We start from the raw sequence: 57,671 nt of genomic DNA, 5'->3' as shown, positions 1-57,671 counted from the left end.
CAGGGCGGGGCGGTGAAGACGTCGACGTACGCGTCGGTGAGCTCGTCGGCGGCGTCGAGGACGTCGGAGCCGAAACGCGGCGTAGTCAGCACCATATCCTCAGAGGTTCACCGGTCATCTATATGTCGTAGCGGTTCGTCAGATTACACGTGCGGCGGCCCACTGGGTTCCGGCTGGCCCGGGGAACGCGCGGGCGAGCGGCCCCGTGCGCGGACGCGGTCAACTTGCGGGTGGGCGGAGCGCGTTGCGGCTGGCGTAGGCGACGGCTGCCGCGATTGCCGCGAGTAGGGCGACGGTCGTCAGCGCCGTCGGCAGCGAGAACCAGTCGGCGACGAAACCGATCGCCGGCGGGCCGCAGAGCATGCCGCCGTAGCCGAAGGTGGAGGCGGTGGCGACGCCGCTCGGGCCGTTCAGGGCGCCGGCGCGTTCGATGGCGATCGGGAAGATGTTGGCCAGCCCGAGACCCGTGACCGCGAAGCCGAGCAGGGCCAGCCAGACCGTGGGGGCCAGGGAGCCGACGAGCATGCCGGTGGCGGCCGTCGCGCCGCCCGCCACCAGGGCGCGGGTCTGGCCGAGGCGTTCCAGGAGCGCCGTTCCGGACAGCCGGCCGATGGTCATCGTGGCGGCGAAGACCGAGTAGCCGGCCGCCGCGACGCCCGGGTGCGCGTCGAGGTCCTGCTCCAGGTGGAGCGCGCCCCAGTCGGCCAACGCGCCCTCGCCGTAGGCCGTACACAGGGCGATCAGCCCGAAGACGGCGACCAGTCGCCGGGTACGCCGGGCCGCGCCCCGGCCCGCGGCCTCCCCGACGGGTTCGAACCGCCCGCCGGGCTCGGCCCGGGTCGACGACGGGTGGTGGGCGGGGTCGGTCGCCTCGGGTCGTGACGGGCGGCGGCGGGGCGCCGTGGGCGTGGCCGGCCGCTCGTGCTGTCGCCGTGGAACCGGGTGGGTCAGGAGCGCGCGGCCGGCGAAGGCCGTGAGGGCGAGCCCGCACACGGTGAGGGCGGTCAGGTGTGTGGTGGCCGACAGCCGCCCCGCGACCAGGCCACCGAGGCCCGCCCCGAGCATGCCGCCGAGGCTGAAGGCGGCGTGGAACGTGGGCATGACCGGTCGGCGCAGCGCGGCCACCAGGTCCACCGCCGCGCTGTTCATCGCGACGTTGAGGCCGCCGTAGCCCGCGCCGAAGACGAGGAGTACCAGGCCGAGGGCGAGCGCCGAGTGGGTGTGCGCCGGCAGCGCGACGCTCAGGGACATCACGACGGCGGCGACGACGGTCATGGGCTGGTGCCCGAACCGTTGGCAGAGCCGGCCGGTGACCATCATGGTGGCCACCGCGCCCGCGGAGACGCCGAGCAGGGCGAGCCCGAGGGCGCCGGTCGAGGCGCCGGTTTGTTGCTTGATGGCGGGAATGCGCACGACCCAGCCGGCGAAGATGAAGCCGTCCAGGGCGAAGAAGAGGGTGAGCGCCGCCCGCAGGCGACGGATGGCGGGGTCTACGGTGGCGTTGCTCCGCCCCCACGGAGTGGCCGTCCGTATTTTGTTCAGCGTCGGCACAAAGCCAGAATAGGGGCGTGACCCAGACACGGACAAGACTGGAGCGGGGCCGCGGAGCACTCGGCCCGGCGCTGGAGCTCGTACACACAGGTCGCGCCCCCACGCGCGCGGTGCTGACGGCGGAGCTCGGCGTGACCCGCGCGACCGCGGGTGCCGTCGCCGCCGAACTGGAGGCGCTCGGCCTGATCCGGGTGGACTCGCGGCCGGGCGCGGCCGCCGGCACCCAGGGCCGCCCCTCGCACCGGCTCACCGTCGCCCCGGACGGTCCCGTCGTGCTCGCCGCGCAGGTGCACGTGGACGGGTTCCGGGCGGCGCTGGTCGGCCTCGGTGGCCGGATCGTGGCCACGGCACCGGGCTGCATGACGGTGCCCGCCGACCCCGCGGCGGTGCTGGACGCCGTCGTCGCGGCCGGGGCCGAGCTGCTGCGCGCCAGCGGGCGCCGCTGCCTGGGCGCGGGACTCGCCGTGCCATCGGCCGTCGCCGAACCGGAGGGCACGGCGCTCAACCCGCTGCACGTCGCCTGGCAGGCCGGCGCGCCGGTACGGGAACTGTTCCGGCGCAGCCTCGCCCGCGCGGGCGTCCCCGGACCCGGCGATGCCACGGCCACGGTCGTGCCCGCTGTCCCCTCGGCGACCGACTCCGCGCCCGGCGCGCCGATCGGGCAGACCGGCAACGACGTCAACCTCGCGGCGCTGGCCGAGTACCGCCACGGAGCGGGCCGTGGCGCCCGGCAACTGCTGTGTGTGGCCACCGGGCACCGTGGCGTGGGCGGCGCGCTGGTGCTCGACGGGCGGCTGCATACCGGTAGCTCGGGGCTCGCCCTGGAGGTCGGGCACCTGACGGTGCACGAGGAGGGGCGTGCCTGCCACTGCGGCAGCCGTGGATGCCTCGACGTCGAGGCCGACCCGCTGGCCTTCCTGACCGCGGCCGGCCGCGAGCCCGGCCCCGAGGTGTCCCTCCTCCAGCAGGCGCGCGACCTGCTCCGCGACGAGTACGCCGACCCCTCCGTCCGCGCCGCGGCCCACCTGCTCATCGACCGGCTCGGCCGCGGCCTTGCCGGCCTGGTCAACATCCTCAACCCGGACCGGATCATCCTCGGCGGGCTCCACCGCGACCTGCTCGACGCCGACCCGGAGCGGCTGCGCGCGGTCGTCGCGGAGCGCAGCCTGTGGGGCCGCAGCGGTGGGGTGCCGTTGCTGCCCTGCACACTCGACTACAACAGCCTGGTGGGCGCGGCCGAACTCGCCTGGCAGCCGGTCCTCGACGACCCGCTGCGGGCGCTCAGCGCCTGAGGCGACCACCACGGGCGGGTGCCGCCACTCGGTGCCGCGCGTCGGGCGCCCGCGCACGCCGGGTGCGCGGTTGCGGGGCGCGACGTGGGTCGTACGCCGGCGGGCACGGCCGGCCCGGCTGGCTCGTGTCGGCGTACCAGCGCGGAGGCGCGCCGGGTGGTGCCGTGTCGGCGTACCAGCGTGGAGGCGCGCCGGGTGGTGCCGTGTCGGCGTACCAGCGTGGAGGCGCGCCGGGTTGTGCCGTGTCGGCGTACCAGCGAGCCGGCGTGCGCCAGGTGGCCCGGTCATGGCCGGTGTCCAGTCGGAGTGGTTGCCGGCGTGGGCGACAGCCGCCGGCCGGAGCGATCGCGGGTGAGGGGGAGTCAGCCGCCGGTCGGGGAGACCGCGTCCGGTGCTGGTGCCGGCGCCGTGCGCTGCGGGCCCGGGGCGGGGCACGGTTCCTCGGGGTGGGCGGCCAGGTGCGCGGCGACGCGCTCGGCCACGGTGTGCTCCGGATTGGCCGCGAGCCAGCGCCGGGCGTACGCGACGGCGTGCCGCCGCTGGTCAGGGGAGCACTCCGCGCGTCCGAGCAGCGCCTCCACCACCGAGCCGACGCCGCCCGTCGGCTCGCGCCCCAGTAGCCAGTCCAGGCCGTGGCCGATGGCGCGCGCCGCCTGCTCACCGGTCAGCCGCTTGCCCAGCACCAGCCGCAGCAGTGGCTTGGCCTCGCTGGTCTCGGCCCCGTCGACCTGCCGCAGGGCCCGTTCGATCGCGGCCTGTTCGTGCTCGTGGGCCAGCTCCCGGTGGCGCAGCAGGGCCAGCAGCACCGGGCGGGTCTTGAACGTCCGGCCGCTGGTCCGGGTCAGCAGCGCGAACGCCTCCTCGGCCGCGTCCCACCGCTGCTCGGCGGTGAGGTCCGCGGTGCGTAGCAGCGCGATGATCACCAGCCGGGTCTTGACCGCTGCCGGCGACCGCAGGTAGGCCAGCGCCTGTCCGGCCACCGCTCGCCGCTGCTCGGGCCGCAGGTCCTCGTTCTCCAGCAGCGCGACGAAGTCCCGCCAGCTCAACACGGTGGCCAGCGCGGCGTGCACGGCGGACAGCATGAGGCGCCGGTCCAGTGCCCCGCCGCCCGGCGGCCCATCGCCGGGGCCCCGCGCCGCGTCGCTCGCACCCCCGGGCCGGGCGGGCGGCGCGGCGGCGGGGTGGGCCTCGTCGGGCCGTGCCAGCAGGCGCAGCAGCACCGCGCCGCGCTCCGGGTCGTCCGGGTGCGCCAGCAACCAGGCCCGGGTCTCCTCCACACCGCGTAACCAGGCGCCGAAACCGTCGTCCCCGTGATCGGTGAGGAAGGCGCGGACCTCCGGGGCCCACGGGTGCTCGGAGTTGACCGCGTACCAGTTCAGCGCGTGGGCGTTGAGCGCGCGCCGCTGGTCATCGGCCAGCCCCGGCCGCCCGGCGAGCGCGAACAGCGCCCGGGGCGCGTCGGCGAGCCGCTCACACGCGGCCAGCCAGCCGAACCCGAGGGCCGTCGCCCGCGCGTGGGCGGCCTCCTCCAGCGGGCGGTCGAGCAGCGCGAGCAGCGGGTCCAGCGTCCCGCCGGAGGGCTCCGCCGCCACCAGACGGGTCGCCAGCTCCACGGCGCCCGCCTCCTGCCGCGCGGTGAGCCGCGGCAGGCGCAGCACGGCGGCGACGGCGGCGCGCACCGCGCGGATGGGCGCGCCCTCCTCGGCGCTCAGGGCCAGTGCCCGGTCGGCCAGGTGGGTCGCCTCGGCCGCCGTCAGGTCCGGTTGGCCCAGCAGCGCGGCGAGGTCGCTCAGGTCCGGCGCGGGCAGCGGCCCGTTGCCCTGGGGCCAGCCACGGTTGCCGCCGCTCCAGCCGCGCGCCCGCAACACCCGCAGCCACAGGTACCCGCGGTCGCGGTGGCGCCGGGGGAGGCCGAGCCAGTCCGCCGCGTGCTCCAGCGCGCGCGCCTCCTGCGCCGGGAGCAGCTCGGGCGTGCCCAGCAACAGGCGCAGCGTCACCCCCACCTCGTCCACCAGCCCGCCATGCGCCAGCCCCTCGGCCGACTCGTCGCCTCCCAACTCCGCTCCTTTTAGCCCGACTTCCGCGCACAGATCCGCCGTGTCTCCCTCGGGCCCGGCGGCCGGCGTCGCGGCCGAGCACGCCGCCCCCACCGGGGGCGCGCCGACATCGAGATCGTCGGGTGGCCGCGCCGGCGTGTGCGCCCGCAGCCAGTCCAGGGCCGCGTCGGCGGCGCGGCGGACCTGGTCGCGGCGCATCTCCCGACAGGCGAGGGCGGCCCGGTGCACGGCGGCGCCGTCGGCCTCGGCGCCGTACGACTCAAGCCAGTGCAGGGCGAAGTCGGCGCTGCGGTGCAGCCGGTCGCCCGGGGCCGCGCCGCCGAGCAGCGCGCTCAGCACCGCCGGGGCCTCCGGCGCCCGCGGGTGGGCCTGTGCCCAGGCCAGCGCGCGCTCGGCCAGGTCGGCCGCGCGCTCGCCCAGACCGGCGGCGTCGGCCAACAGGGAGCCCAGCACGTCCCCCGCGGCGAGCGAGTCGCCGTAACCGCCCACCCACTCCCACGCCATCTCGACCACCAGGGCGCGCTGCTCGCCGGCCAGGGCGGGGTGCGGCAGCAGGGGTCCGAACACCTGGGCCGCCGCGAGCGTGGCGGCGTGCCCGTGCCGGAGCCAGAGCACGGCCTGGTCCACGGCGCGCCCCGCGCGCAACGCGGCCAGGTCGCCGCGGCGCAGCAGCGCCCGCAGCACGAACCGGGCCACCGGCTCCGCCTCGTTGTGCGCCAGCCAGGTCAGCGCGAGCCCGGCGGTCTGCTTCTGCTGCTGGCGGCTGAGTTCCGGATGGGCGGCCAGTGGGGCCAGCACGAGGCTGGCGACGCGTTGCGTGCCGTGGCCGTGTCCGATCCAGGTCAGTGCCGCCGACACGGTCCGCCGCGCGACGGCACGGTCCACGTCCGCGCGCGCCAGCAGCCGGTGCAGCACGTGGGCGGCGTCCGTGGTGGCGTGTACGTGCAGCCAACTGAAGGCGTACTGGACGGCCGCCGTCAGCCGCCGCGTGTCCAGGGCCCGGTCCTCGCGCAGCAGCGCGCCGATCACGAACCGGGCCGAGCGGTGCCGCTTCCACAGCCCCAGCCAGGCCAGCGCGTAGTCCGTGACGCGTACCTCGTCCCGCGCGCTCAGATCGCGGCGCTCCAGCAGGGCGTGGATCACGTGGTGCGAGGTCTCCGCCTCGGGCCCGCCCCGGTACAGCCAGGTCAGAGCCGCCTCGACCAGCCGCTCCGGCACCGGTCCGCTGGCCGACTCCACGGCCTGGGCCAGCAGGGTCCGCGCGGTGGGCGAGTCCTTCTCGCGCACCAGCCACGGCTGCGCCACCTCGTCCCAGACCCCGTCCACCGACGCCTGCCAGGGGCGCCGGCTGAGCAGCGTGAGCAGCGCCTGCCGGCCGTCCTCGCCGGCCCGCTTGAGCAGCGCGCCGACGCGGGGCGCGGCGGCCCGCAGCCACTCGCCGCCAAGGCGGGCCACCTGGCGGCCGTCCGCGTCGTCGAGGTCGGCGGCCAGCCGCGCCAGGTGGCCGGCGAAGCCACCGAAGGTGCGGGCGCTGGTCAGCGAGGTGGAGAACACGGCGTGCAGCGAGTCCGGGTGCACCGGCCCCGCGGGCAGCAGCAGTTGCCGTACGAGTTCGTCGGTGACGATGTCGTGGACCACCATGAGTTGGTCCTCGTGCGGCTCCTCAAGCCAGCCGAGTTCGGTCAGGCTGCGCACGACGTACTCGCCGTCGAGCCCGCTGTCCCGGCCTTCGAGGAAGGCGTCCACCGTGGCGACGACGGCGTCCCGTGGCTGCGGGCAGGCGTAGGCGGCCACGGTCGCGGCCAGTTGCCGGTCGCTGGGCGGACGCGGGGCGCCGCCGTCCGCGTCGGCGTCCCAGTCGGTGGCCTCCGGGGGCCGCAGCCGGTCCTCCTGGAGCCGGGGGTCGAGCCAGGCCAGCAGGTCGTCGCTGCGCCAGCCGGTCAGGTGCGGGAGGTCCTGGCGGGCCAGGTAGCGGCGCTCGATCTGGGCGGCGACCAGGAGCGCGATGATCGGCCGGTTGCCGCACGCCGCCCGCAGCGCGGCCCGCCCCAGGCCGTCGAGGGCGTGCGGGGCGACCACCGGCAGCATCGCGTCGATCACGGCACCCTGGTGACCGCTGTCCTGACGCAGCGCCACCTCGTCGAAGTGCTGGCGTACGCCGCGCTTGCGCAGTACGGGCAGCGTGCCGGGGCGGGTCGACGCCACGCAGGCGACCCGGATGCCGCGCTCGGCCGCGCCGAGCATGAACTCGTCGGCGAGCGCGCCGAGATCGAGCTGCGCGCACGTGTCGAGGTAGTCCAGCACCAGCAGCACCCGCGACCGGCCGGCGTCGAAGACGGCCTGTTCGAGGTGGGCCACGGTCAGCGAGCGCTGCCGGTCGGTGCGTACGTGCAGGACGTGCCAGCCGTCGTCGTGCGCCGCCTGGGCCACCTCGAAGCAGGTACGGGTCTTGCCCGTGCCCGCCGCGCCCACCAGCAGCACCCCGCGCCCCCGCTCGGAGTCGACCAGCCGCTCCAGGAGGCGGCGCGGCGCGGCCTCGCTGCCCGGGCCCGGGCTGACGAAGGGCAGGTGCTCGGGCAACAGGTAGCTGCGCGTGCCGCGCAACCTGGCCAACACGCTCTCGTGGGTGCGCACGTTGCTGGGCAGACCGCGCGGCGCCCCACCGGGCAGCGGGACGTCCACCGGCTCCGGGGTGACCTCGTGGGCGCGCAGGTAGCGGGTGAACTTGCCGGCGTCGGCCAGCGATTCGACGCGGGTGGCGATGGTGGAGCGGGCGCCGGCCGGGGTGAGGTGGGCGGCGTACACGCCGACGACCAGGTGTTCCGCGCGCGGACCGGGCCCGCGCGGGACGAGCACCGCCGCCCCGGAGAACCCCTCCCACGGCGAGCCGGCCCCCGGGACGTCCGCGGGCTGCGCGCTCTCGTGCCACAGGTCGAGGCCGCCCGCGTCCGGCCGGGACGCGAGCTGGATGGTGCCGGTCGCCTGCCGTCGCCGCGGCTGCCCGTCCTCGCGCGCGTACCGGGGGAAGCCCATGGCGTGGAAGGGCACCGTGTCCAGCGCGTGCGGCAGGCGCCCGAAGCGCATCGGCGCCAGCGCGTCCACCGCCTCGTCCAGGACCAGCAGCGCCAGGTCGAGTTCCCCGTGTGGCACCACCAACTCGACCTCGGCCGCGCCCGCGCCCCGACGTGGCGCGGGCCGCAACACGCGGTACGCGTACGCCCCGTCGTCCACCACGTGGCGGGCGGTCAACACGAGTTCGCCGGTCAGCAGGAAGCCGGAGCCGCCGTAGTGCACGCCGCCGTCCGTACGGCTGACCCGCACCACCTCGACGGCCCGGTCCGGCAGGTCCCGCACGCCATCGCCGTCGCCAACCACCGTCAGTCAGGCCGCCGTTCGGGCGCGGCGGCGATCCGCACGTGACCTCCGGTGGCCATCTCGGCGGCGAGCTGCAACGACAGGGAGTGGGTGGTGGCGGTGGACGAGGAGGCGCCACCGTCGGCCGACACGACCCAGAACCTGAGCCCCGCGTGTCCCTCGCGCGCGTTCTCCACGGCCACCTGGAGATCGAGACTGATGGACTCGATACGGAACCTGATCGCCTCGTCCTCGCCGTCGGCCATCGCCTCCGCCAACTCCGCCCGCAGTCCGCGGATGGCCCGCGCGAGCCCGATCTCCGTGCCCATGCCGTCGCTCCCCTCAAGCCAGAACACTCACCGTACAACGCGCTGACCGCCCGCGATCACCCTCTTCAGGCCACGACGCCCCCGGCCCGGACCCTCCGGATCACCCCTTTGTCACCCGGCGCGGTAGCCGTGCACCGCACGCGTACTCCCCACGGGGTACGTCAGGTGCCGCTGACCGTACGACGACGGGAGGGCCACCGCGCAGCAGGCTCGGTCGTGACAGGCACAGCCCATCCACCGAGGAGTCCGATCACGATGAACACGCTCGCGCACGGCTGGGGCGACGGCGGGGGACCCGGCCCCTGGATCCTGCTGTTCCCCCTCGTCTGGGCCCTGGTCATCGGGGGCGGCGTCGCCCTCGTGCGGCGCACCGTCTGGCGTGGCCGCGGGCCGTGGGGCCGGGCCTCGGCGCCGGCCGCGCCCGGGGCGCACTCGCCGCTGACCATCCTCGGCCGCAGGTTCGCCGCCGGGGAGATCGACGAGGACGAGTACTGGCGCCGACTCTCCGTCCTGAGCGAGGAGTTCGGCCCCCGGAGTGGTACGGCGTGAACACCCTCCCCACCGCCGCGTCGGCCGCCGCGCACCGTGCCGCGGCCGACGACACCGCCTGCGCCGCCCGCGTCCGCGACGCCGTCAAGGTCCACGGGGTGGGCGAGACCGAGGTGCGGGCCCTGGACGGGGTGAGCGTCGGCTTCCCCGTCGGGCGGTTCAACGCGATCATGGGCCCGTCCGGCTCCGGCCCGACGAACCCACCGGCAACCTCGACTCCCGCTCGGGCGACGAGGTCCTCGGGCTGCTCGGCCGGGCCGTGCGCACCATGGGACGTACCGTCGTCATGGTCACCCACGACCCGGTCGCCGCCGCGCACGCCGACGAGGTGGTCATGCTGGCCGACGGCCGCCTGGTGGACCGGCTGGCCGAGCCGACCGCGGAGCGCGTACTCGACCGGCTGGCAGCGCTCGACCACGGGACGGGCGCCCGGGGGAGGGCGGCGCCATGAGCGGTGACCGCGCCGTCCTGCCGATGGCCAGGTCGCCGGGCCAACGAGGCGGACGGCCGCCACCGCGCTGACGATCGGCGTGTGCGTGGTGTCGCTGTTCACCGTCTTCGCCGCCTCACTGAAGTCGACCCTCGACGACACCGTGTCGCGGACCTTCGCCGGCGACGTCGCGGTCAGCGTCCCGGCGTTCGGCGGCGGCGGCTCCGGGCTCAGCCCCGGCCTCGCGCCCGCGCGGGTGACAGCGCACGCCGGGTGGCGCGCGCCGTCACCGCCAGACGCCCTCCGCCAGGAAGCGGTCGAGGGTGGCGGCGTACGGCGTGATGTCCAGGCCCTGCTCGGCGAGCCAGCCGTCGGAGTAGTACTTGTCCAGGTAGCGGTCGCCCGGGTCGCACAGCAGGGTGACGACGCTGCCGGTGCGCTGGTCCGCGACCATCTCCGCGACGATCCGCAGCGCGCTCCACAGCCCGGTGCCGGTCGAGCCACCCGCCTTGCGGCCGATGGCCTTCTCCAGGGCGCGCACGGCCGCCACGCTCGCCGCGTCCGGCACCTTCATCATCCGGTCGATCGCGCCGGGCACGAAGCTGGGCTCCATCCGTGGGCGGCCGATGCCCTCGATCCGTGAACTCCGCTCGACGTGCGCGTCCCGGTCGCCGGTGACCCAGCCGTCGAAGAAGCACGAGTTCTCCGGGTCGGCGACACACACCAGCGTGCGGTGCTGCATGTAGCGCACGTACCGGCCGATCGTCGCCGAGGTGCCGCCGGTGCCGGCGGTGGCCACGATCCAGCTCGGCTCCGGGTAGCGCTCCAGCCGAAGCTGCTGGTAGATCGACTCGGCGATGTTGTTGTTGCCCCGCCAGTCGGTGGCCCGTTCGGCGTAGGTGAACTGGTCCATGTAGTGCCCGCCGGTTTCCGTGGCGAGCGCGGCGGACTCCGCGTACATCGTCCGGGGGTCGTCCACGAAGTGGCACCGGCCGCCGTGGAACTCGATCAGACGGCACTTCTCACGACTGGTCGTCCGCGGCATCACGGCGATGAACGGCACCCCGATCAGGCTGGCGAAGTACGCCTCGGAGACGGCCGTCGAACCGCTGGACGCCTCGATGACGGGCTTGCCCGGGCGGATCCAGCCGTTGCACAGCCCGTACAGGAACAGCGACCGCGCCAGCCGGTGCTTGAGGCTGCCCGTGATGTGCGTGGACTCGTCCTTGAGGTAGAGGTCGATGCCCCACCGCTCGGGCAGCGGGAAGCGCAGCAGATGGGTGTCGGCCGAACGGTTGGCATCGGCCTGGACCTTGCGCACGGCGTCGCCCAGCCAGGCGCGGTAGTGCGGGTCGGTGCGGTCCACGTCGATCGTCTCGGTGCTGTCCATGCCACTCCTCGTGCTGTTCCCGGGACCGGTGGTGGACCTGACCCGATTTCGATCATAAAGCGGCTCTGGTGCCCGGCTCGTACGGCAGGCAAACTGCCCCTTGGACGTAGGGTGACGGCGATGCCGATGAGCGGATGGCCGGCGGGCGCGGGCGCCCGGGCGATGGGGAGGCGTGAATCGTGGCGGATACCGAGTTCAACGCGACCGGGGTACGGATCGAGCGCTCGCTGCGCTCGGTGACCCGCGCCGGACAGGTGCTGATCAAGGACGGCAGACTGAAGCTGTTGACCAGCTACGGCAGCGAGATCGACAGCGCTCCGCTGCGCTCGGTGCAGGCGGGCAAGCCCTGGTTCGCCGCCCGCGACCAGGCGCGCGCCATCGTCAACGGGACCCGGTACGTGCTGACGCTCGGTCAGCGCGAGTCGGGGGCCACGGACGGTCCGGCCGCCGCGCGGCGCTTCCTGGACGTGATCCGCTCGGCGCAGGGCGAGCCCCGCACGAGCTGATCGCGAGTTGCGCGGTCGCGCCGATGGCGGGACGCTGGACGCGCATCGGTGTCACCGAGAGTTCACCAGTGGTTACGCTGCGAGCCAGCGCGCTGGTCGGGCGCGGAGGGTAGTCCCGCGCGCCCCACTCCCGCTCACACCTGATGCAGGCTAGCCCTACTTTTCCAGGGAGTTGCGGCCGTGATCAGCAGCCCGAGCAGGCATTGCACCGTGGAGCTCCAGGCTCTCCCGGAGCGGATCGGCCAGGTCCGCAGGATCGTATCGGCGCAGTTGCGCCACTGGCACTTGGAAGCGCTCATCGAGTCGGCGGTCCTCGGCGTCTCCGAGCTGTTGACCAACGTCTACCTGCACGCCGAACCCGACAAGCGCTGCACCGTGGACCTGGAGTGGGCGCTCGACGGGCTCACCGTCTCCGTCCGCGACCGCGACACGCGCGAGCCCGCGGCGCCCACCCTCGACCCACTGGGCACACACGGGCGCGGCCTCGCCCTGATCGCCGCGCTCAGCCAGAGCTGGGGCGTGCGCGGCACCGCCGACGGCGGCGGCAAGACCGTGTGGTTCACGCTGCCCGCCGCCCAGGCCGACCCGCGCCCGACGCGGCGCTCGGCCCAACGGGCGGCCGTGCCGCTGGGCCCGCCCAGCACCGGCCCGGAGGGTGATCGGCCGACCGCGGCGGCGACGCTGGGCGCCTACCCCAGACCGCCGCTGGAGCGTCACCCCGCCGAGGCCGCCAGCCGCTGAACCACCACCCCGACCGAGCCCCTTCCACCGCGACCGCGCGTCACGCGGCCGGGCCGTGACCCGTATACCCCCACAGGTCGCCTGAGCCGCGTGCGCCGTGCGCGCCGGGGACGCCGGCCGGTGGAGGCGCGCGCCAATGGGGACGCCGGCCGGTGGGGCTCCTACGCGCCGGCCAGCACCAGTTCGCGCAGGTGCTCCGCCATCTCCTCGCGCGCCGCGCGCGGCAGCCCCGCGTCGGTGACGAGCACGTCCACCTCGCTCAGCGCGGCGAACGAACTCAGGCCCACCTTGCCCCACTTGGTGTGGTCGGCCACCACGACCACCCGGCGCGCGGACCGCAGGAAGTGGCGGTTGGTCTCGGCCTCGGCCAGGTTCGGCGTCGACAGCCCGGCCTCGGCCGACACGCCGTGCACCCCGAGAAAGAGCACGTCGAAGTGGAGCGAGCGGATCGCCGCGTCCGCCACCGGGCCGACCAGCGCGTCCGACGGCGTGCGCACCCCACCCGTGAGCACCACGGTCGCCGCGCCGAAGGACCGCTCCCGGCCGCCGGCCCCCTCCGACGCGGCGTCGGCCGCCCGCCGCGCGCTGTGGAACACGTCCGCGATCCGCATGGAGTTGGTCACCACCGTCAGCCCCGGCACGTCCACCAGGTGCTGCGCCAGCGCGTGGGTCGTCGTGCCACCGGAGAGCGCGATGGCCGAGCCCGGCACCGCGAGCGGAGCCGCCGCGCGCGCGATGTCCTCCTTCGCGCTGAGCTCCATCCCGGACTTCGCCTCGAACCCCGGCTCGTGCGTGCTGGCCTCGGCGATCGGCACGGCCCCGCCGTGCACCTTCTCCACCACCCCGAGCCGCGCCAGCGCGTCCAGGTCGCGGCGCACCGTCATGTCCGACACCTTGAGCTTGCGCGTGAGTTCGTTGACCCGCGCCCCGCCGTGCCGCCTGACCTCATCGAGAATCAGGGCACGTCGCTGCTCCGCGAGGAGGTTCTGATTCTCGCTCACCCCGCCCGTCCCTTCCGCCCAGCCGCCGATGTCCGCGCACATCTTCGCACGCGGGTACGCGACCCCCGGAGCGGGCACAATCGCCTCAGCGGGACTACCCGCGGGCCCGGTCAGCGGCTCCGTACCGCAACCGCCGCCGCCCGCCGCGGCGTCCCATCGAGCGCGGCTATTCCCGCACCAACACCGGATCGGGGGACACGGTGGCGCCAACGAAGCGGCCCGACGACGAGACCAACCCAACCCGTGCGCACGCGCCGGCTCAGGCCGGCACCGCGGCGCCGCCACTTCCCGCGGCCCATGCCGCGCCGCCCCCCGTCCCGGCCGGGCCCGCCGCCGCACCCGGGCCGGACGCGGCGCTCCCCTCCGAGGCGCTCGCGCTCGAACTGCTCGTGCACGGCGTCGGCGGCGCCACCCCGTCCAAGATGCTCGACGACGACCCGCGCGTGCACCGGGTCACCGGCGACGAGACCGCGGGCGTCTACCGCTGCACCGAGGACGCCGACGCGGAGGCGCGTCCCGCCGACTACCGCGACCGCCCGGTGCCCGAGGCGTACTGCTGGTCCGGCCTGACCTCGGGCGACGGCAGCCGCGCGCTGTGGCTGCTGCTGCTCCCGTTCATGGTCATCAACCTCGCGCACTGGTCCCGCCCCGCCGCCGACCGCCGCGAGCGCACCGTACGGCTGTACGGCGTGCTGGTGCGGCTCATCGCGCTCACCCTGACGATCCTGTTCGTCGCCGCCGTCTGCGAGGTGGCGCTCGACCTGACGGCCTGGCAGTGCGCCGGGTCGGCCGCCTGCGCCGACGGCCGGTCCTGGCTGGGCTTCGCCTCGCCGACCGGCGGCGGCTGGTGGAGCCAGCCCGGCCGCCGGATCGCACTGGCCGCCGTGGCCCCACTGGCCGTCATCGCGCTGCTGTGGTTGCTGTCCACGCGCACCTGGAGCGCGTACGAGTCCGCCCCGCCCGTCGAGCGCCCGCTCAACGAGGACGATCCGTCGGCCGCCCACCGACCCGCCCTGCACCTGCCCGGCTTCTGGTACGGCCGCCGGCTCGTGGCCCGGCTGCGCGCCGTCCACACGGCCGCCGGCTTCCTCACCGTCGCCGCCGTCCTGACGGCCGCCGCCACCCGCCACGACCGGGCGCCCGGCGGCTCCGCGGTGCTCGACGCCACCGGCTGGGCGCTGCTCGTGGCGATCCAGGCGAGCGGCCTCGCGGTGCTGTACGCGGTGTGCCGCAGGGGCCGCAGCGAGACCACCCTCGACCGCACGCTGGACCGCGTCACCGACAAGGTGGTGCCCGCCACCTCGCTCGTCCTGCTGGCGCTGTCCGTGCTGCACGCGGGGTGGTCGCGTCCGGACTGGACGTCGAGCGGACGGCTGCCGGGCGACCCGGCGTTCGGCGTCATCGCCCTCACCCAGGTCGCCCTGATCCTGGCGCTCGCCGTGGTCGCCGTGGCGCTCTACCGCTCGGCCGCCCGCGACGGCCACACCGGCGGGCTCGACCCACGGCAGGGACACGAGCCGATCCCGCCCGCACGGGTGCGCACACCGCTCGCCGGGCTCGCCGGCCCCGCCGTCGCGGTCCTCGCCTGCGCCATCGCCGGCGTGCTCACCGGCGGCGTGGCCCAGCGCTTCGCGGACTGGCTGGACGGCGGCGCCACCCCCGGCATGGGCGACGGCCCGATCGCCGGGCCGCCGATCCTGCTGTCCTGGCAGGCCGCCGTGATCCCCCCGCTGCTGGTCATCCTGTTGCTGCTGCTCCTGGCCTTCGGATGGCGCGTCAACCGGGTGCGTACGGGCCTGGAGCGCACCGTGCCCGACGGCTACCCGGACGAGCGCCCCGACACCGTACGCACCAGGAAGATCGCGGGCACCATCGCCCGCGCCGGCCTCACCGACTCCGTGCCCTGGATCATCGGCCCCGTCGCCGCGCTGACCCTGCTCCTCGGCTGCCTCGCGGTGGCCGGGGCCTGGGGCACCGGCGAGGTGCCGGGGCGGGCCGCCGACGGCGCGCCAGCGGTCATCGACGCCGCCGCGCAGGCCGCCCAGGCGATGGGCTCCTGGCTGGTGGGCGTGGCCTTCGCCGTCCTCCTCGCCTCGGGCCGACGCGCCTACCGGGACCAGGGGGCCCGCCGTACGGTGGGCATCCTGTGGGACGTCGGCACCTTCTGGCCGCGCGCCGCGCACCCGTTCGCGCCGCCCTGCTACGCCGAGCGGGCCGTACCGGACCTCACCTGGCGCATGCAGACCTGGACCGCGACGACCGGTGGCCGCCTGGTGATCTCCGGCCATTCGCAGGGCAGCGTGCTGGCCGCCGCGGCGGTGTGGCAACTCGACCGGCGCACCCGGGGCCGCGTCGCCCTGCTCACCTACGGATCACCGCTGGAGCGGCTGTACGGGCGCTGGTTCCCCGCGTACTTCGGGCCCGCACAGTTGTCGGCCCTCCACCGGGAGCTGCACTGCTGGCGCAACCTGTGGCGGTACACCGACCCGATCGGCGGGCCCATCGAGCCCCCCGGCCTGGGCGACGCCCGCCCCGGCGACGGCCGACCACCCATCGACCGGGGCGCGCTCAAGGACCCGCTGGCCTACGGCCGCACCGCCGAACACCCGCTGCCCGCGCCGATCCTCGGCCACTCCGACTACCAGGCCGACCCGGCGTTCGCCCAGGAGCGCGCCGGACTGCTGGCCCGGCTCGCCGGCGACGGAGTGCCCCGCCCGAGGACGAAGGCGGCCGGACGCGCGGCGCCGGGCGCGGCGACCGGCGACCCGGCGGCAGGCCGCGGCGCGGCGCCCGCGCCGTGACCCGCCCGGGGGCTACGGCAGCTCCGGCAGGTCCTCCGGGTACAGCAGGGTGAGTTCGTCGGTGCTCGGGTTCGGGTGCTGCGCCACCCGGCCCGCGTGCCGCTCGACCATCGCCTCGAACGTCTGCCGCGCGGTGCGCCCGTTGCCGAACGCCGCGTCCTTGGGAAAGGCCGTGAAGTACTTGAGCAGCGACTCGGCCGTGCCCTCGGCCAGCCGGTACTCGTGCTCCCGCGACTGCTGCTCCACGATGCGCAACAACTCCTCGGGCCCGTAGTCGCCGAACCTGATGGTCCGGGAGAACCGCGAGGCCACGCCGGGGTTGACGGACAGGAACCGGGCCATCTCCTCGGTGTACCCGGCGACGATGACCACCACCGCGTCCCGGTGGTCCTCCATCAGCTTCACCAGCGTGTCGATGGCCTCGCGCCCGAAGTCCCGCCCGGAGTCCTCGGGCGAGAGGGCGTACGCCTCGTCGATGAACAGCACCCCGCCGCGAGCCCGCTCGAACGCCTCCTGGGTACGGATCGCCGTGGAGCCGATGTGCTCGCCGACCAGGTCGACGCGGGAGACCTCGACCAGGTGCCCGCGCTCCAGCACCCCGAGCGAGGCCAGGATCTCCCCGTAGAGCCGGGCCACGGTGGTCTTGCCCGTACCGGGGGAGCCGGTGAAGACCAGGTGCCGGCGCGCGGAGGCGGCCTTGAGTCCGGCCTGCTGGCGCCGCCGCCCCACCTCGATCATGTCGATCAGCGCCCGCACCTCGCGCTTGACGCTCTCCAGGCCGACCAGCGTGTCGAGTTCGCCCAGCACGTCGTCGGAGGCCCTGACCGGCTCGGGCGCCGGCACGGGGGCCGTCTGCGGGGCCGCCGCGGACTGGCTCGGCACACCGCCGAGGAGTCCGACCGTCTGCACGGCGGGCTGCCCGAGCGCGCCGGTCGGGCCGGCGCCGCCACCGGGGGTGGGCGGCGGTGGGGCGTGCGTGGCGCTCTCGTCGCTGGTGCAGTCCTCGCTGGTGGGCCCGGGCTCGGCGAACTCGTACCCGCCGCGCGCGCAGCGCTCCGTACGGCAGCGGGTCAGCGTGGCGCGGCAGCCGTCGATGACGTGGAAGCCGTAGCCGCCGCTGCCGGTCACCCGGCAGTTGTGGAAGGAGCCCCGGCCCTCGGCCGAGACGTAGAACCCGGCCTCGGACGGCGAGGTGACGGTGCAGCGCTCGATCGCCGGGTCGGCGCCCTTGGTGACGATCACCCCGGTCGAGACGGAGTCGATGGTGCAGCCGGACAGGGTGCCGCCGCTGCCGTGGTCGCGGAACCAGGCACCGGTCGCCGCCTCGCGTATCCGGCAGTCGTCGAGCTGCGCGCTGGCGCCGTCGCTGACCGACACGGCGGTGTTGCGTACCTGCGAGAGGTCGCTGTCCACGACGTCGACGCGGGAGCCGCGGTCGAGGACGAACAGCGCGTCCGGCACGTCGTGCACCCGGCACCCGTCCAGCACCGCGGCCGCCCCGTCGCTCACCCACACCGCGGGGTAGTCGCCCGTACTGTCGTGGATCTCGCACTGGTAGGCGTCCACCCGGGTGCCCGGGTCCCACACCGAGAGCCCGTTGCGCCCGAAGCGCCGCACCGTGGAGCGGGTCAGCGTGAGGACCGAGCGCGAGCGCAGGTCGATCGCGTTCTCCGGTACGTCGTGCAGGTCGCAGTCGGCCAGCGTGAGCACCGCGTCCGTGTCGAGGTTGACCCCGTCGGCCGTGGTGCGGTGGACCTGGCAGTCCGTCAGCAGGGCGGTGGCGCGGGCGGAGACCTGCACGCCCGAGCCCTTGATCTCGTACACCTCGCAGCCCACGGCCTCCAGCGTGCTGCCCTCGCCGGTGACGGAGAGCCCGGCACCGCTGGCGTGGTGCACCCGGCAGCGCTCCAGGCGCGGATGGGCGCCGCCGCGCACCGCGACGCCCGACTGGCCGGCCGCGACCACCTCGCACTCCTCGAAGATCCCGGCCGCGCCGTCCAAGACGCTCAGACCGATCCCCGCCGGGTTGTCCACCGTGCAGCGGCGCACCGTGGGCCGGGCGGTGCCGCGCACCTCGATGCCCACCGCCGAGCGCGTGGCCACCCGCACGTCCGCCAGGTCCGGCGAGCCGTCCTCGACCAGCAGGGCCGGGGCCGCGGAGTCCTGACCCTCGATGTGCACGTCCCGTACGACCGCCGATGCGCGCACCGTCAGTGCGACACCCTCGGTGGGGGCGATCCGCACCGCGCCCCGCGCCCCCTCTGGGCCGCGCAGCGTGACGGCCCGCGTCAGCACCACGTTCTCCCGGTACGTGCCCGGGGCCACGGTGAGCAGGTCGCCGTCCCCCGCGGCCTCCAGGGCCGCCGTGAGCGAGGCGTACTCTCCCGTGCGCCGCCGCCACCGCGACGTGCCGCTGTGCGTCACCTGGACCGAGCCCTGAGCCATGGTGTTGTCGTGCCCCCACCTCGTGCGTGCGTCGACCGGGTACGGCCGTGTGGTGTACCGGAAGGACCACCGTAGCGTGCGCCGTGTGGGGGAGTTGACCAGTGCGCAGCCGGTGCCCGGCATGCCCCGATCCGGGCCGACTCGCCCTCGGCGGCACCCTGCTTCAGCGCGCCCTCGGTGCGCCGCCACGCGCCGCCCGCGCCACCGTCGGCGCCCCTCGGACCGGGTGCGTTCGCCGGCTCCGCGCGGCTCGCGTACGTCGAGGCGTGCGCGCGTTTCCGCGCGAGCGGCGACGGGGCTAGCGCACGCGCATCGCCAGCGTGACGATGGAGCCGACGCTCCCCGCCCTGACCGCGAGCCGGTCCGAGACGAGTCGGGTCAGCCACAGGCCGCGCCCGCTGTGCGCCCCGTCGAGCCCGGGGAGCACGTCCGGGATGACCTCCTCGCTGAAGCCGGGGCCGCTGTCGCTGATGGTGCACTCCAGTTCGCCGTCGACGCGGCGCAGCACCAGGTGGCCCCGGCCGCCCGCGTGCTCGATCGCGTTGGTGGCGATCTCGTCCACGGCCAGCACGAAGTCCCCTCGGCGGGCCTCGGGCAGCCCGGCCCACGCGGCGCGCTCCTCCACCAGGACCCGCAGCAACGGCAGGTCGCGCGCGGTGAAGTGACGGTCCAGCAGGCGTCCGTCCGCCTCGCCGTGGGAGGGGCGGCGGAAATCGGCTAGCACTGACGGCTCACCTCGATCAACGCGAGCTGGGGGAGGGCATCGGAGCCGAGCCGGCGCAGCGTGCGCGCCACGAGCGGCGTGCAGGCCACCGACATCCGCGGGCCGCTCACGGCCGCGAGCGCCAACAGGTCGGTCGCGCACCCCAGCGACAGGAAGTGCAGTCGCGACAGGTCGACCGTGAGCAGGGCCGACCGGTCGGTGCGCGCGAGCGCGGCCCGCACGCCTCCGGTGAAGCGCGCCCGCCCGCTGACGTCGGCCTCGCCGACCACCAGCAGCGTGTCGTCGGCCGTGGTGATGCTGAGCAGCCCGAGCCGGTCGAGCAGCCGGCAGGGGTGGGCCTCGGCCATCCGGTCGAGCACGTCCCGGGCGAACCAGCGCCGGTCGTAGGCGCAGATCTCGCTGTAGTGGCCGTCGGCGAACAGGTGGTCGGCGTGGGTCTCGCGGTGGACGACCACCGCGACGTCGGCGTTCAGGTCGGCCACCCAGGCCATGTCGATGAAGGCGCGGAAGCCGGTGTACCCCTGGTGGAGGGCGCGCTCGGTCTCCTCGGCCAGTCGCGACTGCTGGCGCCGGACGGTGAACTCGCGGTCCGGGCTGAGCAGCGCCCGCATCGTGCTGAACTCCACCTGGCCGCGGCCGAGCGCGGGGGCCATGGACGGGCCACGGGCGTGCACCGCGTGCCGCATCTCCCGCTCGTCGAGGCGGGGGTCGGCGTAGACCGTCACCTTCTCGCCGCGCGCGACACCGAGCCAGGCGTAGGTCGCCATGATCTGCGAACGGGACTCGCCGTCTCCGTAACTCACGAAGGCATGGTCTCCAGGTCGCATGTGGTGCACGGGCATCAGGCGGCTGCCCTCCACCTCCGAGGCAGGCATCGGTCTCTCGGCCCCCTGTCGGCGTCGGCAGCGCTGCTGATGGCGTCGCGGCGCCCGCGGGGGCGCTCTCAGCGAGAGCTGACACTACGGCGTACGGGACGATGCGCCCTTGTTCTGATCTAAATTGCCCAAAACTGGTCACTACTCAAGGATCTTGACTGGGTCGCCCACTCGTACGGTCCCGGTGTGTTCGGGAATGAGGTTCTGCCCGAAGACCACCTTGTTGTCGATCCGGTGGTGTTGGGCCAGCGTGCGCAGTGGCTCCTTGCCGCGCTCGGCCGTCCGCTGGTCGGTGGTGGTGATCACGCAGCGGGTACTGGGCTTGGCCACGCGGAAGGCGACGTCGCCGATCAACAGCTTGCGCCAGCCGTCCTCGGCCCAGGGCTCGACGCCGTCCACGACGAGGTTGGGGCGGAAGCGGTTCATCGGCAGCGGGCCCTCGTGCGGGTGGTCCCCCTCGGCGATCAGGGAGTTGAGGTCCGCGAGCGAGGCGGTCGTGGTGACCAGGAAGGGCATGCTGTCGGCGAGGGAGACCGTCTCGCCGGGGCGCGCGTACCGGGGGTTGATCGGGCGCCGCCGCGCGGGGTCGTCGAGGTGGGCGAGGAAGACCTCGCGGCCGAGGAGTTCGCTGAACCAGGCGCTGCCCGCGCCCTCGGTCCACACCAGTTCGACCGGGTCCTGGAAGACGCGCACGGTGGAGACGCGGTTCGCGTGCGGGTCGGGCACCGGCACCGTCAGGGGTTCAAGGCCGGCCGCGCTGAGGGCGATGCCGCCGTCCGGTAGTGGCTCAGCGGTGCCCAGCGCCATGCGCGGCAGGTGTCGCTGCGTCAGAAAGGTGCCGTCGGGCTTGACGAGCAACCAGCGCCGGTCGCCGGCCAATCCCCATGGCTCGACGGCGGCTTCACCGAGTGCGCACCCGCCCACGGACTTGACGGGGTAGACGTGGACCGCGCTGAGCTGAGCTTCGGACATGGCCCCATCTTGCCAGCCGGCCCCGTCGGCCCGGCAGCCGGTGGGGCCGGTGGGTGGCCCGCGTACGTGGCGTACGACACGTGGCGCGTGGCGGCCCGCGCTCGGCCCGTCGGCGGCGGCCGGGCCGGCGGTAGGTCCCTCGGTTCCCCGCATCGCCCGCGGCGTGACCGCGGGCGATGCCGACCGTAGCGGCGGTGCGATCGGATGGGTGCGGAGCGGGCCCGCGCCGGGTGGCGGGCTGGCTCAGTAGCCCTGGCCGGGGTGCTGGCGGCCGTACTGCTCCGGGTAGGGCGCCGGGTTGGGGCGCGGGGCCGCGGGCCGGGCCGCGATCGGGCGCATGGCCTCGTACCCGTTCGGAGCCGCCGGGCGCGGCTGCTGGGCCTGCTGCGGGCCCGGGTAGCCGCGCGGGCCGCCCGCCTGCGGCGGGATGTAGGGTGCGGGCGCCTGCTGGAGGGCGGGCTGCGGCGGACCCTGCTGGCCGTAGGGCGGCGGGGTGTGCTGCGAGGGGGCCGGCCGGGAGCGCGGGGAGCGCCGACGGCAGGGCCGGGGGGAAGTGGCCGCCCGCGTCGTAGGGCGACGGGACGCGGATGGGGGCGATCTGTGGTGTGCCCCGCTCGGCGACAAGGCTGTCGTAGATCGGGGTGTCAGGGAAGTTCGGCGCGGGGTAGTAGCCGCCGCCGTAGCCGCTGCGGGGGAGGGTCATAGCCCTTAAGTTAAGCCCACCATGTGCCGGTTGGGGAGTCGGATAAGAAGCTTGTTACGTGTGTTCCGGCCGGCCGTGGTTCCCAATCCGCGTGAATTCGGGAAAATCGGTCGCCGGGGTACGTTGAGATCCTGTAAAGAGCGCGTTCTGGACGGGTTGCCGGCAGTTGTCCTGTGTCTTGGCGTCCGGTGAGTGAAAGGAAAGTGGGGGAACATGACGATGCGCAAGGGCATGAACGTGCCCGTGCCGGCCTCGGCGGTACGGATCGAACTGAGCTGGCGCGGCGGGGCGGGAGTGCCTGACGTGGACGCGTCGGCCCTGCTGCTGGCCGGCGGAAAGGTCCGCTCCGACGCGGACTTCGTCTTCTACAACCAGGCTGAGCACAGCTCCGGCGCCGTGCGGCACGAGGGCAAGCGCACCGGCGCCGAGGTCACCGACAGCCTGTCGGTGAACCTGGGCCAGGTCGAGCCGGCCATCGAGACCATCGTGCTGGCCGCGTCCGCCGACGGCGGGACGTTCGGGCAGGTGCCCGGGCTGCACATCAGAGTGCTGGACGCCGCCGGCGGGGCCGAACTGGCCCGGTTCGACAGCGACGACGCCTCCGTGGAGACCGCGTTCGTCCTCGGCGAGCTCTACCGGCGCCAGGGCGCGTGGAAGTTCCGCGCCGTCGGCCAGGGCTACGACACCGGCCTCGGCGGCCTGGCCACCGACTACGGCATCACCGTCGACGAGCCGCAGCCCGGCCCCGCCGACGCCGCGACCCCCGCCCCCGCCGCGGCGCCCGTGACCGCCCCGCCCCCGCCGCCCACCGCGCCCGCCGCCCCGCTGCCGCCCCCGCCCACCGCCCCGGCCGCGCCCGCGCCGCCCGCCGCACCCGCGGCCCCGGCCCCCGCCGGCGGGCCCGTACGGCTCACCAAGGTCACGCTGACCAAGGACGCGCCCACCGTCTCGCTCACCAAGCAGGGCGGCACCTCGGGCTCGATGCGGGTCAACCTCAACTGGCAGGAGCACAAGCAGTTCAAGAGCTGGGGCCAGAAGCTGGGCAAGGTGATGGCCCTGCACTCCGACCTCGACCTGGACCTCGGTGCCTTCTTCGAGCTGGCGGACGGCAGCAAGGGCGTCGTACAGGCACTGGGCAACTCCTTCGGCGCCCTGCACCAGCCGCCCTTCATCCACCTCGACGCGGACGACCGCACCGGCGCGCGCAGCGAGGGCGAGAACCTGACGATCAACCTCGACGCCAAGGACCTCTTCCGCCGCATCCTGGTCTTCGTCACGATCTACGAGGGCGCCCGCAGCTTCGCCAACCTCAACGCCACCGTCACCCTCAGCCCGCAGCACGGCGCGCCGGTGGACTTCTCGCTCGACGAGTGCACCGTGCCCTCCAACGTCTGCGCGCTCGCGTTGATCACCAACAACAACGGCGACCTCGTCGTCCAGCGCGAGGCCCGCTACCTGGTGCCCGACCGGGGCGTCAGCCCGCAGCGCACCCTGGACCGCGCGTACGGCTGGGGCATGAACTGGACGCCGGGCCGCAAGTGACACCAGGCCCGGACGGGTGCGCGGGGCGGCGCTTCCAGCGCCCCGCCGCGCTCACGGCGCGGCCTCGGGACGGGCGTAGGTGCGCCCCTTCCAGGCCGCGCCCCGGCCCCGGTAGTGCTGGATCGCCGAGTCCACCGTCATGAGCAGGTACAGCGCCGCGATGAGCGGCAGCAGCGGCGCCCACCACAGCGACTGCCGGTAGTAGCGCAGCATGGGCACGAACGTGCCGGCCATCACCGCCCACGCCAGCCCTCCGGCCAGCCACAGCACGCGCCCGCCCGGCCCGATCCCCACGCCCACCGCCACCGGGGGAGCGAGGTAGATCACCGCCAGCCCGACCACCGTCACCACCAGCAGCGCCGGGTTGTACCGCAGTTGGGCGTACGCGCTGCGCGAGACCATCCGCCACAGCTCGCGCGGGTGCGGATACGGCCGCACGCTGTCCACCCGCTCCGCGAGGCCGAGCCACACGCGCCCACCGGCCCCGCGCGCGCCCGGCTCGACCGCCGACGCCCCCGCGCCGTGCGGCGCCGGGCCCCGCCCGGCGCGCTTGACCGCGCGCGCCAGGGCCACGTCGTCGATCACCGACTGGCGAATGCTCTCCGGAACGCGCGCCCGCTCGGCCGCGTCGGCGCGCAACAGCACGCAGCCACCGGCCGCCGCGGCCGTCCGCGCCCCGGGCCGGTTGACCCAGCGGAACGGGTAGAGCTGGGCGAAGAAGTACACGAAGGCCGGCACGATCAGCCGCTCCCAGACCGTCTCCACCCGCAGCCGCGCCATCTGCGAGACCAGGTCGAGGTCGCGCGAGCGAGCCGCGCACACCAACTCGCGCAGGCTGTCCGGCTCGTGCGCGATGTCCGCGTCGGTCAGCAACAGGTACTCCGGCGCGAGCTGGGCCCTGGCCAGGGTGATGCCGTGCCGCACCGCCCACAGCTTGCCGGTCCACCCCGGCTCCAGCGCCCCGGGCGAGGCCACCACCAGCGGCAGCCCCCGCTCGCAGTTGGCGGCCAGCACGCGCGCGGTCTTCGCGGTGCCGTCGGTGCTGCCGTCGTCGATCAGGAAGACCACGGCCCGGCCCGGATAGTCCTGCTCCAGTAGGGACGGCAGGCTCATCGGCAGTACCTGCGCCTCGTCCCGCGCGGGGACGACGATGGCGACGGTGGGCCAGGCCCCGTCCGCCGGCGCGCCACGCGGTGGCAGCCTGATGTCCGTACGCCAGAAGAGACCCTGCCCCAGCAGCAGCCACGCCCAGGCGGCCAGCGAGGCCAGGGCGATCCAGGTAAGCGCGCTCACCCCTCGCAGTCTGCCCCAGTGAACGCCGTGTACGGGGGCATCGCCCGCGATCCGGTGCGCCGGTGTGCCAGCGCGGACCGAGCGGGGGCCGGTGTCCGGACGTGTCCCGACGTGTCCGGCCGGCGTCCGGCGCGTGGCCCGGCCCGCGTCCGCCGGCGGGGCGGGGTGGCCCATCGACTAAAGTGACCGGGTGCCGCGCTCAGGTGGCGTGCCGCACGGGGCCCACGCGCCGCCGCCCGCGACAGCGGCCGGGCCCACCCAGCGACGGACCGGTAGGCGAGGCGGTACGGCAGTGAAGATCGCGCTCATGGACTCCGGCCTCGGCCTGCTGGCGGCGGCCGCCGCCGTGCACCGGCTGCGCCCGGACGCCGATCTCGTCCTGTCCAGCGACCCCGCCGGCATGCCCTGGGGCCCCCGCACCCCCGACGACATCACGGCGCACGCGCTGGCCTGCGCCAGGGCCGCCGCCGCGCACCGCCCCGACGCGCTGATCGTCGCCTGCAACACCGCGTCCGTGCACGCGCTGCCCACCCTCCGCGCCGAGCTGGAGCCCGCGCTCCCGGTGATCGGCACCGTGCCGGCCATCAAGCCGGCCGCCGTCGGCGGCGGCCCGGTGGCCATCTGGGCCACACCGGCGACCACCGGGAGCCCGTACCAGACCCGGTTGATCCGCGAGTTCGCCGCCCAGGTCAGCGTCACCGAAGTGCCCTGCCCCGGCCTCGCCGACGCCGTGCAGTACGCCGACGAGCAGGGCATCGACGCCGCCGTCGGCGCGGCGGCCGGACTCACTCCACCGGGCGTACGCGCCGTCGTGCTCGGCTGCACCCACTACGAGCTGCTGGCCGACCGCATCCGGACCGCCGTCCAGGCCAAGGCCGCCGAGCCGGTGACGCTCTTCGGTTCCGCCGCCGCGGTGGCCGCGCAGGCGCTGCGCCGCATCGGCGCGCAGCCCGCCCCGGACGCGGCCCCCACCGGGGCCCTGACGGTGCTGCTCAGTGGGCGCGAGTCGGCGCTGCCGGCCGAGGCGCTGGCCTATCCCGAGGGCGGCCAGCTCGTGCGCGTGGGGGCCGTCTGACCTGGGCCTGACCTGGGCGGGAGAGCGCTGCCGGGCCCGGTAACGCGCCTGCGGCACGCCGGCGGCGCGGGCGGCGTCAGGGACTCGACCTCTCTGCCCGCGCGCGGCGCCGAGCGTAGGCTGCACAGCATGAGGCACCACTCCAAGGACGAGCCGCCGCGGGCAGCCGGGCAGCACGCCGAGGTATGGACCGGGCGCGCGACCAACCGGCTCCAGTGGGCGCTGGCCGCCGTCGGTGCGGCCTGCGTGGCCCTCGGCATCCAACTGGCCGTCGACTCCGCGTGGACCTCCGGCCTGGCCCCGCTGCTGATGTCGGTGATCGGCTGCGTCGCCGCCGGACTTCTCATGCTCTTCGGCACCCTCGCCTTCGTCCACGTCGCCGTCCGCGTCGACGCCGAGGCCCTGGAGGTGCGCTGCGGGCACATCGGGCTGCCGCGCTGCCGCATCCCGCTGGAACAGGTGATCGGCGCCGAGTTCGCGCCCCGGGTCACCCCGTGCCACTGGGGCGGCTGGGGCTACCGCTGGCGGCCCGACCAGGGCACCGCCGTCGTCGTCCGGCGCGGCGAGGGGCTGGTGCTCAGGCTCGGTGACGGCCGCACCTTCACGGTGACCGTCGACGACGCGGAGGCCGCCGTACGCGTCATCCGCGCCCGCCTCCGGCTGCGCGACGGCCACCCCGGCCACCCCTCACCGGCCTAGCCTCCGCCGCCCCGCCGCCGCCCGGGTCGTTGCCGAGCCGCCGAGCCGTCAGGCGTGGGCCGCGCACTCCCTGCGCGCACTCGCGTCCTCGCTGACCAGGTGCGCCGTGGCCACCCCGGCCAGCAAACCGGCGCCCGCGGTGACCTCGGAGAAGCTCAGCACGTTGCCGACGGCCGCCGCCACCGCGAGCGCGGTCAGCGCCGCCCCCGCGGTGAGCACCACCGGGGTCGTACGGGACGAGCAGCGCAGCGCGTACAGCATCCAGCCGAAGGCGGCGGCGAGCAGCGCGACGCCCGGCACGCCCTGCTCGGCGGCCTGCTGGAACGGCGCGGAGTACGGGCGGCTGGCCGGCTCGGCCGTCTGCCGAGCGGTGGGGCTCAGCTCGGCGAACCGGCCGGGGCCCGCGCCGCGCCCCGGATGGCTCGCGGCGATGTCGATCGCGTCCTGCCACAGGTGCACCCGCTCCTCGGTGAGCTGGCCCTGGAGCGAGGTGGACAGGCCGGCGGGCAGCGCGCGCTCGGCGGTGGCCCAGGAGGTGCCCACGGCCAGCGCGGCGCACAGGGCGAACCCGACGAGGCCCAGCAGCCGCCGGGGCCGCCGCGCCACCCACGAGAAGAGCGCGATCGCCGTCCCGGCCAGGCCGCCGGGTACCGAGCCCACGCCGAAGGCGGCGGCCACGACGGCGAGCGCGAGCAGGGCAGCGCCGACGCGCGCCGGCGTGGACGTGCTGGCCCAGGCCGCGCAGCAGGCTGCGCCGACGGCGAGCGCGGTGTACGCGACGAGCAGCCCCGCGGGTCCCGGTGTGCCGGGCTCCCCCGAGTGCGGGGTCGCCAGCACGAGCCCCAGGCCGACCACGGCCGCCGCCGCGGGCGCGACCACCGGCAACAGCGCCCCGACGATCCGGCCGCCCGCGTACCCCGCCGCCACCGCGAGGACGGCGAGCAGCACGCCCTCCGGCCGCGCGGGGCGACCGGCCGCGCACAACAGCGCCCAGGCGGCGCATAAGCCGAGGACCACCACGCCGGCGCGGTCGGACCGATGGCGCGTCGTGAGCACAGGAGACACGGCTGAAGAGACCATCCCGTCGACCCCCCCGAGTCGAAGCGGGCACCGCGCGGCGGGACGAACGTCGCCTGCGGGCAAGGACTTTGGCCCACCGTAGCGGGTGCGGGGGAGGTTGTGGACATCCTGCGCAGAAACGATGCGGCGCCGGTGCGCGCGCCCGCGCACCGAGGCCGGCGCGCGAGTCCCACGAGCGCCGCACGCGCCGCGTTATCGCGCGCCGCGGGTTGCCGGGGCGGCGCCGCCCGGGCCGTGGCCCGAGCGAGGACGCGGCCCCCCGCGTAGCGCGGGTGCGGGAGGATCACCCCGCGTCCGGACAGGCCGGCCGAGGGCATACGCTCGGCCCATGGCTACCCCTGACTTCATCCGCACGTTGCGGGCCAGCATCGGCCAGCAGTTGCTCTTCCTGCCCGCTGTCAGCGCCATCGTCTTCGACGACGAGGGCCGGGTGCTCCTCGCCCGCCGGGTGGACAACGGCCGCTGGTCGATCATCGGTGGCATCTCCGAGCCGGGCGAACAACCGGCGCGCACGGCGGTGCGGGAGGTGTACGAGGAGACGGCGGTGCACTGCGTGCCCGAACGCCTGGTCCTGGTGCAGAGCCAGGAGAAGCCGATCACCTACCCCAACGGCGACATCTGCCAGTTCATGGACATCTGCCTGCGCTGCCGCGCCGTCGGTGGCGAGGCACGCGTGAACGACGACGAGAACCTGGAGGTCGGCTGGTTCGAGCTGGACGCCCTGCCGGAGTTGGAGGAGTTCGCCACCTCACGGATCAAGATGGCACTGAGCGAGGGCCCGGCCTGGTTCGAGGGTCTCGGCGAGGGGTGAGGTCAAGTCCGCCCAGCCGCGCGTCGGGACGGCGCGGGGAGGGGCGGCCGGGCTGGTGCGAGGCTCCAACCGCTGGACTCGGCACCAACTCAGTACGGGCATGGCGTGTGCTGGCGCGCGAAGGCCGGCCCGGAACTCTTCGGTGACATCGCCGGCGCCGTCCCTGGCCCGCGGTCGTTCCGGAGATGGTGGGACCTTCCGCTGGAACAGTTCACACCAGTCCTCCGGCGCCATCCGCTCAACAAGCGCGGCGGTCATCATCCCGGACTGCCGCGAGATCACGTCAACTGAAGTGGTGTCCTAGTCCGACCCAGGGCGTTCCCCCTTGGCGCACAACCCGTGCAGGAACACGTCGAGATACCGGTCGCGAACCTCGTGCGCGTTCACACCACGCATGCGGGCGATGTGCGAGCTGAACATGGCGATTGACGCGGCGAGGGACTCCGCGGCCACGGATCGGTCGACGTCCGCGCGGAGTTCACCGCGTCGTTGGGCATCGAAGAGGGCGTCTTCGATAACGGCCAGCGGCTGGTCGATGCAGTCACGGTGGAATGTCGCGTACAGCTCGGGGTGGTCGGGAAGCTCGAAGGAGCAGCGGGCCCCGATCAGCCAGCGGGGGCTGTCCAGGGCCTCGGCGAGGGTCTCGTACAGGAGCCGTATGTCCTTCGCGAGGCTGCCCGTGCGGGGCGGCTCCAGCTGTACGGACAAGGTGGACAGGCCCGCCAGGATCAGGTCGTCGCGTTCGGGCCAGCGGGAGTAGAGGGTCCGCTTGGCGACCTTGGCGCGCGCGGCTACGGAGTTGATGCGGAAGCCGGCGATGCCGACCTCGGCGAGTTCGTCCACGACCGCGCGCAGAATCCGGGCGTCCGCGCCCGGGTCGCGGGGACGCCCCGGTTTCGCGGCGGTCGGCGAGGTGCTGGCCATGTATGCCCCTTCCAGATCTGCTCGCCCCCCAGTTTCCCAGGCCGTGCGCGCAGGCGCCGACCCCCGCTCCGTCGGCGACGGGCCCACCCGTGACTCATTTCACTACCGAAACGGTTTCGTATTTATGAGTGTCGGGGATAGCCTCCTTGTGTACGAAACGGTTCCGTTCGATGGAGGCGCTGATGGCGACGACGACCACGCGAGAGACATCAGCGGCCTCGGCGGGGCCGGGCCGGCGCAGCCGGTTGACGCCGCAGCGCGAGGCGGAGCTGTACACGGCCGTTCTCGACCTGCTGCGGGAGTTCGGCTACGAGGCCCTGACCATGCATGCCGTGGCCGCCCGGGCCCAGTGCAGCAAGGCCACCCTCTACCGCCTGTGGGCGGGCAAGGCGGAGCTGGTCGCCGTGGCGCTGCGCCATCAGCAGCCCGCCGCCCTCGCCGAGATCGACACCGGAACCCTTCGGGGCGACTTCCGGACGATGGTGGCGCAGATGGACGACCGGCAGATGGTCAAGGACGCCTTGCTCATGCGCGGCCTCTTCCAGGCCGTGCACACCCATCCCGAACTGCTCCAGGCCCTGCGTGACCTCCTCGTGGACCCTGAGCTGACCGGCCTCGACGCGCTGCTCGCGCGGGCGGTGGAGCGGGGTGAGATCGCCGCGGACTCGCCCGCGCTGCCCTTCGTGCCGCACATGTTGCTGGGCGCGCTGATCACCCGTCAGCTCATCGAGGACGAGACGGCCGACCGGGCCTTCCTCACCCACTACATCGACGCCGTGGTCTTCCCCGCCCTCGGTGCCTGACTGTTCGTACAGCGTCGTACGACACCGCACCCACACCGTTCCCCCAACCTCACCTGACGCGTACCGCTCTCGTCGTCGGGCTCGTTCACCACGCCCTTTCGCACATCCACGACCTGACTGGGAGCAGTTCCCCGTGGCTACATTCCTCTACAAAATCGGACGGTTCTCCTTCCGCCGCCGACGGCTCGTCGCCCTCCTGTGGGTGGCCCTGCTCGCCGTCGTCGGGGTGGGCGCGGCGAGCGCCAACACCACCGGCAACAACAGCTTCTCCATCCCCGGCACCGAGGCGCAGAAGGCGTTCGACCTGCTGGACCAGCGGTTCCCCGCCATGCACGCGGACGGCGCCCAGGCGAACATCGTCTTCCGCGCCCCGAGCGACGAGAAGATCACCGCGTCGGACAACAAGCGGGTCGTCGAGGCGGCCGTGAGTGCACTCGGGGACGGCAACAAGCAGGTCGCCACCGTTGTCGACCCGTTCGCGGCCGGCGCCGTCAGTGAGGACGGCACCACGGCCTACGTGTCGGTCTCCTACACCGTGCAGTTCAACGACATGTCCGACGCCTCCAAGGACACGCTCGACCAGGTCCTCGAGGAAGGCCGGGACGCCGGACTGACCGTGGAGGCCGGCGGCCCGGCCATGGCCGAGATGCCAGAGACCGGCTCCGCCGAGATCATCGGCCTCGCCCTGGCCGCCCTCACCCTGGTGATCACCTTCGGCTCGCTCGTCGCCGCCGGCCTACCCCTGCTCACCGCGGTCATCGGGGTCGGTATCGGGGTCGCCTCGATCATGGCGCTCACCGAGGTCCTCGACCTCTCCAGCACGACGAGCACCCTCGCCTCGATGATCGGCCTCGCGGTCGGTATCGACTACGCCCTGTTCATCGTCTCCCGCTACCGCTCCGAACTCGCCGAGGGCCGCGACCGGGAGGAAGCGGCCGGCCTCGCGACCGGCACCGCCGGCTCCGCGGTGGTCTTCGCCGGCCTGACCGTGGTGATCGCGCTCGCCGGGCTGACCGTCGTCGACATCCCGATGCTCACCAAGATGGGCCTGGCAGCCGCCGGCACCGTCACCATCGCGGTGATCATCGCGCTCACCCTCATCCCGGCACTCCTCGGCTTCGCCGGCCAGCGCGTCCTGGGTCGCAAGGCCCGACTCCACTCACCGAACACGGCCCCCGAGGCCGGCAAGCCGAACATGGGCACCCGCTGGGCCCGCTTCGTCCTGCGCCGGCCGGTCACGGTCCTGCTCACCGCCGTGGTCGCCCTCGGCGTGATCGCCGTGCCCGTCGCCAGCCTCAAGATGGGCCTGCCCGGCGACGGCGAGCAGCCCACCAGCACCACCCAGCGCAAGGCGTACGACATGCTCTCCGAGAGCTTCGGCCCCGGTGCCAACGGCCCCCTGCTCGTGACCGTCGACACGTCGGCCGACGGCGGCGCTGTCAAGAGCGAGGCCAACGCGGTGAGCAAGACCATCACCGGTCTGGAGAACGTCGCGGCCGTCACCCCGGCCACCTACGACAAGGCGGGCAAGACCGCCATCCTGACGGTCGTCCCGAAGTCCGCACCCGACAGCACCAGGACCGAGGACCTGCTCGCCGACATCCGTGACCACACCGGCTCCAACGTCATGGTCACCGGCCAGACGGCCATGAAGGTCGACGTGTCGGAGAAACTCAACGACGCGCTCGTCCCATACCTGGGTCTCGTCGTCGGCCTCGCCTTCCTCCTGTTGATCCTGGTGTTCCGCTCGATCCTGGTCCCGCTCAAGGCGGCCCTCGGCTTCCTGCTGTCGGTGCTCGCCGCACTCGGTGCCGTCGTCGCGGTCTTCCAGTGGGGCTGGGCCGCCGACCTCATCGGCGTCGAACAGACCAGCCCGATCATGAGCATGATGCCGATCTTCATGGTGGGCGTCGTCTTCGGCCTGGCCATGGACTACGAGGTCTTCCTGGTCACCCGCATGCGCGAGGCGTACGTCCACGGCGAGAGCCCCCGGCAGGCGATCGTCACCGGCTTCCAGCACGGGACCCGAGTCGTCACCGCGGCCGCGATCATCATGATCAGCGTCTTCGCCGGCTTCATGGGCTCCAACGACGCCATGGTCAAGATGATCGGCTTCGGCCTCGCCTTCGCCGTCTTCGTGGACGCCTTCATCGTCCGCATGACCATCGTCCCGGCCGTCCTCGCCCTCCTGGGCAGGCACGCCTGGTGGCTACCGAAGTGGCTGGACAAGGCCGTGCCCAACGTCGACGTGGAGGGCGAGGCCCTGACCAGGCACCTCAACGCCGAGGCTCAGGACCCGGACGCCGAGCGCGAGCCGGCGCGCGTCTGACGCGTCCAGTCCATGAAGACCCCGGGGATGCCGGCGACAGCGGAACGCCGCGCATCCCCGGGCACCGCGTCGGACCGTGGGGACGGGAACGACGCGGTGCACGAGCCCGGCAGTGGCCGATGAGTGGCGGCCGCTGTCGGGCTCGAAACGGACGGTGCCCCATCCGCACTCCGTCCAAGCGTCCCGCTTCCGCGGCTCACGTCGCACGGTCCGGGAAGCCCGGGCCACGCACGCCTTCAGAGGCTGTTTCCCATGGTGAGTCCGCGGTGGCAGGCGAGGGCGGCGGCCCGGCTGGTGTGGAACACCTGCCTGTCGGCCTTCTCCTGCCGACAAGCCCTGTACAGGGTGACGATCACCGTCTCGTCCTCGGTCTCGAAGGACGCGCCGTCGCGCTTGTCTGTCAGGTAGAGGTAGTCGAACACCTGGTCCCGGATGCGGGTCGGCTTCCGAGCAGGAGTTGAGAACCGTGGGAGGCGGCGATGCCTCGGCAGTTCCCGTTCACGAGGTCCGGGCCCCGGCGGGGCGGGGCGTGGTGCGGAGGTCGGTGAGCCGCAGGAGGAACTCGGCGGCCGCGTAGCGGACCTTGCCCGACGCGGTGCGCGGGTCGTATCCGAGTTCACGTGTGAGTGCGTCGTGCCGCGCCTGGAGGGTGGAGTGGTGCATACCGAGCTGGGCGGCCGCGGACCGGAGGCTGTCCGCTTCGACGAGGGCCCGCAGTACCTGGGTGGAGCGGACGTCCAGGCGGGCGAGGGAGTTGATGTCCTCATGCGGCTCTTGCGGATCGTGCGCCCGGGCGAGCAGCAGGAGTGCGCCAAGGTCGGTCGCATCCACGACCGGGGCCGAAGCTTCGGTGAGCCGTAGCGCGATCACGGCGCCGTCCCACGAGTCGGGCGCGTGGTCGGCTCGCACCCACTGGCCGAGCCCCGCGGGCCGCGACGGCGGCTCCTGCGCGGTGCGGCACAGGGTCGCGCGCACGATTCCGTACCTGGTCGGCAGGACGGCGGACGCCGCGGTGGTGGCGGGTGCGTCGGGTCGCGTCGCCACGATCCGGATCCTTGACCCCGGCTTGAGGCGCAGCTTGGCCAGCATCGTGGTCCGCTCGGCGACGGTACGGGCCGGGTCGAAGACGAATTCGAGGCCGCTGACGGGGCTGCGTCGCGCTTCGACGAGGTCGAGCGACAACGCCAGACGTTCGACGATCATCTCGTCGTTGGCGTGGGGGTCGCCGCTACGCTCCAGCCATACCGATCCCACCGAGCACGCCCGCTGCGGCGATCGGACAAGGCACTCAGTCCGGGGTGTTCGACCGTCGGGGGCACGGCGGTCGATTCGCCCGCGCCGGTCCGCTCCCGCGACGACTCCAGACAGCGCGGCGGCGCCGCGCAGCAGGGCGTCGGGACCGGCCCCCGCGATGACCAGCGTGTCGAAGTACGAGACGACCCTGAAGCTCTCGCTGGCCTCGGGGTCGAGGGCGGTGAGCCGTTCGAGGAGTTCCTGCATCTGCCCTCCCTCGCTCAGCCAGCCAGTCTACCGCCCCCTCTTCACCCCGGTCTGATCAGCTCTCCAGCAGGCCTGCGACCCACGCGTGGCCAGGGACGGCGCGGTCATGGGTTGTTCCTGAGCTGGGGGCAGGTGAACGGCGCGGTCACGGCGAAGAGGGCCCGCGGGCGAGGGGCGGAGCGCGGGGAGTGATCACGACGCCGGTGCCCGGCCGCGATCAGGGCCCGCTCAGCTCGTCACCGGGTTCGTGCCCCCGGCCAGCATCTGAGCGGTCGGGTCCGGTCCGTGGCGCCCGTCGAACGCTTCGTAGGCGTCCTCGATCTCGGCGTGCGCACGGCGGGCCAGCGTTCCCCACTCACGGTGGGTGACGATGGCGAACTGGTTGCCCTGGATGGCTTCGACGACCTGTTCGCCGACGCGGTCGGGGTCGGCGCCCGCGGCGAGTACCGCGTGGTTGGCCTCGGTGACCTCGCGATTCAGCTGCCTTCCGAGCAGTCTGGCCTCAGCCTCGCCGGCGGTGAAGTTGATGCGGGTGGCGACGGTCCCGGGGATGAGCAGGGAGACTCCGACGTTGCTGTCACACAGTTCCTCGCGCAGCACCATCGTGAAGCCGACGCTGGCGAACTTCGACGCGGTGTAGGCCCCCACGTTGGCCATCGGCACCAGTCCGGAGATCGAGGCCGTGTTGAGGATGTGGGCTCGGGTGCCGCGGCCCTTGAACCGGGGCAGGAAGGTCGACACGCCAAGGAACTGGCCGTCGATGTTCACCGCGAGCACCCACCGCCAGATTTCGAGCGGCGTCTCCTCGATCGGACCGCCGCCGTTCACGCCGGCGACGTTGCACAGGATCGAGATCGGCCCGAGCGCCTCCTCGGCCCGGTCGGCCGCCGTCGCCCAGCTCTTCTCGTCGCTCACGTCGAGCCGTACGGCCGTCACGGTTCCGCCCGCGTCCGTCAGTTCCTTGGCTGCCTCGGCGAGCCGTCCCTCGTCGACATCGCTCAGCGCGACCTTCGCGCCCGCGGCCACGAGCGCCCGTGCGACGCCGAGGCCAATCCCTGACGCCCCGCCCGTGACGAACGCGGCTTCACCTGCCGGCCAGTCCATGATGTGCCCCTTCACCTCGTCCAACCGCTCACAGTCCGCCGGTGAGCCGCGTCCATGGTGGGCAGGGGGCACCGGAGCAGGGCACCGCCGTTCGCCGCGGATGTCAGCCGATCAACCCGCCGTTCGAGCACATCGTCCTGGTGCGAGGGTCCAGGGCCGCCCCATGGAGGGCCGAGCCCAGGGGGCTGCGGCCAGCCGAGCGGCCGTGCCGCGGCCGGTGCTGCTTGACGGCGGCGGGCAGTCCCGCCCATGGGCGTCCTGTTCCCTGAAAGGCGCCGAACCCATCCGTGCCCCTGACCGCGCGAACGGCGGGCAGAACCCGTTGAATCAGCCGCGTCCGGCGGTGGGCCCGCGACATCAGCGCGCGCGACGATGGCGGACGGAGAACGCAACCGCGCGGCGGGCGCGCACACGGTCGGCTGGTCCGATGTCCCACGGCCGCGATACAGCGCACGTGCGGTATGCGGACGAGGGTGCGCCACCAGCCCACGACTACCGAACGGGGCACGCCCTCCCAACGCGCGAGGCGGTGCGCGCCGGTCCCACCACAGTGGCCGGCGATTCCCGTACCGTCAGGAAAGGAGCACCACAATGAAGGCAGCCCGGTTCTACGGCAAGGAAGACCTCCGCATCGAGGAGGTGCCGGAGCCAACCCCGGGCCCCGGGCAGGTGAAGCTGCGCAACGCCTACGCCGGCATCTGCGGCTCTGACCTCCACTTCTTCTTCTACCCCGAGTCGCTGCCGTTCGCCCTGGACGAGCCGCATCCCCTGACTGGCGCCACGCTGCCGCAGATCCTCGGCCACGAGTTCTCCGGCACCGTCGTCGAGGTCGGCGAGGGGGTGACGGACGTGAGTGTCGGCGACCGCGGCGCCGTCTACCCGCTCGCGGTCTCCTGTGGCACGTGCGCGGCGTGCCGCAAGAACCTGCCCTTCTCCTGCCCGCTGATGGGCTCGCTCGGTTCCAACGTCACCGGCGGCGGCCTGGCGGAGTACGTCACCCTCGATGCCACCAAGCTGCACCTGCTGCCGGACAGTGTGGACCTGAGGATGGGGGCGCTCGTCGAGCCGATGGCGGTGGCCTGGCATGCCGTCTCGCGCAGCGGCGTCGAACCGGGCGGCACGGCGCTCATCGCAGGCGCCGGCCCGATCGGCATCGGCTCCTGGTTCGCGCTCAAGGCGCGCGGTGTGGACAAGGTGCTGGTGTCCGAGCCGAGCGCGGACCGCCGGGCCATCATGTCCGCTCTGGGAGCGCGGGTCGTGGACCCGGTGAACGAGGACCTTCCGGCCGCCGTCGCCTCGCTTACGCGCGGTGACGGTGTGGACATCGCGGTGGACGCCGCGGGTGCGGGCCCGGCGCTCTCCTCCGCCCTGGCGGGCCTCGCTCCCGGCGGCCGGCTCGTGGTTCCCGCGCTGCACGAGCACCCGACACAACTCCAACCCACCCAACTCATGATGGCCGAGACAGAGATCGTCGGCGCGGTCGGATACCGGCCGGCGGAGTTCGACGCGGTCATCGCGGCCATGGCCGACGGGTTCTACGACACCACCGGTTGGGTGCGGGAACTGCCCCTTGAGGGCGTCTTCGACGCCCTCCGCTCGCTGCGTGGCGGGATCGGCGGGAAGATCCTCCTGAAGATCGGCTGACCCCCTCCCTGGCCGGGGTACGGACGGTCTCGACGGCGCCGTCCGTACCCCGGCCAGGCGGTGCGTTGAACGGTCCGGGCCGTATACCGGCAAGGCAGCGTTACGGCCGAGGCGGACGCGGCCATGAGAGGGCCTCGGGGTCCCTACGGATAGCCAGGTGACGGCGAGTTGGGCGTTGACGGTGGTACGTCGAGCGCTGTCCAGCGCCCCGCACGCGGCTGTGACCGAGAGGGAATGCGGGGTCGCGAGGTGGGCCGGGATGGTCGCGCGCGGGGCCGTCCGCAGGTGTGTGGGCAACAGCCGCACCTGACACCGTGTTTGGGTTCGGCGCGCCCCGCCGCCTCTCCGGCGTGTGGGAGAGGGGCGTGGGGCGCGCCGGGCCGCGTGGGGGTGTCGCCGTTCGGTCGTACGGCGAGCGGCGGACGGTGGGCGTTGGGGGCGGGTCAGACCCGGGGTCTGGACGGCTCTGGTCGGTGGCGGCGGCTGAGGAGGGAGTCGAGTATCTCGCCCACCCTGACGGCCGTGTGGGACAGCAGGGTGGAGGTGATGCCGTGGGTGTGTTCGGTGGAACCCTGGAGGTAGATGCCCGCCGACACGTGGTCGGCGACGGCCACCCGGTGGTCGCGGGTGACGTTCAGCTCGCCCCGCTCGTCGCGCAGGCACAGCGCGCCCGCCTCGCCGAGCAGCGGGCCGGGGTCCGGCGGCTGGTAGCCCGTGGCGTACACCAACAGGTCGGCCTCAAGCACCTGTTGCTCGCCGGTGGGGAGGAACTCCACGGTCACGCGCAGGCCGTCGGCGTCGGATTCCACGGAGCGCAGCCGGGACACGTTGAGCATCCGCAACCGCTCCTTGCCCTGGACGCGCTCCTGGTACTGGGTGCGGTAGAGGGTCTCGATCAACTCGATGTCGACGGCGGAGTAGTTGGTGCTGCGGTGGTAGCCGAGCAGGGACTCCTTCACCTCGGTCGGCGCCTGGTAGTAGGCGTCCACCGCCTCCGGGTCGAAGATCCGGTTGGCGAACGGGCTGTCGTCGGCCGGTGTGTAGCCGTACTTGGCGAACACCGCGCACACCTCCGCGTCGGGGAAGGCGCGGTGCAGGTAGCCGACGGTCTCGGCGGCGGACTGGCCGGCGCCGAGCACGACGACGCGGCGCATCGGTCGTCCCGCCAACTCGGCCACCCGGGGCACCAGATCACGGTTGTGCAGGACGCGGTCCGACAGCGGCGCGCCCTCGGGCAGGCGGTGTCGCATGCCGGTGGCCAGACAGATGTCGCGGGCGCGCCGCACGTGCAGGGTGTCACCCTCGCGGCTGGTCACGTCGAAGTAGCGCACCTCGCCGTCGACCGTCACCGGTGTCACCGCGACCACTTCGGCCGAGTAGTCCACCAGGTGGGCCAGCCGGCCGGCCGCCCACTCGAAGTAGTCGTGGAACTCGATACGGAGCGGAAAGAGGGTCTTCTGGTTGAGGAAGTCCACCAGGCGCCCCTGTTCCTTGAGGTAGCACAGGAAGCTGTAGTCGCTGGTGGGGTCCCGCATGGTGACCAGGTCCTTCGGAAAGGACACCTGCATGGTCGCGTCGTCGATGAGCATTCCCCGGTGCCAGCCGAACGCGGCCTGTTTTTCGAGGAATCGGGCGTGGATGCGATCCGTGGTCCCGGCGTGAGTGTTGTGCTCCTCAATCGCGATGGCGAGCGCCAGGTTGGACGGCCCAAAGCCGATTCCTAGCAGGTCATGGATGGTTTCCGTGTCGCGGCTGACATGGTTCAACGCAGCATCGCCTCCCTAGCCGGGGCAATCCTAGGTAAGGTTAGCCTTGCCTTGCAACGACGGAGTGGCTCGTTCAGGTCACACCGTCCCGGCTGGCGTATGACGGAGCGTCATCCAATTCCAAGGGAGCTGCTGTATGCGGATCGCCATGTTCGGCTACCAGACCTGGGGGCACCGCACGCTGCGTGCGCTGCTGGATTCGGGACACGAGGTATGCCTGGTGGTGACCCACCCCAAGAGCGACCACGTGTACGAGAAGGTGTGGGACGACTCGGTGGCCGACCTGGCGGCCGAGCACGGGGTCCCGGTCGTACTGGCCAACCGGCCCGACGCCGAACTGGTCACGACCCTTGGCGAGCTGGCCCCCGACCTGATCGTGGCCAACAACTGGCGCACCTGGATACCGCCGGAGATCTTCGACCTGCCCCGGCACGGCACCCTGAACGTGCACGACTCGCTGCTGCCCGGCTACGCCGGCTTCTCGCCGATCATCTGGGCGCTCATCAACGGCGAGCCCGAGGTGGGCGTCACCGCGCACCGGATGGACGCCACCCTGGACGCCGGTGACATCCTGCTCCAGCGCTCCGTGCCGGTGGGCCCCACCGACACCGCCACCGACCTCTTCCACGCCACGGTGGACCTGATCGCCCCGATCGTCACCGAGGCCCTCGAACTGATCGAGTCGGGCAAGGCGGAGTGGACGCCGCAGGACCCCTCGAAGGCCAGCTTCTTCCACAAGCGGGCGCTCGAAGACAGCCGGATCGACTGGAGTTGGCCGGCGGAGGACCTGGAGCGGCTGGTGCGGGCCCAGTCCGACCCGTACCCCAACGCCTTCACCTACCACCGGGGGCAGCGGCTGCGGATCGTCTCCGCGGGGCTCTCGAAGGGCGCGTACGGCGGCACACCGGGGCGGATCTTCATCAAGGAGGGTGACGGCGTGGTCGTCGTGGCCGGCTCCGAGGCCCGCCGTGGGCGCGGCCGGGGGTTGCTGGTCAAGCGCGTACGCACCGAGGACGGCACGGAGTTGGCGGCCACCGACTACTTCCGCACCATGGGTGGCTACCTGGGCGGCCAGCCGCGGACGGCTGGGTGAGTCACCGCCGTGGCACAGTCAACCGCCGGGCCGTCGGGCCCGGCCCGAGGCCCGGGTGCCGTGGCCGCGCCGTCGACGACCGGCAGCCCCGGGCCGGGACGTGACCGGGCCCGGGCCGGCGTCGGCGGCGGCCGGGAGGCCGTGTCCGAGGGCGGCGCGGGCCGCGCCGCCCTGCGCGGCGGCGGACTGCTGGTCCTGGGCGGGCTGCTCCTGCTGCTGACGGTGGTCAGCACGTGGGTGGGGACCAAGGACACCTCGCTGGCCGAGGTGTGGCGGGCACTGTGGTCCGACGACGGCTCGTACGCCACCGAGGTGATCAGGGAGCTGCGGCTGCCGCGCACCATGGTGGGCCTGATGGCCGGCGCCGGGCTCGGCGCGGCCGGGGCGATCATGCAGTCGCTGACCCGCAACCCGCTGGCCGACCCGGGTCTGTTGGGGGTGAACGCCGGCGCGTCGGCGGCCGTGGTCTTCGGGCTCGGCGTGGTCGGTGTGAGCGGCTACCCCACGCTGGTCTGGTTCTCCTTCGTCGGGGCCGCGCTGACCACGGTCGTCGTCTACGTGCTGGGGGCCTCCGGGCGCGGTGGCGCCTCGCCGGTGCGGCTCGCGCTGGCCGGCGCCGCGATCAGCGCCAGCCTGAGCGGGCTGATCGCCGGGCTCACCGTCTTCGACGCGGCCACCTACGACTACCTGCGGTTCTGGATGGTCGGCTCGCTCGCGGGGCGGTCCTCGGACCTGGTGCCGCAGATGCTGCCGTTCGTGGTGGTGGGGCTGGTGATCGCGTTGCTGTTGGCCCGGCCGCTGAACGCGCTGGCGCTCGGCGACGACCTCGGGCGGGCGCTGGGCGCGCGGATCGCGCGGACCCGGCTGCTCGGGGTCGTCGCGGTGACCCTGCTCACCGGGACGGCCACGGCCGCGGCCGGCCCGATCGGCTTCGTGGGCCTGGTCATTCCGTTGGTCGCGCGCTGGTTCACCGGCCCTGACCTGCGCTGGGTGCTGCCGTACTCGATGCTGCTGGCGCCCTGTCTGCTGCTCGGCGCCGACATCGTGGGGCGCGTGGTGCTGCCACGGGGCGAGTTGGAGGTCGGCGCGGTGACCGCCGTGATCGGGGCGCCGGTGTTCATCGCGATGGTGCGGCGCCGCAAGGAGGTGGCGCTGTGACGGTCACGGACGTGGCGCCCCCCGCGCGCGAGCGGGCCGGAAAGGTCGGTGCGGGCACCCGGCCGGTGCGCCTGTGGTCGGGCCGGGTCTCCTTCCGTACGCACCCGCGCACCGCCTGGGTGTGCGGCGTCGGCCTGCTGGTCAGCGGGTTGCTGCTGACCGTGAGCCTGTGCGTGGGGGCCTATCCGGTGCCGGTGCCCGACGTGGCGCGGGCCCTGTTCGTCGGCACCGGCGATCGGCTCGCGGTGCACTTCGTCAACCAGGAGCGGCTGCCACAGGCGCTGCTCGCGGTCCTGGTGGGCGGGGCGCTGGGGATCAGCGGGGCCGTCTTCCAGAGCCTGTCCCGCAACCCGCTGGCCAGCCCGGACGTCATCGGCTTCAACAGCGGGGCGGCGACCGGCGCCATCGTGGTCATCGTCGCCTTCGGTGGGAGCGCGGCCCAGGTGGCCACGGGCGCCATCGGCGGCGGGCTGCTGACGGCGCTGGTGGTGTACCTGCTGGCCAGCAAGGGCGGGGTGCACGGGGTGCGGTTGGTGCTGATCGGGCTCGGGGTCACCGCGATGCTCGGATCGGTCAACTCGTACCTGCTCACCCGCTCCACCCTCAACAGCGCGCAGAACGCGCACATCTGGCTCATCGGCACGCTCAACGGCCGGACCTGGGGCGCGGTGCAGACGATGGTCATCGCGCTGCTCGTGCTGCTGCCGGCGACCGTGCTGCTCGGGCGGCAACTGCGCATGCTGGAGCTGGGGGACGAACTGGCCAGTGGTCTCGGGCTGCGGGTGGACCGGGCCCGGCTGGCGCTGACGGTGCTCGGCATCGGGCTGTGCGGGGTGGCGGTGGCCAGCGCGGGGCCGGTGCCCTTCGTAGCCCTGGCCGCCCCGCAGATCGCCGCCCGGCTGACCAGGTCGCCCGGGGTGAGCGTGGCCGCTGCGGGGGTGACGGGGGCCGCCCTGCTGTCGGCCGCGCACCTGGCGTCGAACCAGTTCTTCGCCGTGCTGGCGTGGGTGGGGGACCGGGTGTCGTGGCTCGCGGTGGTGGACGACAGTCAGCGCAACAGCCAGTTGCCGGTGGGGGTGACGACGGCCGTGCTCGGCGGGCTCTATCTCGCCTGGGTGCTGTTCAACCGGCGCGGCGAGGGACGGCGTTAGCCGTTCCGCGATGTGAACCAGCACTCCTTTTCGGCTCTTGAAGCGGACGAAAAACTAAGGTTAGGCTTACCTAAATAGCAGGTCCCGGGTGTTGCGGGCCCGCCGACGACGTGGAGGTTTCGGTGACCAATCCGTTCGAGGACGAAGACGGTGTGTACCTGGTGCTCGTCAACGACGAGGGCCAGCACTCGCTGTGGCCCAACTTCGTTGACGTACCCGAGGGTTGGACCGTCGTCCACCCCGAGGACACCCGGCAGGCGTGCCTGGACTACATCGAGCAGAACTGGACCGACCTGCGGCCCAAGAGCCTCATCGCGAGCATGGCCGACGACCCGTCATGAGCTTCGCGCCAAAGCCCCGTAGCGGCCTGGGCAGACGGCACTTCCTCGCCGGCGCCGGCGCGGTCGGCGGACTCGCCATCGGGGTCGCGGCGGCGGTACCGGGGGCCTCGGCGGCGCGCGCCGCCGGCCCCCGGCCCGACCTGATGACCGCCGCGCTCGGCACCCCCGTACGGGACCTGCCGCACCTGCCGGCCACCCGCCCGGCGGGCGCCGACGCGGCCCGGGCGGCGGCCCCGCGAACCCTGAGACCCTTCCTCGACCCGCTGCCGATCCCGCGTGTGCTGCGCCCGCGCGGGACGCTCACACTGCCGCTGGAGCGGGCCCGGGTACGGCTGCACCGGTCTCTGCCCGCCACCCACCTGTGGACCTACGGCGGCAGCCACCTCGGGCCCACCATCGAGGTGCGGCGCGGCCGGCGGCTGCGGGTCGCCTGGGAGAACCACCTCGAAGGAGACTTCCCGGTGACCGCGGTCCGGGTGCCCTTCGCGTACGACCCCGAGCAGCCGCTGATGTGGGACCGGCCGGGCCGCGAGGGCGGCGCGCCCCGTAAGGAGGTCGCCGCGCTCCCACCGTGGGCCGTGGTCCACCTGCACGGGGCGGTCACCGGCGGTGGCAACGACGGCTGGGCCGAGAACGCGGTCTCACCCGGCCACGCCCAACTCGCCGAGTACCCCAACGACCAGCCCGCCGGCCACTTCTGGTACCACGACCACGCCATGCACATCACGCACCTGAACGTGATGACCGGGCTCGGCGCCGGCACCTACCTCATCCGCGACGAGGAGGAGGACGCCCTGGACCTGCCGGCGGGCGACTACGAGATACCCCTGGTCTTCTACGACCGCAACCTCGACGCCGACGACAGCGGCGAACTGACCGGGGACCTGCTCTACAAGGGCATCGTCGTCGCCGACGACCCGTACGAGCTGGTCCGGCCCTTCACCGGCCCCTTCACCCTCGTCAACGGGGTCATCTGGCCACACCTGGACGTCGAGGCCCGCTGGTACCGCTTCCGGGTCCTGAACGCCGCCAACAACCGGCCCTACCGGCTGCGCGTCGTGGACGAGGACGACAAGCCCATCCCGGCGGGCGCCTTCCTGCAGATCGGCGGGGACGCGGGCCTGCTGCCGAAGCCCGTACCGCTGGGCGAGGGCATCACCCTCACCCCGGCCGAACGCGCCGACCTGCTGGTGGACTTCCGCGCGCTGCGCGGGCGCAGGCCGCGGCTGGTCAACGCGCTGCCCGAACCGGGCGCCAGGCCCGACATGATGGAGTTCCGCGTCGCCTCGCGCGCCAGCCACGGCGGCGCCACCGCCCCCGCGCCGGGCGCGACCCTCTCGCCCTCCTACCGCCGGCGCAACGAGGCGGACGTGGCCGACGCCACCCAACGCATGGTCGTGGTCACGCCGGTCTACCCGAAGGACCCGGAGCTGTGGGAGATGGAGCGCGTCAAGGCGCCCGACGGGCCCTTCCCCATCGACGGCGTGATCCAGTTCGAGCACCCCGACGGCACCGTGCACACCTACAAGCGGGTCTCCAGCACCTTCGACGACCCGGTGCGCTTCACCGTGCCCAGCGGCGCCACCGAGCGCTGGAGCTTCCTCAGCCTGGAGAAGTCCGAGGGCAGCTACCCGCACCCGATGCACCTGCACGCGGTCGCCTTCCAGGCCCTCGGCCGGGACCGGTACGACGTCAGCAGCTTCGAGTTCTTCGAACTGCCCGGCGGCGGCTACGGCGCCGGCACCACGTCACCCCTCAAGCGCAAGGGGAGCGGCACGCTCACCCCCGGCGAACGCGGACCGAAGGACGTCATCAGCCTCGGACCCGGCGAAATGGTCAACGTGGCCGCCGAGTTCACCGGTCCCGCGGGCCGCTTCATGCACCACTGTCACATCTACGAGCACGAGGACATGATGATGATGCGCCCCTTCGTCATCATGCCGCCCGAGGTGCTCGCCGCCGCGCCGCCCGGCCACGGCGCCGGCCCGGCCCACGGCCACTAGCCCGCGCCTCGAAGTCCCCGGGTCCACCCACCGCCGCACGGCGCCACCGCGCACCCCGTCGCCCGCCCCCGGGTGGACGGTTCCCTCCGCGCGCCCGGCCACCGCCGCGCCCCACCCCGTCATGGCCGTACGAGCTGTACCGCTGGGAGATTCCGCATGAGTCAACGCCGCGCCACCCGCCTGCCGCTCACCGCGGCCCAGCTCGGACTGTGGTCCGCCCAGCAACTCGACCCGGCCAGCCCCGCCTACCTCACCGCGGAGTACGTCGAGATCCGGGGCGCGCTGGACGAGCGGGCGTTCCTCGCGGCGCTGGAGCGAACCATCGCCGAGGCGGACGGGCTCGCGGTGCGCTTCGTCGCCGAACCTGAAGAGGTCGGACAAGCGCGTAATTTGACGTCTAGTCAGCTACCTGTCGGCTCTCGTGGTCCCGGGGGAGCGGTGGTCTGGCAGGAGCTGGGGGGAGTGCCGCCCGCGCCGCCGCTACGCGTCGACCTGCGGGGCGAGGCGGACCCGGACGCGGCGGCCGTGGCGTGGATGGACGCGGACCGGGCGGCGCCGGTCCACCTGGAGGGCGGCGACCTGGTGCGGCACGCGCTGCTGTGGGTCGGTGAGGAGCGCTGGTTGTGGTACCACCGCTGCCACCACATCCTCCTCGACGGCTACGGCTTCTTCCAGTTGGCCCAGCGCGTCGCCGCCGTCTACGAGGCGTTGGCGGCCGGCGCTACGCCACTCGCCAGCCCCTTCGGGTCGATCCGCGACGCGGTCGCCGCCGACCAGGCGTACGAGGGCTCCGACGCGCAGCGGGCCGACGCCGCGTTCTGGCACGACCTGCTCGCCGACCGGCCCCGGCCGACCTCGCTCACCGAGCGCACCGCGGCCCCCGGGCACACCTTCCTGCGGCACCGCGCGCGGCTGGACGCGGACCAGGCCGCCGCGCTGGAACGCTTCGCCAGGGCGTGCCGCGCCTCGTGGCCCGAGGCGGTGTTCGCGGCCAGCGCGCTCTACCTCGCCCGCCTCACCGGCACCCACGACGTCGTGCTCGGGCTGCCGGTGATGAACCGCACCGGCACGCCGCTGGCCCGGGTGCCCGCCACCGCCGTCAACGTCGTACCGCTGCGCGTCCCCGTCACCGAGGGCGCCCCGCTGGCCGCCCAGGTGCGCCGGGTGACCGAACTGCTGCGTGCCCAGCGCCGCCACCAGCGCTACCGGGGTGAACAACTTAGGCGCGACCTCGGCCTGTTCGGCGCCGGACGCAGACTGGTCGGGCCGCAGATCAACGTCAAGCCCTTCCCGCCCGAGCTGCGCTTCGGCGCCGCCACCGGCACGACGCACTACCTGGCCGCCGGCGCCGTCGACGACCTGACGCTGACCGTCAGCGGCATGCCCGCCGGCGGCCTCGCGCTCACCCTGGACGCCAACCCCGCGCTGTACTCGGCGGCCGAACTCGCCGCGCACACCGAGCGCTTCACCGCGCTGCTTGCACGTCTCGCGCGGTCCGACGCCACGGCGCCCACCGGTTCGATCGGCACGCTGGCCCCGGCCGAGCGCCGTCGGGTGCTCACCGACTTCAACGCCCCGGGCGCCGGCGGCCAGGCGGGCGCCGACCTGGACGCCGCCCTGGCCGCCTGGGCCCGGGAGCGGCCGGACGCGGTGGCCGTACGCGGCGGCGACCAGGTGGTCACGTACGCCGAACTCGACGGGAGAGTCGACGAGTTGAGCCGGCGGCTGCGAGTGCACGGGGCCGGGCCCGGGCGCTTGGTGGCCGTGGCGCTGCCCAGGACGCCCGCCCTGCTGGTCGCGCTGCTCGCGGTGGTGCGCAGCGGCGCCGGCTACGTGCCCGTTGACCCGGACTACCCCGCCGACCGGATCGGGCACATGCTGCGCGACGCGGCCCCGGTCGCCGTGGTCAGCGACCCACACGCCGTGGGCGCGGCCTGCGCCACGGCGATGGCCGCCGGCCCGTGGCCGGTGCTGACCCCGGAGCCGACCCCCGGCGCGCCGGCGCCCCAGCGCGCGCCCGGCGGCGACGCGGCGCCTGCGGCGCCTGCGGTGACGGCGCACGGCGAGCACCCCGCCTACGTCGTCTACACCTCCGGCTCCACCGGCCTGCCCAAGGGCGTGGTCGTGCCCCGGCGCGCGCTGGCCAACCTGCTGGCCGCCCTGCGCGCGGAGCTGCCCCTCACGGCCGAGGACCGGCTGCTCGCGGTGACCACCGTCTCCTTCGACATCGCCGCCCTGGAGCTGTTCGCCCCGCTGCTGGCCGGCGGCACCGTGCTGCTGGCCGCCGCCGAGCAGGTGCGCGACCCGTTCCTGCTGCGCGACCTGATCGACGCCACCCAGCCGACGGTTATGCAGGCCACGCCGTCGCTGTGGCGGGCCCTGACCGACGCCGCGCCCGAGGCCGTGGTCGGCCTGCGGGTGCTGACCGGCGGCGAGCCGCTGCCGCCGGACCTCGCCGGGCGGCTGGCCGGGCTGGCCGTGTCGGTGGTCAACCTGTACGGGCCGACCGAGACCACCATCTGGTCCACCACGGGCGAGGTGAGCCACACGCCGTGCATCGAGACCACCGCGCCGACCGCGCCGCACGCCGGCGGCCCGATCTGGAACACCCGCCTGTACGTGCTCGACGCCGCGCTCACGCCGCTGCCCCCGGACGCGACCGGCGAGCTGTACATCGCGGGCACCGGCGTCGCGCTCGGCTACCTCGGGCGGCCCGGGCTGAGCGCCGAGCGGTTCGTGGCCGACCCGTTCGGGCCGGCGGGCTCGCGCATGTACCGCACCGGCGACCTGGCCCGCTGGCGCGCCGACGGCACCCTGGACCTGCGCGGCCGGGTGGACCAGCAGCTCAAGGTCCGCGGCCACCGCGTCGAACCGGGCGAGATCGAGGCGGTCCTCCTCACCTATCCGCTGGTGCGCGAGGCCGCCGTGGTCGCCAGGCCGCTGGGCGAGGCGCGTGAGGAGGGCGCGGCGCTCGCGCTGGTGGCGTACTGCGTTCTGACGGGGCAGGCAGAGCAGGCGGGAAAGGCGGGTGCCGGGGGCTCCGCCCCGGCCGAGGTCGACGCGGCGCTGCGGGCGCACCTGGCCGGCGCGCTGCCCGGGTACGCCGTGCCCGAACTCCTGGTGCCGCTGGCCCGGTTGCCCCGCACCCCCAACGGGAAGCTCGACCGCAACGCCCTGCCCGCTCCCGGGGCGCGGGCGCGGCCCGCCGGCCGGGCCCCGGCGACCGACGCCGAGCGTCTGCTGTGCGGCCTGTTCGCGCGAGTGCTTGGGCTGCCCGAGATCGGCGCCGACGACGACTTCTTCGCCCTGGGCGGCCACTCGCTGACCGCCGCCCGGGTGGTGGCCGCGCTGCGTGCCGAGGCCGGCACGGAGCTGCCCGTACGCGCCCTGTTCGACCACCCCAGCGCGGCGGCCCTGGCCGGCGCGCTGGAGCGGGCCCGCGCCGCCCGCGCGCCGCTCACCGTCCAGCCGCGCCCGGCCCGCCCGCCGCTGTCGGCCGGCCAGCGCCGGCTGTGGTTCCTGCACCAGGCCGACGGCCCGACGGCCACCTACAACGTGCCGCTCGCGGTGCGCGTCAACGGCCCGCTCGACCCGGCCGCGCTGCGCGCCGCCCTGCGCGACCTGACCGAGCGGCACGAGGTGCTGCGCACCGTCTTCCCCGCCGTGACCGGTGCCGACGCCGAGCCGTACCAGCGGGTGCTGCCCGCCCCGCAGGCCGTCCCGTTGACCGTGACGAGCGTCGCCGACGGCGCGTTGGAGCGGGCCGTCGCGGAAGCGGCGCGCCAGCCCTTCGCCATCGAGCGCGAACTGCCGCTGCGCGCCCACGTCTTCTCGCTCGCCCCCGAACGGCACACCCTGCTGCTCGTACTGCACCACATCGCCGGCGACGAGTGGTCGCTGCCGCCGCTGCTGCGCGACCTGGCCGCCGGCTACCGCGCCCGCCTCGCCGGGGCCGCGCCCGCCACCGCGCCGCTGCCCGTGAGCTACGTCGACTACGCGCTGTGGCAGCGCGCGGGGGCCGCCGAACGGCAGGCCGAGTCCCTCGCGTACTGGCGCGCGCGGCTGGCCGGCGCCCCGGAGCGGCTGGCCCTGCCGTGGGCCCGGCCCCTGCCCCAGCACCCCACCGGCCGTGGCGACGTGGAGCGCTTCACCATCGACCCACGGGTCCACGCCCGGGTCAGGGAGCTGGCGCTGCGCACCCGTACCAGCACCTTCATGGTGGTGCACGCCGCGCTGGCCGCCACCCTCTCCCGGCTCGGCGCGGGCCAGGACATCCCCGTCGGGGTGCCGGTCGCCGGGCGCGGCGACGCGGCCCTGGACGACCTGGTGGGCTTCTTCATCAACACCCTGGTGCTGCGCGTCGACCTGAGCGGCCAACCCACCTTCCTCGACCTGCTCGCCCAGGTGCGGGAGATGGACCTGGCGGCCATGGCGCACCAGGAGGTGCCCTTCGAGCGCGTGGTCGAGGAGCTGAACCCGACCCGTGGCCGGGAGCTGAGCCCGCTGTTCCAGGTGCTGCTCGCGGTCCGCGAGGAGTTCGCGGCGGGCGAGCCGTTCCCCGGCCAGGACGGGCGCCCGCGTCTGGTGGAGACCGGCACGGCCAAGTTCGACCTCCAGATCACGGTCACCGAGGACGTGGCCGCCGGCCGCGCGAGCGGCCAGGTCGAGTACGCCAGCGACCTGTTCGAGGCGTCCGACGTGCGACGGCTGGTAGCCGCGCTGTTGCGGCTGCTGGACGCGGTGACCGAGCGCCCGGAGTCCGTCGTCGCCACCATGGACGTCACGGGCCCGGCCGAGCGACGCCGGCTGCTGGCCGCGCCCGGTGGCGCCGAACGCCAGGTGCCTCCGGCCGGCATCGCCGATTTGGTCGCCGCCCAGGCGGCCCGCACCCCGGACCGCACCGCCCTGCTGTCCGGCCGCGACCGGCTCGACTACCGCGAACTCGACGCCCGCGCGGCCCGGTTGGCCGGCCTGCTGGCCGCGCGCGGCGCGGGCCCCGGCGACCTGGTGGGCGTGCTGCTGCCGCGCGGCGCCGACCTGCTGGTCACGCTGCTCGCGGTGGCCCGCACCGGCGCCGCCTACCTGCCGCTTGACCCCGACTTCCCCGCCGAGCGGATCGCGTACATGCTCGCCGACGCCGCCCCGGCCCTGCTGGTCACCGACCGGGCCACCACCGCCGGTGCCGCCCTGCCCGACGACCTGGAAACGCTGCCCGGGGGCCGGCCGATCGTGCTGGACGACGGAGCGACCGCCGCGCCGCTGGCCTCGGCCGAGCCGCTGACCCGGCCCCGCGCCGCGCACCCGCAGCACGGCGCGTACGTCATCTACACCTCGGGCTCCACCGGCCGCCCCAAGGGCGTGGTCGTGCCCCGCGCGGCCGTCGCCAACCTCCTCGCCTGCCTGCGCGCGGAACTCGGCCTCACCGGCGACGAGCGGCTCCTCGCGGTGACCACCGTCGGCTTCGACATCTCCGTGCTCGAACTCTTCCTGCCGCTGACCAGTGGCGGCACCGTCGTGCTGGCCAGCCGCGCCGAGGTGCGCGACCCCGCGCTGCTCGCCGCCCTGCTGCGCACCAGCGGCGCCACCCTCGCGCAGGCCACGCCCTCGCTGTGGCGCGCGCTGCTTGAAGCCGACCCCGAGGCGCCGCGCGGCCTGCGCGTGCTCAGCGGCGGCGAGGCGCTGCCGCCCGACCTGGCGTCGGAGTTGGTCGCGCTCGGTGGGCGGGTGGTCAACCTGTACGGGCCGACCGAGACCACCATCTGGTCCACCGCCGCCGTCATCGGGCCAGACGAGGCCGGCGCGCCGCCGGTCGGCCGCCCGCTGTGGAACACCCGCGCCTACGTCCTGGACCGCGCGCTGGCCCCGGTGCCCGCGGGCCTGACCGGCGAGCTGTACCTGGCCGGCGCCGGCGTGGCCCGCGGCTACCTGGGCCGGGCCGCGCTCAGCGCCGAGCGCTTCGTGGCCGACCCGTACGGCGCGCCCGGCCAGCGGATGTACCGCACCGGCGACCTGGCCAGGCAGCGCCCCGACGGCACCCTTGAGGTGGTCGGCCGCGCCGACCAGCAGGTCAAGATCCGCGGCCACCGGGTGGAGCCCGGCGAGGTGGAGGCGGCGCTGCGCGCCGACGCCCGGGTGCGCGACGCCGCCGTCCTGGCCACCGAGGCCGGCGCGCCGGCGGGCGGCGGCGCGCGCCTGGTGGGTTACGTCGTGGGGCCGGCCGACGCCGCGGCCCTGGCCGACGTGCGCGCGGGGTTGGCCGCCGCGCTGCCCGACCACCTGGTGCCCGCGCTGCTGGTGCCGCTCGATGAGCTGCCGCGTACGCCGAACGGCAAGCTGGACCGCGCCGCGCTGCCCGCCCCCCGGTTCGACGCGGTCGCCGGGCGCGCGCCCACGGGCCAGCGCGAGGAGTTGCTGGCCGGCCTGTTCGCGCGGGTGCTCGGGCTGTCCGGGGTCGGCGCCGACGACGACTTCTTCGCCCTCGGCGGCCACTCGCTGCTCGCCGCCCGGCTGGCCGCCGGGGCGCGCGCGCTCGGGCTCGACGTCTCCGTACGCGCCGTCTTCGAGGCCCCCACCGTGCGCGCGCTGGCCGCGCTGGCCGCCGCCGACCGGCCGGCGGCGCCCGCGCTGACCGCCCGGCCGCGACCGGAGCGGCCACCGCTGTCCCCGGCCCAGCGCCGGCTGTGGTTCCTGCACCGGCTCGCCGCCCCGGGCGCCGCCTACCACCTGCCCTTCGTGCTCACCCTGACCGGCGACGCGGACCCCGAGGCGCTGCGGGACGCGGTCGGCGACCTGATGGGCCGGCACGAGGTGCTGCGCACGGTGTTCGCGCAGACCGACGAGGGCCAGCCGTACCAGCGCGTCGCCACCGACTGGCGGCCGCCGTTCGAGGTGCGGACCGTCGCCGCCGCCGATCTGGAGGCCACCCTCGACGCGCTGGCCCGCCGGCCGTTCGACCTGGCGGCGGAGTTCCCGCTGCGGGTGAGCGTGGTGCGGAGCGAGGGCACGTGGACGGTGCTGCTGTTGCTGCACCACATCGCCGCCGACGAGTGGTCGGTCGAGCCGCTGCTCACCGACCTGTCCGCCGCCTACGCCGCCCGCCGCGCCGGCCGCGCCCCCGACCACGCGCCGCTGCCCGTGCAGTACGCGGACTACGCGGCCTGGCAGCGGGACCTGCTCGACGGGCCGACCTGGGACGGGCAACTGGCGTACTGGCGTGCCGCGTTGGACGGCGCGCCGCGCGTGCTTGAGCTGCCGGCCGACCGGCCGCGGCCCGCGGTGCCCAGCGGGCGTGGCGGCTTCGTCCCGTTCGAGGTGCCAAAACCCACGGTCACGGCGCTGCGCGCGCTGGCCCGCGAGCGGGGCGTGACCCCGTTCATGGTGGCCCAGGCCGCCCTCGCCGCGCTGCTGCACGCGCTCGGCGCCGGCGACGACATCCCGCTGGGCGTGCCCACCGCGGGCCGCGACGACCCGCACACCGAGCGGCTCGTCGGCTTCTTCGTCAACACCCTGGTGCTGCGCACCGACCTGAGCGGCAACCCCACCTTCGCCGACCTCCTCGCCCGGGTGCGACGCGGCACGCTCGACGCGTTCGACCACGCCCAGGTGCCCTTCGAGCGGGTGGTCGAGGAGCTGAACCCGGACCGCTCCCCGGCGGCCAACCCGCTGTTCCAGGTGATGCTGACCTACCAGAGCCGCGCCGAGCCGCCGTTCGCCGCCGAGGGCGCCGAGGTGGACTTCGCGCTGCGCGAGACGGACACTGCCAAGTTCGACCTCATCGTCGGCTTCACCGACCACGCCGGGACCGGCGCGCTGACCGGGGCGATCAACTACGACGCCGACCTGTTCGACCGCTCGACCGCCGCCGACATCGCCGCGCGCCTGGTCCGGCTGCTGACCCAGGCCGTCGACCGGCCCCAAGTGCCGGTGACGCGGCTGGCCGTGACCACCGCCGCCGAGCGGCACACCCAGCTCACCGAGTGGAACCCCACCGGCGAGCACGACGGCGAGCCCGACCTCGTCGAACGCTTCGCCGCCGTGGTGCGGGCCCACCCCGACGCGCCCGCCGTCAGCCACGCCGGGCACACCCTCAGCTACCGCGAACTGGACGCCGCTTCCCGCCGCCTGGCCACCCGCCTCACCGACCGGGGCGTGGGCCCCGAGGACCGCGTCGCCCTGCTGCTGCCCCGCTCACCGCTCGCGGTCGTGGCCATCGTGGGCGTGCTGCGCGCCGGGGCCGCGTACGTGCCCATCGACCCGCGCCACCCGGCCGACCGGATCGCGTACACGCTCGCCGACGCCGCCCCGGCGGCCGTCCTCACCACGGCCGAGCACGCCGGGGCCGATGCCCTGCGCGGCCACCCGGTGCTGACGCTGACCGAGGACGGCGACCACCTCGCGGCCGAGGGCGCGCCCCCCGCGCGCACCAGCGCCCCTGCCCCCGCGCACCCCGACCACGCCGCGTACCTCATCTACACCTCGGGCTCCACCGGCCGCCCCAAGGGCGTGGTGGTCTCCCGGCGCAACATCACCCGCCTCTTCGACGCCACCCGCGAGCGCTTCGCGTTCGGGCCCGAAGACGTGTGGACGATGTTCCACTCCTACGCCTTCGACTTCTCCGTCTGGGAGCTGTGGGGCGCCCTGCTGCACGGCGGCCGGCTCGTCATCGTCCCGCACGACACCGCGCGCTCCGCCCCGGACATGCTGCGCCTGCTCGCCGACGAGGGCGTGACCGTCCTCAGCCAGACGCCGTCCGCCTTCTACCAGCTCACCGACGCGCTGGGCGACGCCGCCCCGCCGGCCTCCGTGCGCTGGGTCGTCTTCGGCGGCGAGGCCCTCGACCCGCGCCGCGCCGCCCCCTGGGCGGCCAGGCCGGGTGGGCCATGGCTGCTGAACATGTACGGCATCACCGAGACCACCGTCCACGTCACCGAACACGAACTGACCGGGCGTGAGGTCGCCGCGCTCGACGCCGAGGCGGCCAGCCCCATCGGCCGGGCCATCGACGACCTGCGCCTGTACGTCCTGGACGACGGGCTGCGGCCGGTGCCGCCGGGCGTGCGCGGCGAGTTGTACGTGGCCGGCGGCGGCCTCGCCCGAGGCTACCTGCGCCGCCCGGGCCTGACCGCAAGCCGATTCGTGGCCAACCCCTTCGGGCCGCCCGGCAGTCGGCTCTACCGCAGCGGCGACCTGGTGCGCTGGTCGCGCGACGGGGTGCTGCGCTACCTGGGCCGCGCCGACGACCAGGTCTCGGTGCGCGGCTTCCGGGTGGAGAGCGGCGAGGTCGAGGCGGTGCTGCTCGCCGTCGCCGGCGTGCGCGCGGCGGCCGTGGTGCTCCGCACCGACCTGCCCACCGGCGAGGGCCTCGTCGCCTACGTGGTCACCGACCCGACGGACCCCGCCGCCACCCGCCGCCCCGACCCGACGGACGCCGCCGCGCTGCGCGCCGCGTGCGCCGCCGCGCTACCCGAGCACATGGTGCCCGCCGCCTTCGTCACCCTGGACCGACTGCCGCTCACCACCAACGGCAAGCTCGACCGGGCCGCGCTGCCGCCGCCCACCCGCGCGCCGGCCACGCCCGGACGGGCGCCGCGCACGGCGCGCGAGAAGGCGCTCAGCGCCGCGTTCGGCCAGGTGCTCGGCGTCCCGCCGGTGGGCCTGGACGACAACTTCTTCGCCCTCGGCGGCCACTCGCTGCTGGTCACCCAGCTCGTCGGGCGCATCCACGCCGACCTGGGCGTACGCCTGCCCGTCCGGGCCCTGTTCGAGGCCCCCACGGTCGCCGCCATCGCCGAACGCGTCGCCGCCGACGACCGGGCCGAGCGCGCGCCCCGGCCCGCGCTGACCGCCGCGCCCACCCGGCCGGACCCGCTGCCGCTGTCGCCGGCCCAGCGGCGGCTGTGGTTCCTGCACCGGCTCGCCGGCTCCGGCACCACGTACACCGTGCCGCTCGTGCTGCGCACCCGCGACCGGCTCGACCCGACCGCGCTACGCGCCGCGCTGGCCGAACTGGTCACCCGGCACGAGGTGTTGCGCACCGTCTTCCCCGAGCGCGACGGCCGCGCGACACAGCGCGTGCTCACCCCCGAGGAGGCGGCACCCACCCCGCACACCGGCGAGGTCGCGGCCGACGCGGTCACGGCCGAGGTGCGGCGGCTGGCCGCGTACGAGTTCGACCTGGCCACCGAACCCCCGCTGCGGGTCCACCTGTTGCACACCGGGGACGGCGAGAGCGTCCTGGTGCTGGTCCTGCACCACATCGCCTGCGACGAGTGGTCGGTGGGGCCGCTGGTCGCCGACCTGGCCGCGCTCTACGCGGCCGGCCTGCCCGGCGCGACCAGCGCGGTGCCGCCCGCGCCGGCCGTGCGGTACGCCGATTACACGCTCTGGCAGGCCACCGCCCTGGCCGACCGGGAGGAGGCGCTGACCACCTACTGGCGCACGGCGCTGGCCGGGGCCCCGGAGGAGATCCCGCTGCCCCTCGACCGGCCCCGGCCCACCGAGGTGGACCAGCGCGGCGACTCCGCGGAGTTCACCATCGACGCGCCGGCCCACCGCGCGGCGGCCTCCCTCGCGGCCGAGTCGGGGGCGACGCTGTTCATGGTGGTCCAGGCGGCCTTCGCCGCGCTGCTGACCGCCCACGGCGGCGGCACCGACCTGCCGATCGGCACCGTCGTCAGCGGGCGCGCCGACCAGGCCCTCGCCGACCTGGTCGGCCTGGTCTCCAACACGGTCGTGCTGCGCACCGACACCTCGGGCGACCCCACCTTCCGGGAGCTCGTCGAGCGGGTGCGCGCGGTGGACCTGGACGCCTTCGACCACGCCGAGATGCCCTTCGAGCGCCTGGTGGACCGGTTGAGCCCGGAGCGTTCGCTGTCCCGGCACCCGCTGTTCCACGTCGCCCTGGTACACCAGAACGCGCCGCGCCGCACCGTCGCGCTCGGCCCCGCGCGGGCCACCGTGGAGCTGGTCGAGACCCGGGGCGCCAAGTGGGACCTGACCCTGGCCGTCGTCGAGGAGCACGGCCGGCACGGGCTGCGCGCGGCGTTCAACTACCGCACCGCGCTGTTCGACCGGGCCACCGTACGAGCCCTCGCCGACCGACTGTGCGCCCTGCTCGACTGGGCCTGCCACCACCCCGACACGCCCCTGAGCGCCGCGAGCCTGCTGACCGCCGCCGACCGGCGACGGGCGCTCACCGACTGGAACGACACCGCCCGCGCGCTGCCCCCCGCGACCCTGCCCGACCTGGTCCGCGCGCAGGCCGCCCGCACCCCGGCCGCGACCGCCCTCGTCGTGGGCGAACAGAGCTGGAGCTACGCGGAGTTCGACGCGGCCGCCGACGCCCTCGCGCACCTGCTCGCCGCCCCCGACACCGGCGCCGGCCACGGCGCCCGGCTCGGCCGTGGCGACGTGGTGGCCGTCGCGCTGCCGCGCTCGGCCGCCCTGGTGCTGGCCGTGCACGCCGCGCAGCGGGTCGGTGCCGCCTACCTGCCCGTCGACCCGGAGCTGCCGCGCGAGCGGGCCGCCGCCCTGGTGGCCGACGCGGGCGCCGGCGCCCTGGTGACCACGCCGGAGCTGGCCGAGCGGTGGTTCCCGGAGGCGAGGGGCGTGGGCCGGTGGGCCGTGGCCGACGGCGCAGGGGCGGACGGCGCCGCGCTGCCGCTGCTGCGGCTGAGCACGCCACCCGAACCCACCCCCGCCGACGCGCGAGCGCCGGAACTGACCGCGCCGCGCCCCGGCGACGCGGCATACCTCATCTACACCTCCGGCTCCACCGGCCGCCCCAAGGGCGTGCTCGTCACGCACGACGCGATCGCGAACCGGCTGCGCTGGATGCGGCACGCCTACCCGATCGGCGCCGACGACCGGGTGCTGCACAAGACGCCGGCCGGCTTCGACGTGTCGGTGTGGGAACTGTTCTGGCCCCTGCTCGCCGGCGCCACGCTCGTCGTCGCCGGCCCCGACGACCACCGCGACCCGGCCACCATCGCCGCCCTCGTCCGCGACCGGGCGATCACCACCGCGCACTTCGTGCCCTCCATGCTCGCCGCGTTCACGGCCGTCGCCGACCCGGCCGACTGCGCCAGCCTGCGCCGCGTGTACGCCAGCGGCGAGACGCTGCCGCCGGCCGCCGTCGCCACCTGGCGACGCCTGGCCCCGCACGCCGAACTACACAACCTGTACGGGCCCACCGAGGCCGCCGTGGACGTCACCGCCTGGCGGACCGAGGCGGCCGACGCGGACGCGGTCCTGGTGCCGATCGGGCGGCCGGTGTGGAACACCCGCACCCTGGTCCTGGACGCCGCGCTGCGCCCGGTGCCCCCGGGCGTGCCCGGCGAGCTGTACCTGGCCGGGAGCCAACTCGCGCTCGGCTACCTGGGCCGGGCCGCGCTCACCGCCGAGCGCTTCACCGCCGACCCGTACGGCCCCCCTGGCTCCCGCCTCTACCGCACCGGCGACCTCGCCCGGTGGCGGCGCGACGGCGGCCTGGACCACCTCGGCCGGGCCGACGACCAGATCAAGCTGCGCGGACTGCGGGTGGAGCCCGGTGAGATCCAGGCGGCCATCGACGCGCACCCGGCCGTGGCGCACAGCGCCGTCGTCGCGCACACCGACCCGGCGACCGGCGCCACGCACCTGATCGGTTACGTCGTCCCGGCCGCGCCCGAGGCGCCGGGGGAGCGCGACCCACTGGACGCCGCCGCCCTCGCCGCCCTCCGCGACCACCTGGCCACCGTGCTGCCCGCGCACCTGGTGCCCACCGCCCTGATCGGCCTCGCGGCGCTGCCGGTCACCCGCAACGGCAAGCTCGACCGCGCCGCGCTGCCGGCCCCCGAACTCGCCCGGGAAGCCGGCCGGGTGCGGGCCGAGACCGCCGACGAGCACCTGTTGGCCGGCCTCTTCGCCGAACTGCTGCACCTGCCCGAGGCCGGCACCACCGACAGCTTCTTCGCGCTCGGCGGCGACAGCATCCTCTCCATCCACCTGGTCGGCGCCGCCCGCCGGGCCGGCCTGCGCTTCACCCCGCAGGACGTCTTCCGCCAGCGCACCGTGCGCGGCCTGCTGACCGTCGCGGAGCGCGTACCGGTGACAGGGCCGGACGCCACGCCGGACGCCACGCCAGATGTCGCGCCGGCCGCCGAACCCGGCGCCGACTGGCCGGTGACGCCGCTCCAGGAGGGGCTGCTGTTCCTGTCCCGGTACGACGAGAGCGCGCTCGACCTCTACCACGTCCAGGTCGTGCTGCGCCTGCGCGGCACCGTGGAAGCGGAGCGGTTGCGTGCCGCGCTGGAGGGCGTCATCGACCGGCACGCCCCGCTGCGGACGGCGTTCTCGCCCACCGCCCCGGGCGCCGACCAGGACGCGGGGTCGGCCGGCGGCTGGGTGCAACGCCCGGTCGAGACCGCGCGCGCCGAGGTCAGCGAGCGTGACCTGCGCCGGTACACCCGGCGCGAGCGCGAGCGGCGCGCCCGCCGCGCCGCCGAGGACGACCGGCTGCGCCGCTTCGACCTGAGCGCCCCGCCCCTGCTGCGCTGCACGCTCCTGCGGCTCGACGACACCACCAGCGAACTCGTGCTCACCGGCCACCACCTGGTCCTCGACGGCTGGTCGATGCCGCTACTCGTACGGGAGCTG

General features: G+C 74.6%; 35 protein-coding genes and 3 pseudogenes (2 of these 38 cut by a window edge). 19 read left to right on the top strand and 19 right to left on the bottom strand.

Annotated elements, in window-relative coordinates:
• On the bottom strand, nt 1–95 hold the 5' end (the start) of the coding sequence (locus OYE22_RS02610) for a GNAT family N-acetyltransferase (RefSeq protein WP_277318875.1). The gene continues 541 nt to the left of window position 1, outside the view; the window shows 95 of its 636 coding nt (coding positions 1–95); its start codon is at nt 93–95; the stop codon falls past the left edge of the window.
• 124 nt (nt 96–219) lie between these two features.
• Nucleotides 220–1,551 carry an MFS transporter gene (locus tag OYE22_RS02605; RefSeq protein WP_277318874.1) on the bottom strand — a complete coding sequence of 444 codons (1,332 nt, stop codon included), beginning with the start codon at nt 1,549–1,551 and terminating at the stop codon, nt 220–222.
• 17 nt (nt 1,552–1,568) lie between these two features.
• Between OYE22_RS02605 and OYE22_RS02600 the strand changes: the two genes are divergently transcribed.
• The gene (locus OYE22_RS02600) at nt 1,569–2,843 is read left to right on the top strand and encodes an ROK family protein (protein WP_277318873.1); all 1,275 of its coding nucleotides are present in this window, start codon (nt 1,569–1,571) and stop codon (nt 2,841–2,843) included.
• A 362-nt stretch (nt 2,844–3,205) separates the two neighbouring features.
• Here OYE22_RS02600 and OYE22_RS02595 read toward each other — a convergent pair whose 3' ends face one another.
• On the bottom strand, nt 3,206–8,254 hold the full coding sequence (locus OYE22_RS02595) for a serine protease (RefSeq protein ID WP_277318872.1): 5,049 nt from the start codon (nt 8,252–8,254) through the stop codon (nt 3,206–3,208).
• Nucleotides 8,255–8,277: 23 nt separating this feature from the next.
• Nucleotides 8,278–8,583 carry a trypco2 family protein gene (locus tag OYE22_RS02590; RefSeq protein ID WP_277318871.1) on the bottom strand — a complete coding sequence of 102 codons (306 nt, stop codon included), beginning with the start codon at nt 8,581–8,583 and terminating at the stop codon, nt 8,278–8,280.
• Between the two features lie 255 nt (nt 8,584–8,838).
• Here OYE22_RS02590 and OYE22_RS02585 point away from each other — a divergent pair, with 255 nt between their 5' ends.
• Together OYE22_RS02585 and OYE22_RS02580 are read left to right on the top strand one after the other, a co-directional pair.
• Nucleotides 8,839–9,132, top strand: coding sequence for an SHOCT domain-containing protein (locus OYE22_RS02585; RefSeq protein ID WP_277318870.1), 294 nt, complete (start codon nt 8,839–8,841; stop codon nt 9,130–9,132).
• A pseudogene (locus OYE22_RS02580) lies at nt 9,129–9,583 on the top strand (hypothetical protein). Before OYE22_RS02585 ends, OYE22_RS02580 begins: the two are co-directional and overlap by 4 nt.
• 265 nt (nt 9,584–9,848) lie before the next feature.
• On the opposite strand, the gene OYE22_RS02575 reads toward OYE22_RS02580, so the two are convergent.
• Nucleotides 9,849–10,952: a PLP-dependent cysteine synthase family protein gene (locus OYE22_RS02575; protein WP_277318869.1), complete on the bottom strand. Its 1,104-nt coding sequence runs from the start codon at nt 10,950–10,952 to the stop codon at nt 9,849–9,851.
• A 179-nt stretch (nt 10,953–11,131) separates the two neighbouring features.
• Here OYE22_RS02575 and OYE22_RS02570 point away from each other — a divergent pair, with 179 nt between their 5' ends.
• The gene (locus tag OYE22_RS02570) at nt 11,132–11,458 is read left to right on the top strand and encodes a hypothetical protein (protein ID WP_277318868.1); all 327 of its coding nucleotides are present in this window, start codon (nt 11,132–11,134) and stop codon (nt 11,456–11,458) included.
• 180 nt (nt 11,459–11,638) lie between these two features.
• Complete coding sequence (locus OYE22_RS02565; protein ID WP_277318867.1) at nt 11,639–12,199, top strand: ATP-binding protein; 561 nt, start codon at nt 11,639–11,641, stop codon at nt 12,197–12,199.
• A gap of 161 nt (nt 12,200–12,360) precedes the next feature.
• Here OYE22_RS02565 and OYE22_RS02560 read toward each other — a convergent pair whose 3' ends face one another.
• On the bottom strand, nt 12,361–13,200 hold the full coding sequence (locus OYE22_RS02560; protein ID WP_277318866.1) for a DeoR/GlpR family DNA-binding transcription regulator: 840 nt from the start codon (nt 13,198–13,200) through the stop codon (nt 12,361–12,363).
• A 389-nt stretch (nt 13,201–13,589) separates the two neighbouring features.
• On the opposite strand from OYE22_RS02560, the gene OYE22_RS02555 reads away from it, so the two are divergent.
• Complete coding sequence (locus tag OYE22_RS02555; protein ID WP_277323954.1) at nt 13,590–16,001, top strand: hypothetical protein; 2,412 nt, start codon at nt 13,590–13,592, stop codon at nt 15,999–16,001.
• 12 nt (nt 16,002–16,013) lie between these two features.
• Here the strand turns inward: OYE22_RS02555 and OYE22_RS02550 are convergent, their stop codons facing one another.
• The 5 genes and pseudogenes from OYE22_RS02550 to OYE22_RS02530 form a co-directional block, all read right to left on the bottom strand.
• Nucleotides 16,014–18,446, bottom strand: a complete 2,433-nt coding sequence (locus OYE22_RS02550) for a right-handed parallel beta-helix repeat-containing protein (protein WP_277318865.1) — start codon at nt 18,444–18,446, stop codon at nt 16,014–16,016.
• A gap of 298 nt (nt 18,447–18,744) precedes the next feature.
• The gene (locus tag OYE22_RS02545; protein WP_277318864.1) at nt 18,745–19,170 is read right to left on the bottom strand and encodes an ATP-binding protein; all 426 of its coding nucleotides are present in this window, start codon (nt 19,168–19,170) and stop codon (nt 18,745–18,747) included.
• Nucleotides 19,164–19,973, bottom strand: a complete 810-nt coding sequence (locus OYE22_RS02540; protein ID WP_277318863.1) for an MEDS domain-containing protein — start codon at nt 19,971–19,973, stop codon at nt 19,164–19,166. The genes OYE22_RS02545 and OYE22_RS02540 overlap by 7 nt, the downstream gene beginning before the upstream one ends.
• Before the next feature lie 213 nt (nt 19,974–20,186).
• The gene (locus tag OYE22_RS02535; RefSeq protein WP_277318862.1) at nt 20,187–21,017 is read right to left on the bottom strand and encodes an MOSC N-terminal beta barrel domain-containing protein; all 831 of its coding nucleotides are present in this window, start codon (nt 21,015–21,017) and stop codon (nt 20,187–20,189) included.
• Nucleotides 21,018–21,260: 243 nt separating this feature from the next.
• Nucleotides 21,261–21,720 (bottom strand): annotated as a pseudogene (locus tag OYE22_RS02530) (DUF6643 family protein).
• Nucleotides 21,721–21,939: 219 nt separating this feature from the next.
• On the opposite strand from OYE22_RS02530, the gene OYE22_RS02525 reads away from it, so the two are divergent.
• Complete coding sequence (locus tag OYE22_RS02525; protein WP_277323953.1) at nt 21,940–23,262, top strand: TerD family protein; 1,323 nt, start codon at nt 21,940–21,942, stop codon at nt 23,260–23,262.
• A 51-nt stretch (nt 23,263–23,313) separates the two neighbouring features.
• On the opposite strand, the gene OYE22_RS02520 is transcribed toward OYE22_RS02525, so the two are convergent.
• Complete coding sequence (locus tag OYE22_RS02520; protein WP_277318861.1) at nt 23,314–24,555, bottom strand: glycosyltransferase; 1,242 nt, start codon at nt 24,553–24,555, stop codon at nt 23,314–23,316.
• Between the two features lie 292 nt (nt 24,556–24,847).
• On the opposite strand from OYE22_RS02520, the gene OYE22_RS02515 reads away from it, so the two are divergent.
• Together OYE22_RS02515 and OYE22_RS02510 are read left to right on the top strand one after the other, a co-directional pair.
• Complete coding sequence (locus OYE22_RS02515) at nt 24,848–25,630, top strand: aspartate/glutamate racemase family protein (RefSeq protein WP_277318860.1); 783 nt, start codon at nt 24,848–24,850, stop codon at nt 25,628–25,630.
• Nucleotides 25,631–25,759: 129 nt separating this feature from the next.
• Nucleotides 25,760–26,329, top strand: coding sequence for a hypothetical protein (locus OYE22_RS02510; protein WP_277318859.1), 570 nt, complete (start codon nt 25,760–25,762; stop codon nt 26,327–26,329).
• A gap of 48 nt (nt 26,330–26,377) precedes the next feature.
• Here the strand turns inward: OYE22_RS02510 and OYE22_RS02505 are convergent, their stop codons facing one another.
• Nucleotides 26,378–27,394, bottom strand: a complete 1,017-nt coding sequence (locus tag OYE22_RS02505) for an O-antigen ligase family protein (protein ID WP_277318858.1) — start codon at nt 27,392–27,394, stop codon at nt 26,378–26,380.
• 343 nt (nt 27,395–27,737) lie between these two features.
• Here OYE22_RS02505 and OYE22_RS02500 point away from each other — a divergent pair, with 343 nt between their 5' ends.
• Nucleotides 27,738–28,220, top strand: coding sequence for an NUDIX domain-containing protein (locus OYE22_RS02500; RefSeq protein WP_277318857.1), 483 nt, complete (start codon nt 27,738–27,740; stop codon nt 28,218–28,220).
• A gap of 148 nt (nt 28,221–28,368) precedes the next feature.
• On the opposite strand, the pseudogene OYE22_RS02495 reads toward OYE22_RS02500, so the two are convergent.
• Both OYE22_RS02495 and OYE22_RS02490 read right to left on the bottom strand, forming a co-directional pair.
• Nucleotides 28,369–28,478 (bottom strand): annotated as a pseudogene (locus OYE22_RS02495) (IS5/IS1182 family transposase); the annotation flags it as partial.
• Nucleotides 28,479–28,520: 42 nt separating this feature from the next.
• Nucleotides 28,521–29,144, bottom strand: coding sequence for a TetR/AcrR family transcriptional regulator (locus OYE22_RS02490; protein ID WP_277318856.1), 624 nt, complete (start codon nt 29,142–29,144; stop codon nt 28,521–28,523).
• Between the two features lie 182 nt (nt 29,145–29,326).
• Between OYE22_RS02490 and OYE22_RS02485 the strand changes: the two genes are divergently transcribed.
• Both OYE22_RS02485 and OYE22_RS02480 read left to right on the top strand, forming a co-directional pair.
• On the top strand, nt 29,327–29,947 hold the full coding sequence (locus OYE22_RS02485) for a TetR/AcrR family transcriptional regulator (protein WP_277318855.1): 621 nt from the start codon (nt 29,327–29,329) through the stop codon (nt 29,945–29,947).
• Between the two features lie 133 nt (nt 29,948–30,080).
• Nucleotides 30,081–32,276, top strand: coding sequence for an MMPL family transporter (locus OYE22_RS02480; protein WP_277318854.1), 2,196 nt, complete (start codon nt 30,081–30,083; stop codon nt 32,274–32,276).
• A gap of 236 nt (nt 32,277–32,512) precedes the next feature.
• On the opposite strand, the gene OYE22_RS02475 is transcribed toward OYE22_RS02480, so the two are convergent.
• From OYE22_RS02475 to OYE22_RS02465, 3 genes are all read right to left on the bottom strand, one after another.
• Nucleotides 32,513–32,698 (bottom strand): hypothetical protein, encoded by a 186-nt coding sequence (locus OYE22_RS02475; protein WP_277324437.1) that lies wholly within the window; start codon nt 32,696–32,698, stop codon nt 32,513–32,515.
• A gap of 76 nt (nt 32,699–32,774) precedes the next feature.
• Nucleotides 32,775–33,776, bottom strand: coding sequence for a hypothetical protein (locus OYE22_RS02470; RefSeq protein WP_277318853.1), 1,002 nt, complete (start codon nt 33,774–33,776; stop codon nt 32,775–32,777).
• A 228-nt stretch (nt 33,777–34,004) separates the two neighbouring features.
• On the bottom strand, nt 34,005–34,895 hold the full coding sequence (locus tag OYE22_RS02465; RefSeq protein ID WP_277323952.1) for an SDR family oxidoreductase: 891 nt from the start codon (nt 34,893–34,895) through the stop codon (nt 34,005–34,007).
• A 576-nt stretch (nt 34,896–35,471) separates the two neighbouring features.
• On the opposite strand from OYE22_RS02465, the gene OYE22_RS02460 reads away from it, so the two are divergent.
• Nucleotides 35,472–36,524, top strand: coding sequence for a 2,3-butanediol dehydrogenase (locus OYE22_RS02460; protein WP_277318852.1), 1,053 nt, complete (start codon nt 35,472–35,474; stop codon nt 36,522–36,524).
• 443 nt (nt 36,525–36,967) lie between these two features.
• Here the strand turns inward: OYE22_RS02460 and OYE22_RS02455 are convergent, their stop codons facing one another.
• On the bottom strand, nt 36,968–38,290 hold the full coding sequence (locus tag OYE22_RS02455; protein WP_277318851.1) for a SidA/IucD/PvdA family monooxygenase: 1,323 nt from the start codon (nt 38,288–38,290) through the stop codon (nt 36,968–36,970).
• Nucleotides 38,291–38,426: 136 nt separating this feature from the next.
• Here OYE22_RS02455 and OYE22_RS02450 point away from each other — a divergent pair, with 136 nt between their 5' ends.
• The 6 genes from OYE22_RS02450 to OYE22_RS02425 form a co-directional block, all read left to right on the top strand.
• Complete coding sequence (locus tag OYE22_RS02450) at nt 38,427–39,383, top strand: methionyl-tRNA formyltransferase (protein ID WP_277318850.1); 957 nt, start codon at nt 38,427–38,429, stop codon at nt 39,381–39,383.
• 141 nt (nt 39,384–39,524) lie between these two features.
• Complete coding sequence (locus tag OYE22_RS02445; RefSeq protein WP_277323950.1) at nt 39,525–40,541, top strand: iron chelate uptake ABC transporter family permease subunit; 1,017 nt, start codon at nt 39,525–39,527, stop codon at nt 40,539–40,541.
• Nucleotides 40,538–41,692 (top strand): iron chelate uptake ABC transporter family permease subunit, encoded by a 1,155-nt coding sequence (locus OYE22_RS02440; protein WP_277318849.1) that lies wholly within the window; start codon nt 40,538–40,540, stop codon nt 41,690–41,692. Before OYE22_RS02445 ends, OYE22_RS02440 begins: the two co-directional genes overlap by 4 nt.
• 122 nt (nt 41,693–41,814) lie before the next feature.
• Nucleotides 41,815–42,033 (top strand): MbtH family protein, encoded by a 219-nt coding sequence (locus OYE22_RS02435; protein WP_277318848.1) that lies wholly within the window; start codon nt 41,815–41,817, stop codon nt 42,031–42,033.
• Entirely contained in the window at nt 42,030–44,036 is a 2,007-nt protein-coding gene (locus tag OYE22_RS02430) for a multicopper oxidase domain-containing protein (RefSeq protein WP_277318846.1), read from the top strand. Before OYE22_RS02435 ends, OYE22_RS02430 begins: the two co-directional genes overlap by 4 nt.
• A gap of 156 nt (nt 44,037–44,192) precedes the next feature.
• Nucleotides 44,193–57,671, top strand: the 5' portion of a protein-coding gene (locus OYE22_RS02425; RefSeq protein ID WP_277318845.1) for a non-ribosomal peptide synthetase. The gene runs 4,173 nt beyond the window's last position; only the first 13,479 of its 17,652 coding nucleotides appear in the window; it begins with the start codon at nt 44,193–44,195; the stop codon falls past the right edge of the window.

The sequence above is a fragment of the Streptomyces sp. 71268 genome (genome assembly GCF_029392895.1).
Lineage (GTDB): Bacteria > Actinomycetota > Actinomycetes > Streptomycetales > Streptomycetaceae > Streptomyces.
This window is presented reverse-complemented; position numbering and strand designations above follow the sequence as displayed.

Bases quoted from the DNA above. Each gene is read 5' to 3' on its own strand.
- OYE22_RS02450 (WP_277318850.1), top strand. From the start codon at position 38,427: ATGCGGATCGCCATGTTCGGCTACCAGACCTGGGGGCACCGCACGCTG.
- OYE22_RS02525 (WP_277323953.1), top strand. From the start codon at position 21,940: ATGCGCAAGGGCATGAACGTGCCCGTGCCGGCCTCGGCGGTACGGATC.
- OYE22_RS02510 (WP_277318859.1), top strand. From the start codon at position 25,760: ATGAGGCACCACTCCAAGGACGAGCCGCCGCGGGCAGCCGGGCAGCAC.
- OYE22_RS02550 (WP_277318865.1), bottom strand. From the start codon at position 18,446: ATGGCTCAGGGCTCGGTCCAGGTGACGCACAGCGGCACGTCGCGGTGG.
- OYE22_RS02500 (WP_277318857.1), top strand. From the start codon at position 27,738: ATGGCTACCCCTGACTTCATCCGCACGTTGCGGGCCAGCATCGGCCAG.
- OYE22_RS02470 (WP_277318853.1), bottom strand. From the start codon at position 33,776: ATGCAGGAACTCCTCGAACGGCTCACCGCCCTCGACCCCGAGGCCAGC.
- OYE22_RS02590 (WP_277318871.1), bottom strand. From the start codon at position 8,583: ATGGGCACGGAGATCGGGCTCGCGCGGGCCATCCGCGGACTGCGGGCG.
- OYE22_RS02575 (WP_277318869.1), bottom strand. From the start codon at position 10,952: ATGGACAGCACCGAGACGATCGACGTGGACCGCACCGACCCGCACTAC.
- OYE22_RS02490 (WP_277318856.1), bottom strand. From the start codon at position 29,144: ATGGCCAGCACCTCGCCGACCGCCGCGAAACCGGGGCGTCCCCGCGAC.
- OYE22_RS02485 (WP_277318855.1), top strand. From the start codon at position 29,327: ATGGCGACGACGACCACGCGAGAGACATCAGCGGCCTCGGCGGGGCCG.
- OYE22_RS02535 (WP_277318862.1), bottom strand. From the start codon at position 21,017: ATGTCCGAAGCTCAGCTCAGCGCGGTCCACGTCTACCCCGTCAAGTCC.
- OYE22_RS02460 (WP_277318852.1), top strand. From the start codon at position 35,472: ATGAAGGCAGCCCGGTTCTACGGCAAGGAAGACCTCCGCATCGAGGAG.
- OYE22_RS02430 (WP_277318846.1), top strand. From the start codon at position 42,030: ATGAGCTTCGCGCCAAAGCCCCGTAGCGGCCTGGGCAGACGGCACTTC.
- OYE22_RS02585 (WP_277318870.1), top strand. From the start codon at position 8,839: ATGAACACGCTCGCGCACGGCTGGGGCGACGGCGGGGGACCCGGCCCC.